Genomic DNA, 57671 nt, shown 5'->3' with positions numbered 1-57671 from the left:
GCTAGGCGAGATCGCTTCCGATAATACCTTAAGTGGAGGGGAAAGCGCCAATGATGTAATTGGCTTTCAGCAAGTAGACGAAATGACGCATACTTCCGTAAATGATAACCTGGACGATATTTGGGATTGGAATTTTGCCGGCGTGCAACGTGCCAACTATGTTCTGGAATTTCAGGACAAAACCGATTTTGAAGGTCGCGAAATGATTATCGCTGAGGTTCGGTTTTTAAGGGCTTATTTTACTTTTGAATTGTTAAAATGGTTTGGACCTATTCCAATTAAAGGAGATGAACGCTTTGTGTTGGGAGATGAAACTTCCATCCCAAGAGCTTCTACCGAAGAAGTTTATACACAAATTGAAAACGACTTACAGTTTGCCATAGATAACCTTAGTTATACCGCACCTGAAACAGGACGAGCTACAAAAGGTGCTGCCATGGCTTTACTTGGAAAAGCACATTTATACCAGGAAGAATTTGACGCTGCTGCTAATGTATTAACAGAGTTAATTAATAATGGCCCTTATGCTTTGGCCGATTTTGATACGCTTTTCCTGGAAGAAGGTGAAAACAATGAAGAATCTGTTTTTGAAGTTCAGTATACCGGGGAAGAAGGAGCAGGTTTTGACTGCTTACAATGTAGCGAAGGCAACGTAGCGGTAGGTTTTCAGGGAATAAGAAATTATACAGGTCCGCTTTTTGAGCCCGGATTTAGCTTTAACGTTCCAACCCAGGAAGCCTATGATATGTTTGCTGAAGACGATATTAGGAAAGATCTTTCTATACTGGATATAGAGGCCTGGGCCGAAGAAACAGGGGCAACTTATATAGAAGGTTATAAGCATACGGGATATTTCAACCGAAAATATCTTCCGCGTAAAAATGACAATGTAAATGATGCCAACCTTACCCAACCCAATAATTATCGTGCTATTAGATATGCCGATGTGTTATTAATGGCAGCAGAAGCTTTAAACCGGGGTGGAATAGATGACAGCCAGGCAAGAACATATCTTAATGAAATTCGTGAAAGAGCCGGTTTACAGGCTGTAGAAGCGGCAGGAAGTACTCTTACCGACCTTATTTTTGAAGAAAGAAGAAAAGAATTGGTGGGGGAAGGCCACCGTTTCTTCGACCTGGTTAGAACAGGAAGGGCAGCAGCTAATATTGATGGGTTTACATCAGGGAAAAACGAACTTTTTCCAATTCCGTTAGAAGAAATAGAATTTTCTCAGGGTAACTGGGAGCAAAATTCGGGATACTAAAAAATTAGCATTATGAAAAAACACTATAAAATAATTTTCGCATTCCTACTTACACTGCCTTTTTTAGGTTGTGAGAGTGATGATGATGCACTGGTAGATCTTAATAGCATAGCCACGCCTGCAAACCTGGGCGCTAGTTTTGAGATCACACAAGATAATTCAGGCCTGGTAACTATAATACCTAAAGGTGAAAGTGCCAATATGTATAGTATAGATTTTGGAGATGGCAGTGAAGTAGCTTCAGATATTAGACCAGGAGAGACCGTAGATCATATATATGCTGAAGGAGATTATGAGGTTGAGGTTATAGGAACTAATTTAAATGGCGTTTCGGCAACCGGTAAACAACCTCTTACTGTTTCTTTCCGTCAGCCTGAAAACCTTGAAGTAACAATTACCAAGGTAGAAGATGACAATTATGCCATAACGGTATCAGCTACAGCCGATTTTGCTGCGATGTTTGAAGTTTATTTCGGAGATGTGGACGAAGAAGACCCTACGGCATTTATGATAGGTGAATCTGTTACGCATACCTACGATGCTGTTGGGGATTACGATGTTAGAGTGGTGGCCTTAAGTGGTGGTGCGGCGACTACCGAAACTACTCAAACAGTAAGTATTACAGATCCATTATTTTTACCTATAGATTTTGAATCTGCCACCAAGAACTATACATTCTATAATTTTGGAGGTGGAGAAGGTGCTGGAGCTCCTATAATTGATAATCCAGATCCAAGTGGCATTAATACCAGCAATAGGGTTGCATCTTATACCAAGCCTGCAGGTTCTGAGGTATGGGCAGGAACCAATATTGCGCTAGATGAGCCTATAGATTTCTCTTCTGAAAAATATATTAGTGTAGATGTATGGTCTCCAGCGGCAGGAACCCCGGTTATTTTAAAGATTGAAAATCTTGATGATGCCGATGTGAATGTAGAAAGTACTGTAGAAACTACGGTAGCTAATGAATGGGAGACACTGGTTTTTGATATGACCGCAGTAGATCCTGCCGTTGAATACGGAAGATTAGTGTTGTTCTTCAATTTTGGAACTTCGGGAACCGATGAAACATATTATTTCGATAATATTCAAACCACTACTTTAGAACCCTTGGGGCTTCCTATAACTTTTGATAGCGAACTTATAGATTATACCCCCGGTGCTTTTAACGGTGCCTCTTTTGAAATGGTTACCAATCCAGACCAATCTGGGGCTAATACTTCAGATGCAATGGTAGGTGCAATTACCAATAGCGGAAATGCTTACGAAGGGGTTTCTTTTAACTTGCAGGAACCGGCCGATTTTAGCGATGATAATAAAACAATCACCATGAAATTCTGGTCAGATGTAGCACTTCCTGTTTTATTGAAATTTGAAGGTGGTGTTAATGGCGAACGTCAAACGGAAGTGTCTTCTAACCATACCGGAACTGGTTGGGAAGAAGTGACTTTTAATTTTAGCACAGATGCCATTAAAAGTTATATTGACGGATCACAGGGAGTTGGAGAGGCATTTGTTCCAACCGGGCAATATGCTACCATGACGATTTTTGTAGATGGACCGGGCAATACGGCTGGAACATTCTATCTGGATGATATTGGCTTCCAAATGGGAGAAACCACTTATATCTCTTTGTTTAGTGATTTTGGTGACGATGTAAATGTAGATACCTGGTTAACAGAATGGTCTAATTCAGACTATGAAGAAATAGAGTTTGATGGCAGGCTAACCAAGCATTATTTTAATCTTGGCTTTGCAGGAATTGAAACTCTAGCTGAACCGATTGACGCTAGCGAAATGACCCATTTTCATACCGAAATCTATACGGGTAACGCTACAGAATTCAAAATAAAATTAGTTGACCTAGGCCCTGACGGGGTTTATGCGGGAGATGATCTTTCTGAACATGAGGTTGTAATAGATAATCTACCCCAAAACCAGTGGGTGAGTTTAGATATTCCATTATCAGACTTTACCGGCCTTCAAGACAGGGCACACATTGGGCAGCTTATTTATTCGGGCATACCTACAGGTGAAGCAGATGTATATCTGGACAATATTTATTTCCATAACTAGAATTAAAAATAATTGATAATGAAAAATATACTAAAAACAGGTCTTATAGCATTGCTACTGGTATTTGCCGGTTCTTGCTCTAACGACGACTACGATATTGGCGAGATAAGCGCTCCTACCAACCTTCAGGTAGAAACCGAAATCCTTGGCCAATCTGGAGATATGCCTCAGGGAGATGGTAGTGGGCAGGTAACCTTTAATAGTGTAGCTGATGGGGCCATGACTTATAAATATGTTTTTGATAACGGAAGTACGGTAACTTCTCCCAGTGGTGAATATACACATCAATTCTCTGAAACTGGAACTAAGGTTTATACGGTTAATGTTATAGCCTATGGTGCTGGGGGTACTGCAAGCTCTACCACAGTAGATGTAGAAGTGCTGGTTACCTACGAACCACCGGCCGATTTATTAGAAAAATTAATTGGAAAAGAGTGGCGGGTTAAGGCCGAAGTTCCCGGTCACTTTGGACTTGGACCTGTAGGTGGGGTTGTTCCTACTGAATGGTATGCTGCCGGGGCAAATGAAAAAACTGGAACCGGAATGTATGACGATCGTTATATCTTTAATGAAGATGGTACGTTTACCCATATTACCAATACCAATAATGATGATCCAAACCCGGATCCATCAGGAACTGTATTTGGCCGAATTAACCTGGTAGATCAGCTTGGTGCATCTTGCGATTGTGAAGTACAGGGGGCAGATGTTCTTAATATACCTTATAACGATTATACCGAAAATTGGTCTATATCGGCTCCGGGAGGAAAAGAAACCATTAACCTTACGGGCTTGGCATTTATTGGTTACTATATTGGAGGTGATCACAAATATGAGATTTTTGACCGTTCTGGTACCAATGAGCTTATTCTTAAGTCTACCGATGGTAATGGCGAATTCGACTGGTGGTTTATTCTTACCTCAGATTCGGCAGAAGAGGAGGAAGAATTTGAAAGTGAATTTAATACCGAAGTATGGTCTGATGAGTTTGATGGCGATGCGCTTAATACCGATAACTGGAACTACGAAATTGGTAATGGAGACAATGGCTGGGGTAATGGAGAAGCCCAGTACTATACAGATGAACAGGATAACGTACGTGTAGAAAATGGTAATCTTATTATCACCGCAAAAAGAGAAGCTGAAAGTGGCTTCGATTTTACTTCGGCAAGGTTAACAACTAAAGATAAATTTGAGTTTACCTATGGCCGCGTAGAAGTTCGTGCAAAATTACCTGCCGGTGGTGGAACCTGGCCGGCCATTTGGATGCTTGGTGCCGGTTGGCCCGAAGAATCCTGGCCTGGAGTGGGAGAATTGGATATCATGGAATTTGTAGGAAACGACCCCGATAGAATTTCGTCGGCCTTACATTTTCCAGGAAATTCTGGCGGAAATGCCATTGTGGGAGATACAGAGGTTTCTGATGTAACTTCTGAATTTCATATATACGAAGTAGAATGGACCTCAGAAAAGATCACATTCTTAATGGATGGTAAGTCACATCTTGAATTTGATAATAATGATGCCACGCCATTTCAGAGTGATTTTTACTTATTGCTAAATGTGGCAATGGGAGGAACTCTGGGAGGAAATATTGCTGAAGATTTTCAGGAGTCGTCTATGGAAGTAGATTATGTGAAGGTTTATCAGGAATAACCTTATTTTAAAAATCAGACTGCCTGATTGCTATGTGATTATACTCGAGAATCGAGGTTTGTAAAATCCGGGATCCTGCTTCGAATTTCAAAATTCTTTTAAAGAACACCTCGCGGTCTTGTCGCGAGGTAGTTCCCCCGGTGGAATCTAATTTGTTTGTAGGCCACAAATAATATTATCACGCACATAGTTCAGGCAGTTTTTTATTCGCAAAAAATGAAAAAACGATGTTTATTAGGTTTTTTCCTGTGCTGCTTTTTTATAGCAAAAGGCCAGGATACAACCATACCAAGTTCGGTTAAAAACGTAGAAGCTAAAGTAGATTCGGTTTTAGCTTTAATGACCCTTGAAGAAAAAGTTGGGCAGCTAGTTCAATACAACGGAAGTTGGGACCTTACCGGCCCTGCTTCAGAAATGAATAATAAACAAAAAGAGGAAAACCTAAAAAACGGAAAAGTAGGTGCTATGCTTAACGTGTTATCGGTAGAAGCTACTCGCAAAGCACAAAAGCTGGTGATGGAAAATTCCCGGCTAAAAATTCCTTTAATGTTTGGGTATGATGTAATACACGGGTATTCCACTATTTTCCCCGTACCACTGGCAGAAACCTCTAGCTGGGACCTTGAAGCAATGGAGAAAACAGCTCAAATTGCAGCCCTGGAATCTGCGGCCAATGGAATTAACTGGACCTTCTCGCCCATGATAGATGTTTCACGCGATGCGCGTTGGGGAAGAATAATGGAAGGATCTGGCGAAGATCCTTACCTAACTTCTAAAGTAGCGGTTGCTAAAGTACAAGGCTACCAGAGTAACGATCTTGCCAACCCGCATACTATAGCGGCTACCGCCAAGCATTTTGCCGGTTATGGTTTTGGTGAAGCCGGGAGGGACTATAATACCGTGCATATTGGTGAAAATGAATTGCACAATACCATTCTTCCTCCCTTTAAGGCAGCAGCCAAAGCAGGTGTTGCTACTTTTATGAATTCGTTTAACGATATAGACGGTACACCGGCGACTGCACATAAAACTTTACAAAGGGATATCTTGAAAAGAGATTGGAATTGGAACGGATTTGTAGTTTCAGACTGGGGTTCTATTCCAGAAATGATAGCTCATGGCCTGGCTAGAGATAAAAAACACGCGGCCCAATTAGCTTTAAATGCAGGTAGCGATATGGACATGGAAGGCGGTGCCTACGAAATTGGCCTGGTAAGTCTTGTAGAAGAAGGGAAAGTAAGCGAAGAATATATAAATGATGCCGTAAAAAGAGTACTTAGGGTAAAGTTTAAGCTGGGCCTTTTTGAAGACCCTTATTTATATGCCAATCCGGAGCTTTTAGACCAAATATCTTTTGAAGAGCATAAAGCTGTAGCTCGCGATGTAGCTAAAAAATCTATTGTGCTATTAAAAAATGAAAAAGGTTTACTTCCCATTCAGGATTCTGTTAAAAAAATTGCGGTAATTGGCCCCCTGGCCAACGATAAAGATACGCCAATAGGAAACTGGAGAGCACAGGGAAAGTCTAATTCGGCCGTGTCTTTATTGGAAGGTTTACAAAATAATGTGAGTAAAGAAGTAGCGATTAGTTATGCTAAAGGTGCCGACCTTGGTATGGGAGAAAGAAGTTTTCTAATGCCTTTAGAAATTAATAGAACAGATACATCGGGCTTTCAGGAGGCCATAACCAAAGCTTCGGAAGCCGATTTGGTAATTATGGCTCTGGGAGAAGATGCCTTCCAAACCGGCGAGGGTAGAAGTCAGGTAGATATTGGTCTGGTTGGAGTTCAGAAAGAATTGCTTAAAGAAATTCAAAAGGTGAACAAGAATATTGTTTTGGTGCTTATTAACGGAAGACCACTGGAGATCACCTATGCTTCAGAAAATATTCCGGCTATAGTTGAGGCCTGGCAATTAGGTTCAGAAAGCGGTAATGCGATTGCCGATGTTTTACTGGGAGATTACAATCCTTCAGGAAAACTACCGGTTTCTTTTCCAAGGGCTGTAGGCCAGGAACCCTTATATTATAATCAAAAAAATACAGGGCGTCCTTTTAATCCTACCCACGTAACGTATTCTGGTTATACCGATGAAAAGAAAGATGCACTTTATCCTTTTGGCTTCGGACTCAGTTATACGTCTTTTGAATACGGAAATTTATCTATATCTGAAGAAGAATTAACTCCTGGAAACTCTATTGAAGTTAGTTTTAGTTTAAAAAACACCGGTGAAAGGGAAGGGAAAGAAATTGCCCAGTTGTATATAAGAGATTTGGTAGCCAGTACCACCCGTCCCGTGAAGGAACTTAAAGGTTTTAAAATGGTAAAATTGGCTCCCGGAGAATCTAAAACAGTTACTTTTCAGATCAATGAAGAGATGCTTCAGTTCTATTCAGCCAATAAAAAATGGGAGGCAGAGGCCGGTGAGTTTGAAGTTATGGTAGGTGGAAACTCTCGTGATCTGCAAAAAGTAAAATTCAGTTTAAAAAAATAAGTATGAAGAATAGAATTTCAATTTTCGGACTATTTCTTTTAATAGGTTTCCCTCTTACGGCACAGGAGCTAATTTGGGAAGAAAATTTTGATGGTAATTCCCTAAATATGGAGAATTGGAGCTATGAAACCGGTGATGGTTGCCCCGATCTTTGTGGCTGGGGAAATAATGAGCGCCAAATTTACAGCAAAGATTATGTAGCTGTAAAAGATGGAAATTTAGTGATTACTGCCAATAAAATTGGAGATGCCTATTATAGCGGAAAAGTAAATACTAAAGATAAGTTCGAGTTTCAATACGGAACCGTTGAGGTTCGTGCAAAATTACCCGATGGGCACGGTCTTTGGCCGGCAATTTGGATGTTGGGTGCTAATATAAATGAGGTGGGTTGGCCCGCCTCTGGCGAGATTGATATCATGGAGTTTGTGGGCAGGCAGCCCGATACTATTCATAACGCGCTGCATACACCGGCAAGTCATGGAAATACTGAAAATATTAAAACCACGCCCATAGAAAATGTTACTTCAGATTTTCATGTTTTTAAAATGAACTGGACCAAAGATGCGATTACTTTTTATATAGACGATAAAAAGACCTATGTCTTCTCTCCTTCAGAAAAAAATGAAAAAACTTACCCTTACAGGCATCCGTTTTATTTATTATTGAATCTTGCTGTAGGCGGAAATTTTGGAGGACCTGAAGTTGATGATTCTATTTTTCCAAAACAATTTTTAATAGATTATGTAAAGGTTTATAAATACCAAGACAGTAAATAACTATTGTTTGCCTCTCTCTTGTAGATTGAGGTTTAGTCGATAATCTAAATTAAATATTTGTAGGCTTAATCAATCTTAAAAGCTCAAAACCTCGTAGGTTTTCTGCGAGGTTATTTTTGTTTTTAAATGTATAATTTGGAGTGAAATCCTGGATTATTTTGGGTGGATAGTTTTGGTATTTTCAATACCTTCGCCTTATAAATGCACTTTTTATGTATAAAACTAATTATTGGGGAACAAAAAAATGTTTTAAGATTGTCCGACAATTTTTTGATTATGTTTTATGAAAAAACATTAGATGAATGAGTATGGTTTATTGAGTTTGATTTCAAGGCGTCTATTAGTAGTATTTATAGATTATAGTAATAATCAAATGATGCGAATAATGGCTTAAACCATTAAAAAAAAGTGTTTTGTCAGTAAAAAAAGAAATAATTATTACCAGGTAAATAAGCGCTAAAAACCTTACAATACTTAGTAGGTTTTGTTAAAGTTAAACTAATTTTTATTATTTTTATAAGGTGTTGCCCCCTCTACACAAAACTAACGTACCTACTTTCTCGTTAATATATAGAATACAGAGTTTTTAGTGACTAATATTATGACAGTAATTTAGGTGCAAATTATGAGGAGCAGGATAAAAATATTATGTGCAATAATTGCGCTGCTTTTATCTTTAGATATAGCAGGACAGGCGCAAAGCCATAAATTGCCGCCACCTCAAATGGAAGGAGTGTCTGGTGATAGCGTACCTCCTCCTCCCGGTCTCCCTATAGATTTTGGGATTTCGGCTTTACTAGCTGCCGGTTTGGGCTTGGGGATTCATCATCTTAGGAAAAAAAAATAATTATTTTAATTCCTGGATACGCTTTACATATTTCCCTATCACATCAAATTCCAGATTTACAAGATCCCCCTCTTTTAGAAACTTAAAGGTGGTATGTTTATAGGTATAGGGAATTATAGCCACGCTAAATTCATTCCTTTTTGAATTCACTACAGTAAGGCTCACGCCATTAACAGTAATAGAACCTTTTTCTATGGTAATATTTTGTAGGGCCGGGTCATATTCAAAAGTAAACTCCCAGCTACCATCTTTTTCGGTTACTTTTTTACAAACTGCGGTTTGATCTACGTGTCCTTGCACAATATGACCGTCAAGCCTGGCGCCGAGTTTCATTCCTCTTTCCAGGTTTACCGGTGCATTTTCCTGTAAATGCTTTAAATTGGTTTTTGCCAGGGTTTCAGCCACCGCGGTTACGGTATATTCATTTTCAGCAATAGAAACTACGGTAAGACAAACACCATTATGGGCTACACTTTGGTCTATTTTTAATTCGGGTGTCATCGTTGCTTTTATACTTATATGCATATTTCCACCTTCGTTCTGAACGCGACTTACTTCTCCTACTTCTTCAATAATTCCGGTAAACATATCTTTGGATTATTCTTACATTTGTGATGTAAAAATAGAAATAAACAGGAGAAGTTTAATGAAATACCGACCAACAAATTCAGATTTAAATCTGAAACAATATTGTTAGTGTTTCACTAAATAGCGAATCCCGATAATTTTAAGCAGATGAAGCAAGCAGAAAAGGTGAAATTAGGAATAAGTATAGGAGATTTAAATGGAATTGGCAGTGAAATAGTGCTCAAAACCTTTGACGACTCCCGAATGCTGGATTTTTGTACGCCTATTATTTTTGCTTCAACCAAAGTGCTTACTTTTTTAAAGAAACAGTTCAAGCTTTCTTTACATTTTCAGGGAATAGACGATGCCTCTAAAGCGATAGATGGAAAGATTAATGTGGTAAATGTTTGGAAAGAAGGTGTGAATATAAATTTTGGAGAGGAAGATCCAAAAGTAGGAAGCTATGCGTTTAAATCTTTACAGGCTGCAACAAGCGCGCTTAAAGAAGACCAAATAGATGTGTTGGTGACCGCTCCCATCAATAAACATAGCATCCAGTCTGCCGAGTTTAATTTTCCAGGCCATACAGATTATTTGGCAAAAGAACTGGAGGGCGAAAGCCTCATGTTTATGATTACCGATACATTGAAAATAGGTTTACTTACAGATCATGTGGCCCTAAAGGATATTGCGAATACCATTACACCCCAATTAATTGAAAAGAAATTGAAAATTATCCAGGACACTTTGAAGCAGGATTTTAGGGTTCAGAAACCTAAAATAGCAGTTTTAGGTATTAATCCGCATAGTGGCGATAATGGGGTTATTGGGAAAGAAGATGAAGAAGTTTTAAAACCTACGCTTCAGAAATTGCGGGATAAAGGAGATTTGGTTTTTGGTCCATTTTCGGCCGATAGCTTTTTTGGTTCTAAAAATTACGTGAATTTTGATGCTGTGGTGGCCTCTTACCACGACCAGGGGTTAATTCCGTTTAAAACTTTGTCTTTTGGTAATGGAGTTAATTTTACTGCGGGATTGAGCAAAGTGAGAACCTCACCAGATCACGGTACCGCTTTTGAGATTGCGGGTACTAACTCGGCAAATATTAATTCGTTTAAAGAAGCTGTTTTTCGTGCAATAGAAATCTATAAATGCCGTGAAGAATATAAGGAGCTTACTAAAAATCCCCTAAAGAAACAGGGTAGAAAGTTATAAACAAAAAATTGTTTATAACAAGGCTCTAATTTATTAATTTTTATATATTTGCACCCGCCTAAGCCAAAGCGGTCCATGGCATGAAACTGATGATGAGATGAGGAATTTAGCAGCGTATACAATCCCTTTTGTAGGTTTAAAGCTGGGAAAACACCAGTTTGAGTACGATATTGATAATAAGTTCTTTGAGCATTTTGAGTACGACGATCTTAACAGTGCCAATGTGAAAATTGATTTGTTGTTGGAGAAAAAAACAACAATGATGGAGCTTACTTTTAAAGCTTCCGGTGCGGTTAACGTAAATTGTGATATCACTAATGAGCCATATAATCAGCCTATTGAGGGTAGTTTGTATTTGGTTGTAAAATTTGGTGAAGAATATAATGACGAAAATGAAGATTTATTAATTTTGCCCCACGGTGAATATGAAATAAATGTTCAGCAATATATTTATGAGCTTATTGTGCTTTCTGTACCTTTAAAAAGGGTTCATCCCGGGGTAGAAGATGGCACCTTAGATTCAGACGTACTGGATAAACTTGAAGAATTAAGTATTAGTAATAACGAGAATAAAAATGATGAGGATGAAATAGATCCTCGCTGGGATAAATTAAAAAACTTATTAAACGATAAATAACAGCAAGCCATGGCACATCCAAAGAGAAAAATCTCTAAAACAAGAAGAGATAAAAGAAGGACACATTATAAAGCTTCGGTACCAAAAATAGCTACAGATCCTACAACAGGAGAGGCTCATTTGTACCATAGAGCACACTGGCATGAAGGTAAATTATATTACCGAGGCCAGGTCCTAATTGATAATACTGAAGAAATAGAAGCTTAATTGAACATAGAGCTTTAACTTTTATAAAAACTCTCACCCACGTGAGAGTTTTTTGTTTCAAGTTGAATAAGTGCTAAAAAGACCTTAATTTGCACGCCCAGTTAAAGAAAAATTAGTACTTTTCTTTAGGCTTTTTACGTCTCTATAGGCGTAGAATGGGTATTAAAGTGAAATCTATGAATAAAATCACAGCAGCCATTACCGCTGTGGGTACCTATGTACCCGAGGATGTGTTAACCAACAAAATGTTGGAAGAGATGGTGGAGACCAACGATGAATGGATCTTCAGCCGAACCGGTATTAAAGAACGCCGAATTTTAAAAGACCCTAATAAAGGAACTTCATTTTTAGGAATAGAAGCAGCCAAAAATTTGATAGAGAAATCAAATCTCGATCCGAAAGAGATAGATTTGGTGCTTTTGGCTTCTGCAACTCCAGATTTACCTGTAGCCGCTACAGCGGTTCATATCGCTACGCAAATTGGTGCTACCAATGCGTTTGGATATGATCTTCAGGCCGCTTGTTCCGGATTTTTATATGCCATGTCTACGGCTTCGGCCTATATTGAATCTGGCCGGTATAAAAAAGTACTAGTGATTGGGGCCGATAAAATGTCTTCTATAATCGATTATACCGATAGAACTACCTGTATTATCTTTGGCGATGGCGCAGGTGCAGTACTTATGGAGCCTAATGAAGAAGGCCTTGGGTTACAGGACGAAATTCTAAGAAGCGATTCTATTGGAAGAGAATCTCTAAAAATAGAAGCCGGAGGTTCACTAATGCCTCCAACCGAGGAAACAGTAGCTAAAAAATTACATTATGTAAGGCAGGATGGCAAAACTGTATTTAAGTTTGCAGTGTCTAATATGGCAGGCGTTAGCGAACAAATTATGGAGCGCAATCAGTTAACCAATGATGATGTAGATTGGCTTATTGCACACCAGGCAAATAAACGAATTGTAGGAGCTACGGCTCAGCGTATGGGCCTTGAAGATAATAAAGTGCTTATGAACATTGAGCGCTATGGAAATACTACATCGGCTACTTTGCCTTTATTGCTTGGAGATTACGAAAAGCAATTCAAAAAAGGAGATAATTTAGTTTTTGCTTCATTTGGAGGCGGCTTCACCTGGGGAGCAATCTACTTAAAATGGGCATATAATTCTTAAAAAAACCAACACCCTAACATTATGGATTTAAAAGAAATTCAGAATTTAATAAAGTTTGTAGCCAAGTCTGGTGCCAGTGAGGTAAAACTGGAGACGGGCGATGTGAAAATTACGATTAGAACAGGCTCAGACGAAAAAGAAACTATTGTTCAACAAGTGCCAATGGGTGGCCAAATGCCACAAATGCCTGCGCAAGTACAACCGCAGCAACCACATGCACCGGCACCATCTCAGGAAGAAAGTGCACCACAACAAAAAGAGAGTAAATCGGCTGCAGAAGACGATTCAAAATATATTACGGTAAAATCTCCAATTATTGGAACTTTCTATCGTAAACCTTCTCCAGATAAACCAACCTTTGTAGAAGTTGGAGATTCGGTTAAAGAAGGAGATGTGCTTTGTGTGATTGAAGCTATGAAACTTTTTAATGAGATAGAGAGCGAAGTTTCAGGAAAAATAGTAAAGGTATTGGTAGACGATGCTTCACCGGTAGAATTCGATCAGCCTTTATTCTTAGTAGATCCATCATAAATTACTGCCCATTTAGCTTAAGGCGTTTTGTCCTGGGCCAAAAAAACAATAGGTATGTTTAAAAAAATATTGATTGCAAACAGGGGCGAGATCGCTTTACGCGTAATTCGTACCTGTAAAGAAATGGGAATTAGCACAGTGGCGGTTTATTCTACCGCAGATGCTGAAAGCCTTCACGTAAGGTTTGCCGATGAGGCCGTATGTATAGGGCCTCCTCCCAGTAATTTATCTTATCTTAAAATCTCAAACATCATAGCTGCGGCAGAAATTACCAATGCCGATGCTATTCACCCCGGTTATGGTTTTCTTTCTGAAAACGCAAAATTTTCAAAAATTTGTGAAGAGCACGATATTAAATTTATAGGTGCTTCTGCCGAAATGATTGGAAAAATGGGGGATAAAGCAACGGCTAAAGCTACTATGAAAGCTGCCGGGGTTCCCTGTGTACCGGGATCGGAAGGGATTATTAAAGATTTTGAGGAATGTAAAAAAATAGCCAAGGAAATTGGTTATCCGGTTATGCTAAAAGCTACTGCAGGTGGTGGTGGTAAAGGTATGCGTGCCGTATGGAAGGAAGAAGACCTGCAAGCTGCATGGGATTCTGCAAGACAGGAATCGGCTGCAGCTTTTGATAATAATGATATGTATATGGAAAAGCTCATTGAAGAGCCTCGCCATATAGAAATTCAGGTAGTTGGAGACAGTAGGGGGAAAGCATGTCACCTTTCTGAAAGGGACTGCTCGGTACAACGCCGTCACCAGAAATTAACCGAAGAAACACCTTCTCCTTTTATGACCGATAGCCTTCGGGAAAAAATGGGAGAGGCAGCCGTAAGGGCCGCAGAATACATTAAATACGAAGGTGCAGGTACTGTAGAGTTTTTGGTAGATAAACACCGTAATTTCTACTTTATGGAAATGAACACCCGTATACAGGTAGAGCACCCAATTACCGAACAGGTAATAGATTACGATCTTATTAGGGAACAAATCCTGGTTGCAGCGGGAGTTCCAATTTCGGGTAAAGATTATTTCCCAAAATTACACTCTATAGAATGCCGAATTAATGCCGAAGATCCTTATAACGGCTTTAGGCCTTCGCCGGGAAAGATCACAAATCTTCACGCACCCGGTGGTCATGGGGTAAGAATAGATACGCACGTTTATAGTGGGTATATTATTCCGCCAAACTACGATTCTATGATCGCGAAATTGATCACTACCGCCCAAACCAGGGAAGAGGCGATCAATAAAATGAAACGCGCATTAGATGAATTCGTAATAGAAGGTATTAAAACCACAATCCCGTTCCATAGACAACTTATGGACCATCCCGATTATATTGATGGGAATTACACCACTAAGTTTATGGAAGATTTTGAAATGAAACCACTCGAATAAGAGTAAGTTTCAGCGTCATTCTGAACTTGTTTCAGAATCTAACATCTGGAATATTTAAGCATAAGACCTCACAGGTTTTCTAAACCTGTGAGGTCTTTTTTGTAGTTACAAACTTTAAGGTTTCATTCTGAATTAGTTAAATAATTGAATTAATTTTAAAAAAATTAATAATAAAACCCGGAATAATACGTTTTTTATATATTTTAGTATAAAATTAACTAAAACCTCATTATAAATAAAAAAACTACTTGATACTATCCATTTGTATAATTTTGATTGGCTGCGAAAAAGATGCCATGGTTACTGAAAATGAAATTAATAGATGAAAACTCTGTATCGTATTATAAAACCGCGAAAAAAGAAGATGTTTTAAACTATTTAAACTCAGAAAAACATAAGAAAAAATCGTCTTTTGTTACCAGTATAAACATAGCTGGTTTAAAAATAGAACCTTTGGTAAATACCGACCAATTGATTACTGTTGTTCCAGCTACTACCAAATATGAGCATACCTTTAGTAGACTTTTACTAATGGAAGTTCAAAATGAAATAGAAGCAGTAGCTTTTATCATGCACGGAACTGAAGAGGATAAAACTACAAATTTTACCGGGGAAATTATGGTGGCCGATTTAGATGGTAATTTTATAATAGGTTATCGAGTGAAGCAAGGTATGTTAACTCATACAGTTTTTGATAACAATAATTCAAATAAATTAAGTTCGAAATGTGAAACTGATGATAGTTGTGGCTTCCATATGTCCCAGGGCGACGTGGTAGTAACCGCACCCATACCCTATGTTTCTATAACCCACATTTATCCTAATAATGATGGCGGTGGCGGAGAGAACACTTATTATTCCCCTGGCGGTGGTGCTGGAACTGTTTCTACAGGTGCTTTCAGCTTTAATTTGAATGAGATGATATTTGATGAAGGAGATAAACCTCTTGAGGAATATGATGATAAATGTACTGGTATAAGTAGAGTTTGGGAACTTAGTCAACGGGATGGTGATGAATATGCTGCTGTTTTAACTTTAGATGGTGCAATATTAATTACTCAACAATTAGGTACAAGAGGTGGAGGTATTAGTGGTATTTATAACTATAATGGAACCACTTACTATCAATATCCAGCATCCCAAGGAAGGCCGTCAAGAACTTATTCCGGGCAGCTAAATTCTTCCGATAGGTATTTTATTCCAATTATTGCCACGATGCATAGTCATACACCTTGTATTAATGACGGGACAAATGGAATAACTAACAACACAATTAATGATGATCAAAATTTTGCAAGTTACTATCCTAATATTAATCATTATATAATAGGTTGTAATGCTGTTGGTCAATTTAATGGTTCAAGTAATCAAGTTTTTAATGTTCATACGGGTAACTTAAACACTATTTGTAATAATATAAATTAATTTTTATGAGATATTTTAAGATATTAATATTTTTATTTTTCATACAATTGAGTCACTCTTATGCTCAGAATTTAAAAATTCAAGAAATTAATTTAAGTAACAACGTATTAGAAAATGAAATAATTAATTTTATTGATAATAAAAAGCAGGAATACACCAATTTTAATGATTTTGGTTACATTAAAGTTACATTAGACTATTATAATAGCCAAGCAAATCAAAAAGAGTTATCACACATTTTTTCAATCAAAGACCAGTATATTCCTCTAAAGACTGAAGCTAACTATCCATTGTTTTTCACCTACATTGATGATAAAATTGTTCTTTTATATACAAATGAGTTTAGGTTAATTAATGAGATTAAATTTTCTAAAAGGTCGAAAAGAAAACTGGAAAAAAAAGTTAATAAGTCTTTAGGTAAAACAGAACATGTGATTGCATATAATTCTAAAGGAGAAAAAGTTATTGATGATAAAGATTTTAACCCCAATGAGTCATTTAATATACACGGAGGTATTAAGTTGAAAATTTACGGCGATAACACTGTAGAAATAATTAAAACTAGCAGTAATAATTAGTTTTAATGAATTTTAAAATGATTCATTTTATTTCATAGACAACTTATGGATCACCCAGACTATGTTGATGGGAATTACACCACTAAGTTTATGGAAGATTTTGAAATGAAACCACTCGAAGAAGATTAAGTTTCAGCGTCATTCTGAACTTGTTTCAGAATCTAAAATCTAGAATAATTAAACATAAGACCTCACAGATTTTATAAACCTGTGAGGTCTTTTTTTTATTACCCTGAATTTATTTCAGGGTATAATATTTTCGAATGATACATTACAGGTTTTAAAAGCTATGAAGTTTTTTTATAACTGTCAATTTAAAAAAGAAGCTCTTTCTGCAAGCACTTGGTATTAAAATTAAGATTGAATTTTTGTTTTCATTAATTATATATAACCGGCTAATGTCCTGCTTCTAAAAATTTTTCATAGAAAGTAAGTATTTAGTAGGGATTATTTGTTAAGTTTCAAATTTAAAGCTTTAAGTTATCAAAAATTAACTTAAATTTTATTAAATAAAAAAAATTTACTTATTATTCAGTATTTGCATAATTTTGATTGGCTGCGAAAAAGATACTATAGTTGTTGAAAAAGAAATTATAGATGGAGACTCGGATTTTTATTATAAAACACCAAATAAAGGGGATGTTTTAGATTTCTTAAATTCAAAAAAAGCACAAAAAAATCGCCTTTTATTACCAGTATGAATATGACTCATTTAAAAATGGAACCTTTGGTGAATACCGACCAATTGATTGCTGTAGTTCCTGCTATTACTAAATATGAGCATACCTATAGTAAGCTTTTACTAATGGAAGTACAAAATGAAATAGAAGTAGTCGCCTTTATAATGCACGGAACTGAAGATGAAGAAACTAAAAATTTTACCGGGGAAGTTATGGTAACCGATTTAGATGGTAATTTTATAATAGGTTATCGAGTGAAGCAAGGTACGTTAACTCATACAGTTTTTGATAACAATAATTCAAATAAATCAGATACGAAATGTGAAACTGATACTAGTTGTGGCTTCCATTTGTCCCAGGGCGAAGTCGTGGTAACTGCACCGGCCTCAAGGCAAACTCCTTATTTTTACATAACCCATATGTTTCCTCCATTAGGTGGTGGGGGTAATAATACCGACTCTTATTACACAGGCGGCGGTGGAGGTGGTACTGGTACTGTTTCGAGTACAAATAATGATAGTACTGAAGAGGATAAGATTGATACAGAAAAGCTGAATAATCCTTGTGTCGTAGGAATTATTGAAGAACTTCTTAAGAAGGATATAACACTATCTGGAGACCTTTCACATATCTCTCAGTATATATTAGAATTGTTCAAAAATTCAAGCTCTAATAGTCTTTATTTTGAAAGTAGTCAATTAGGTCTTGATTCTAATGGAAATCAAATTAATGCGCAAACTACCCCCTACTTGGATGGATGGAAAATTAATTTAGATACTGATCTTCTAGCGGATGCAACTAAACTTTCAATAGCGAAGACAATAATTCATGAAACAACCCATGCTTGGATCAATTATACTCTCCAAGAGAATAGGACCTCTGATATGGTAACTGATCTTAACCTTATCTATCAACGCTTTAAAAATCAAAATCGTGCTTTTAATTTAACTCAACACGAGTTTATGGGGCAATATGTAGAAGTGTTTTCAAATTCTTTGTCAGTATATGATAATCATCGTTTTTCCAAGGATTATTATGTAAATTTAAGTTGGGGCGGTTTAGAAACATCAACATCGTACTCGCAACTCAATAATCAAAATGAAATTCAAAATATTATAAGAAATGAAAGATTTAATAAAACCGATGCTAAAAGCACCCCTTGTCCTTAAATTTATGGTTTTTCTTTTTCTTATTTTTTCATTAAAGATGAGAGCTCAGAAGAATTGCGACGTTAGAACTTATGAAATAATTAATACAATCTTTAATACTGGAGAAACAGAAATTTATGATACAACTTTATTCCATAAAGGTTGGGCAAGCTATTTTGAAAGTTATCAGGAGATTTTTAGTCGTGTTGGAATTCCAACTTCAATTTCAAACAACCATTTGAAAGAAATTCTCGGGGAAGACGAATTAAGAAAAATCAACTCTGCTATATACAGTCTCCAACCTTGTAGACTTTCTTCAAAATATTTAAACGATAACATCTTTCTCTCCAAGAAATTTGATAGTAAAAAAGCAATTTCCAAAGGGGTTTTTCGTATTAGCCGACCCATATTTGTAGGTAAAGATATTGCTATTTTAAAAAAAGAAAGTTTATACGAATCACCAATTTTCATACTTCAAAAAAGAAACGATGTCTGGGAAATAATCTACACTTTCTACGATTGGTATGTACTGGATGAATAATTATTCGGTGAGAAACTTCTAATAATTTATCTGTTATATGATGATTTAATTTTGATTTTAAAATGAAACCACTCGAAGAAGATTAAGTTTCACCGTCATTCTGAACTTGTTTCAGAATCTAACATCTGGAATATTTAAACATAAGACCTCACAGATTTTTTAAATCTGTGAGGTCTTTTTTATTTAAGCACTTTTCTTTCGTTACCCTGAATTTATTTCAGGGTCTAATAACTTGAAAATCTAAATGTGGTGAAAATTCAAAAAAAGATTAAACTAGAGCGAGTAGAGTTTTATGCAGTCTCATTTTTTATTTCGTATTTTCATTGAAAATTAACCAATTCCATGAACCTTTCTTACTGGGAAACCAAAACCTGGTTTTCAAATATTGATTTTTGCATTATCGGCAGCGGGATTACGGGTCTAAATTGTGCTTTAAACTTAAAAACACGTTTTCCAAAATCTAAAATCCTGGTTTTAGAACGTGGCACCTTACCAAATGGAGCAAGTACAAAAAATGCCGGTTTTGCTTGTTTTGGGAGTGTTTCTGAGATCCTGGATGATCTAAACTATCATTCTGAGGAAGAAGTATTACAACTTATTCAAAAGCGGTTAAAGGGCTTGAATTTGCTTCGGAAGAATTTGGGAGATAAAAACATAGGCTATAAGGAATATGGGGGCTACGAACTTTTTACCAAAGAAGATCGGCCACTTTTTGAAGAATGTAAAGCAAAGCTACCTGAGCTCAATAAAATGCTGGAACCGCTGTTTGGAGAGGCTGTGTTTAGTATTCAAAAAGATAACTTCGGTTTTAAGAATATTCAGAAAAAACTCATTTTTAATCAGTTTGAAGGGCAGTTAAATACCGGGAAAATGATGGAAACTCTGCTTCAGAAAGTGCAAAAGGCCGGCATCAAAATCCTGAATAATGTTAACGTTGAAGAATTCACGGAGGCCAAAAATTCGGTAAAGATTAAAACCGATAAATTAGAATTTTTAGCAAGGAAATTATTGATAGCTACTAATGGTTTTTCAGAGAAATTGGGGATTGCGCAGGTAAAACCGGCACGTGCCCAGGTGTTGATTACCAAACCGATTAAAAATCTGGAAATCAAAGGCACATTTCATTTAGATAAAGGCTATTATTATTTCAGGAATATTGACGATTGCATTCTTTTTGGCGGTGGTAGGAACCTGGACTTTAAGACGGAAGGAACCACCGAAATGGCGCAAACAAAACTTATTCAGCAGAAACTTGAGGAATTACTTAAAAATACTATTTTGCCCGAAACTTCTTTTGAAATTGAACATCGCTGGAGCGGAATTATGGGCGTTGGAAAACAGAAAAAACCCATAGTAAAACAGATTTCAGAAAACGTTTATTGCGGAGTGCGATTAGGCGGTATGGGCGTTGCCATTGGCAGTTTAGTAGGAAAGGAACTTTCAGAATTGATAATATGATGAAGAAACTTTTCAAATTTATCCTAAAACTGATAAGTGTTTTACTCCTGTTTTCCATTTTTATGGTCTTGCTATATAAATGGTTACCGGTGCCCTTTACCCCTTTAATGGCTATTCGGTATTTTGAGAATCCCGAAGAAGAAATTCGGCATACCTGGGTGTCCCGGGAAGATATTTCCCAACACTTACAGTTAGGCGTAATTGCCGGTGAAGATCAAAATTTTGTAAAACATAATGGTTTCGATTTTGAAGCTATAGAAAAGGCCATAGAAGATAACCAGAAAGGAAAGCGGGTGCGTGGCGCCAGCACAATTTCCCAGCAAACTGCAAAGAATGTGTTTTTATGGCCGGGAAGAAATTGGTTTAGAAAAGGCCTGGAGGTTTATTTTACGTTTTTAATCGAAACTTTCTGGAGCAAAGAACGAATTTTAGAGGTGTACCTGAATAGTATTGAGATGGGGAAAGGAGTTTACGGGGCTGAAGCTGCAGCCAAGCATTGGTTTAATAAATCGGCTGCGAACCTTTCTATTTACGAAGCCGCTGCAATTGCCGCTATTTTGCCTAATCCCAGGGAATATAAGGCAAACCCTGCGAGTAGTTATATAAATGAGAGGAAAAACTGGATTGTGCGGCAAATGCAGAATTATGGAAGATTTCATTTGGAGTAAATTATAAAATAATGTCATTTACCATCAATTTGAACTTGTTTCAGATTCTAATATGTTTGGATTATTAAACACCTAGATTCCCGAAAAGATTCGGAGCAGGCTCTGAAATAAACTGGAGATGACCATTGTTAAAACTATGTATAGCTTTTAGCTAAAAAACTCATGAATTTAATAAAAGAGAAATTATATAAAGCTTGCGAGGCTTATGTGGAAGAACGTATAAAGCGTATTGAAGTTGCTATGGCCGGACTTGAAACCGACCTGGAGAACGAAACCAAAAGCAGTGCGGGCGATAAATATGAAACCGGGCGGGAAATGATAAACCTGGAGTGGAATAAATTATCGGGACAATTACAGCAATTTAAAAATCTTAGAAATACGCTTAATCTTTCTAAAAGTAGAACTAACAATGGCTCCGCTCAATTGGGGGCTGCGGTAAAGACCAATATGGCTAATTATTTTATAGCGATTCCGGCAGATCGTATTATTGTAGAGGGCGAAGCATATTTTGCTATAGGTGCTAATTCTCCCATCGCGCAATTATTGCTACATAAAAAAGTTGGAGAAGAAATTACTTTCAACGGAAAATCAGCTAAAATCCTTGAAGTGTTTTAAATTAAAAATGCTTAGCCACGATTACACGAATATTCTATAAAATACCTCTTCTACTTTTAAAGGGAGGTAATAAATAAAGGTGGGGGTGACGACACAAAAAACAATGTGTGATTGCTAAGAAGTTACGACTAAAGCAATCTGCACAAATAGAAACTCTCATTCAGTAGATTACCGCGCTCCTTCGGGCGCTCGTAATGATGATAGTAAAGAAGGAAAAAACAAGAAACAAGATCAAACCCCTCCGATCTGCGGACACCTCTCCTTGAAGAAATGGTGTTTATCCCTGATAATAGGCCTGGTTTTTTGGGCCATAATTTTCTATCTAACGGCTAATGACTGCAGTCTATCGACTAGAATTATTCGGTTATTCGTGGCGAAACTTACTTCAATCTAGACTCGATTAATTTTTCTGAAATTTTAAGCTTTATCCTTTTGCCTTCTTTTAATTCCTGTGAATGATTAAAATAGATAGTTTTTCCGTTTAGTTCGGCTTCAATTAACCAGTTTTCACCTTTAAACCAGGATTTTTTTACTGTTGCTTCTATTCCGGAAGTTTTGGAAAGTTTTATTTCTTCCGGGTAAAGAATCACTTTTTTTCGGCTGCTTTCATCTTTAGCCAAATCCTTTAGCATAAGTTCGTTTACATCTCCAAAAAGGGATGCCACATATTTATTTGGTGGGTTTTCATATAAATTCTGCGGGGAATTTTCAGCATAGATTTTGGCATTTTTAAGTACAATGGTCTTATCGGCAAAAGAAAGTGCATCGGTACTATCGTGGGTGGCCACTATACAGGCGATATTGTGGTCCTTTAGGTAAGCAAAAAGTCTTCGCCTTAAATTATTTTTTCTAAAATGGTCTATATGGCTAAAGGGCTCGTCCAGTAAAAGCAGTTCGGGTTGCTTTGCCAGTGCCCGGGCCAGGGCAACCCTCTGTTGTTGTCCGCCGCTTAAAAATTTCGCTTTTTTATTGGCCAGCTCGGTCATTTCAACCACTTCCAATAATTCTTTTATACGCTGCTTCTTTTTGTGGGGATATTGGTTGCTAAGGTATTTTCCAATATTATCGGCTACACTTAAAGGAAGCATAAGATCGAAATCCTGGGCTAAATATTTTATAAAAGCCTCTCCGGGCACCAGATTAAAATTGGGTCCCAATAATTCTTTTTCTTCCCAAAAAATCTCACCATCGGTATGAAGCAGGCCGTAAATAAGTTTAAGCAGCGTACTTTTACCACAGCCGCTTTCTCCAATTACCGAAAGGTTTTCTCCTTTTTCAAGCTTAAAACTTATGTTTTTTAAAACCGGTTCTTCAGCATAGGCAAAAGAGACATTTTTGAGTTTCAGCATAAAATTTATGTATTCTTTACAAGAGTGCTTAGTAAGACCTTCTTGCCTGGCATACTAGACATCGTCGTAATCTACCTTAAGCTTTGGCGTAAGAGGTTGTGCCTGGCAGGTTAAGATTAAACCTTCTTCTACCTCTTCATCGGTTAGAATTTGGTTTTTTCGCATTTCGGCCTTTCCTTCGGTGATTCTGGCAATACAACTGCTGCAAATACCACCCTGGCAGGAATAAGGCACGTCTAAATCCTGCTCTAAAGCAGCATCCAGTACCGTGTCTTTGGTATCCATAGAAAAGGTGGTTTCCTCGTCATCTACCATAACCGTAAGTTCGGTTTTACCTTCAACATTGGTTTCTATGGCGCCTGTTTCTTCAGTGGTAAATAGTTCGTAAAGAATTTTGTCTTCGGTAATTCCGTTTTGTTTTAAAACTTCACTTACCTGGTTTATCATTTCCTCGGGACCACAAAGGTAAAAAGCATCAAAAGCCTGATCTTTAAATTTGTTCTTTACGACAAAGTTTACCGTGCTGGTTTCTATACGTCCAAAATGGGAATTATCCTCTCTTGTTCGGCTGTAAACAAACTCTATAAAAAGCCTGTCGGCAAATTTAGCTTGCAATTCAAGCAACTCTTTAAAAAAAATGGTTTCTTCCGGAGATTTATTTCCGTAAGTAAGCACAAACCTACTTTTGGGCTCTTCGCTCAAAACGGTTTTTATAATAGAAAGCACCGGTGTTATCCCGCTTCCGGCAGCAAAGGCTGCATAAGTTTTTGCTTCACCGGTAGGTTTTAAAATAAATTTTCCTTCTGGCGGATGAACTTCCAGAATGTCTCCTGCATTGAGTTTGTTATTGGCAATTACTGAGAATTTCCCACCTTCTACCTCTTTTACCGTTACTTTAAACTCTCCCGAATTGGGGGGCGAACAAAGGGAATAAGCACGTCTTATCTCTTCATCACCTACTTTTGTTTTTATGGTAATATACTGGCCTGCATCAAACTTAAATTCCTCATTTAAGTTCTCCGGAATATTAAAAGACAAGCTTACTGCTTGTGGGGTTTCCCTAATTACTTCTTTTATCTCTAAAGGAAAAAATTTACTCATCAAAAAAATATTTTTTGCAAAAATACAAAGTATGTGAAATTAAAGAGTGTAACAAATGCCTAAATTTCTATACTTGTAAAGTAGGCGATAGGTAAAATATGAATATGAGCTATATTTTGGTCTGGAGATACCTTTAAATTTAATTTAGGCCAATGCTTATTTAATCCCGTTTAGTGGGGAAATTCTTAAAAATTATGTTTCAACGATTTTTGTGGTTAGAGTGGAAGTCTTTTTTTCGTTCTGCCAGTCTTGGGAAGAATATTGGGTTAAAAATCTTCTTAATTTTTCTTGCCTTATATTTTTCGATGGTATTCTTGGCCTTAGGGATTGGTCTCTACCCATTATTACAGGAAACCTTTCCTAATCAGGACCCTTTACAAATGGTAAATCGGTTTGTTTTACTCTGGCTGGTGTTCGAGCTTGGTTTTAGGTTTATGATTCAAACATTGCCGGTGTTAGATATAAAACCGCTTTTAAATTTACCTATTTCCAGAAGAAAAGCAGTGAACTTTGTGCTGCTTAAGTCTATGTATTCTTTTTTTAACTTTCTGTCCCTATTTATAATTATACCATTCGGGATTTTTTGTATTAACAAAGGCGATTATGGTACCTGGAATATTATAGGATGGATGATAGCCATGATTGCTACCACGCAATGTGTGAATTTTTTAAATTTTCTTATTAAAAAGAAGTTTACTGATAATTTAAAGGCCTTAATTCCCGCAATCTTAGCTGTTGTGATTCTTGGAACATTGGAATATTTTAAAGTTTTCGAGATTAGTTTTTGGTTTGGTAAAATGATGAATTTCCTTGTTTTGAATCCTTATCTTGCTGTTTTGCCTATAGTTCTGCTAATTATTCTATATAAATGGAACCAATTAAACCTTGAAAGCAAGTTTTACCTTGATGCAGGTTTAAAAGAAAAACAAAAAGATGCCGATACAAAGAATTTTGAATGGACTAAAAAATTTGGAGTTCTTGCACCTTTTCTTCAATTAGATTTAAAACTTATTTGGAGAAATAAAAGACCTAAGACCACAATTTATATGTCGTTGCTTTTATTGGGTTACGGCTTGTTTATTTATCCAGGCGATATGTACGGGCACCCGGCTATGTATGTATTTGTAGGTGTTTTTATGACCGGAATTTTTATGATTAATTTTGGTCAATTTGTGCCTTCCTGGGATGCCTCTTATTACCCCATGATTATGGCGCAAAATATTCCGCTTAAAGATTACCTGTCCTCCAAAGCAATGCTAATTAGTTGTAGTGTGATTGTACTGGCTATTTTAAGCACTCCATATATTTATTTTGGGTGGGATATTTTATTGATAAATATGGTTGCAGCTTTATATAATATTGGTGTGAATGTCCCTATTCTACTTTATTCCGGTTCTTTTAATAAAAAAAGGATAGATCTTGATAAGAGTCCGTTTATGAACTATCAGGGTACAGGAGCCGCTCAATGGATTGTTGGTATTCCTTTAATGTTTTTGCCTGTTTTAATTTTCTGGCTTCTAAACTTTTTTATAAATTTTGAAGCAGGCTTAATTGCTCTTTCTGGTTTGGGACTGTTAGGGCTGCTGTTGCGAGCTAGTTTAATGAAATACATTGCCGGGGTTTATCAAAAAAGAAAATATGCAATGATTAATGGTTTTAAACAAACCGGTGAATAAAATTATAAATATGATAACAGCTACGAATCTTAGTAAAGTTTACGGCGGAACAAAAGTTTTGAACATAGAACATTTAGATATTCCTGAAGGGGAAAGTTTTGGTCTGGTTGGAAATAATGGAGCCGGAAAAACTACCTTTTTCAGCTTACTGCTTGATTTAATCCAGCCTACTGCCGGAAATATTTTTAACCATGAGATCACCGTTAGTCAAAGCGAAGACTGGAAACCTTTTACTGCTTCCTTTATAGATGAAAGTTTTTTGATAGGCTATTTAACCCCCGAAGAATATTTTTATTTCGTGGGTGAATTAAGAGGAGCCAATAAAGCTGATATCGATTCGTTTTTAACGAATTTTGAAGATTTTTTTCACGGTGAGATTTTAGGCCGAAAAAAATATTTACGCGATCTCTCTAAGGGAAATCAGAAAAAAGTAGGGATTGTAGCTGCTTTAATAGGAAACCCTAAAGTGGTTATTTTAGATGAACCTTTTGCTAATTTAGATCCTACCACCCAAATTCGCTTAAAAAAAATTATTAAAGAACTTATGGAAAATAGGGAGGTTACAGTGTTAATCTCTAGCCATGACCTTATTCATGTAACCGAGGTTTGTGAACGAATAGTAGTTTTGGATAAAGGTGAAGTGGTAAAAGATATTAAAACTTCTGAAGCTACTTTAAGTGAGTTAGAACGCTATTTTTCTGGTGAGGTAGAAGTAACTCAGGCTGAAGAACTATCTTAATTAGGTTTGCATTTATAAAAAGAAGCGTATTTTTGCACACTAAACTTTCTGATTTTTAGTTATAAAGCCATCCAGAACCGGTTGATTTTGAAAATAATTACCAAACTTATTTTGTTTATACTCTTTCTAGGGAGTATTGCGGGCTGTTCCCGAAAAAAGAACACCTTTTTAAACCGAAATTGGCACGCGGTTACTACAGAGTATAATACCCTTTACAATGGTAATATTGGCCTGCAACAGGGGAAAGAAGAGCTTAACCAAAACTATGCCGATAACTATTGGGATATACTGCCCATAGAACGTATGCAAATTGACGAAAATATTGTTTTACCAGACAGTGTTCGAAATCAGAATTTTGGTTATGCTGAAGAAAAGGCTGTAAAAGCTATTCAGCGCCACGCCATGCTTATTGAAGGGAAAGAGAGAAATCCCCAAATCGATGAAGCTTATCTGTTATTGGGGAAAGCTAGGTATTTCGATCAGCGTTTTATTCCTGCGCTGGAAGCTTTCAACTATATCTTAAGGCGTTACCCTGCCAGTAACAATATTATTCACGCCCGGGTTTGGCGGGAAAAGACCCATATGCGTCTGGAAAATAATAGACTGGCTATTAATAATCTAAAAAAAGTCTTGGATTTGGAATACCTGGAAGATCAGGATATTGCCGATGCCAGTGCCACTATGGCCCAGGCGTATATCAACCTTAAGCATTTAGATAGTGCGATAGTTCCATTAAGTAACGCCGCAGAGTTTACCGATAAAAACGAAGAAAAGGGCCGCTATTTTTATATTCTCGGCCAACTTTATAATCGTATGGGTGAGCCTGCCAAAGCCAATGCTGCCTTTGATGCGGTTATAGACCTAAACAGAAAATCCCCCAGGGTGTATATGATTAATGCCTATGTGCAAAAAGCACGAAATTTTCAATTGGGGCAGGGAAATAATTATGAATTAAGGGAAATGCTTCGAGACCTGGAGGAAGACCGAGAAAACAGGCCGTATTTAGATAAAATTTATTTTCAAATTGGCGAATATTATAATCGCCTGGACTCTACCGAAACATCCGTAGAATATTATAAAAAATCCCTGAGGGCACCCGCCAGCGATATTTACCTGCGGTCTATTAATTACGAGATACTGGCAAATATAAATTTCGACAACAGCAAGTATGTATTGGCAAGTAAATATTTTGATAGTACCCTGGCAGAGATGAATCCCAAACTTAGGGAGTTTAGAACTATAAAGAAAAAAAGGGATAATTTAGAAGATGTTATAAAATATGAGGGGATAGCTTATAAAAACGATAGTATATTGCGTTTAACCCAAATGACATCTGCGGCGCAGTTAGACTATTTTAAAGACTACACCTCCAATTTGCGTACCCGTTTAGAGGCCGATGAGACTGCAAGTATTTTACCAGTAGCTTTGCCAAACATAGCTTCAGGACAACAGCCCAATTCTTCGCGTACATTTTATTTTTATAACGAAACTCGAGTACAACAGGGTAGGCAGGATTTTCTGAATCAATGGGGTGAGAGGCCACTGGCCGACAATTGGCGTTGGGCAGAAGTGAGCTTTGAAAATGAAGATGCTGTAGCAGAAGAAACAGGACTGTCGCAACAGGTTTTGGATAACGATCCAAGATTAGATCCCTATACCTATATTAATCAAATTCCTACAGATTCGGCAGTTTTGGACACTTTAACTCGTGATCGCGATTTTGCCTATTATCAGCTGGGGGTGATTTATAAAGAAAACTTCGGGGAATACCAGATGGCACAGGATAGACTCGAGGCGGTTTTAGAAATGTCTTCAGAAGAGCGTTTTATTTTGCCTGCGATGTATAATTTATACCAGATTTACCAAAACACAGGTCAGGCGTTAAGGGCTGATAAAATGAGGGCTGAAATTGTAACTGATTATCCCGATTCGCGTTACGCGGCCTATATTTTGAATCCTGAAAGCATTCAGGAAGATAAAAATGTTCCTGAAGCGATTTATGCACAGTTGTATCGCGATTTTAAAGCACAGAATTTTGATAAGGTTATTTCTGAATCGAATAGATATATCTCAGAATTTTCCGGAGACGTAATTGTATCCAAATTAGAACTTTTAAAAGCCCAGGCCAGTGGCAGGCTTTTAGGTCTAGATGCCTATAAAAGCGCATTAAATCACGTGGCACTAACCTACCCGCAAAGCGCAGAAGGAAAAAAGGCCCAGGAAATTCTAAATAAAACAATTCCAAAATTAAGCGGCCTGGAGTTTAATGCAGATAGCCTTCAGCAAAATTATAAACTACTTTATAGGTATAAACTCGCAGAAAAAGAAGCTGCCATAGCTTTAGAAGAAAAAATAAAAACAGCCATTTCCGATGTTAATTATAACCATCTTTCGGTTTCTGTAGATGTTTATAGCCAAGAAGAGGTTTTTGTAATGGTTCACGGTCTTAAAGATTTGGAAAGAGCCAAAGGCTTTGCCGAATTACTTCAAATAAATGAAGACTATCTGGTGGAAAAAGAACCAGTTAAAATTTCAACCGAGAATTATAGAGTTGTCCAAATTCAGAAGAATTTGGAAGAATATTCAAAACCAATCAACTAGCATTTTTTCCGGTTTAAAGTATGAAAAAAGATAACCTGAATAAATACATGGTTTTTGTGAATATTGCTTTCCAGATGGGAATCATTATTGCCGGAGGCGTTTTATTGGGGATATGGTTAGATGGTGAGTTCCCCAATAAATATTCTGTATTTACGATTTCATTATCCTTATTAGGGGTTTTTATAGCGCTTTACCAGGTCTATAGGAGTGTAATTAAAATGAGCGAAGAAGACGAAAAATATGAAAAATGATTTACTGGCTTTCTTAAAGCGATTGTTGCCTTTTACTTTGTTTTTGTGGTTAATACAATTTCTTTTACAACAGTATGTTTTAGAGTTAGATTTCTACTACAGTAGTTTTAGTATCTACCTTTTTCATTTTGTGGCCACCTTTCTAATTTATTCAATCCTGGTTTTTGTTTACCGTAATTTTACCGAAAATACCGGTTTTGCTTTTATGGGATTAAGTTTGTTAAAAATGGTGATGGCCGTAATTTTCCTGCTTCCTCTGGTTTTAAGTGGTTTAGATGGCGTATTTAGTAATATTCTTGCGTTTTTTATTCCTTATTTTTTGTTTTTGATCTTTGAGACGCTATATGCGGTGAAGCTAATAAACAAAGCTTAAGCTCCTGTTTGTCAGTAATAATGCAAAAAATAACACTTTTGCTAAAATTTTAGTTGGGGTGCTTTCAAATAAAAATTAAAAGTATACCTTTGCACCCGAATTTAGAGCCCATAATTTTAAGCAGAACAGGTACTATGATAGCACATAAATCTTTAAAGATTATAGTGACGTTTACACTAGCCTTAGCCTTACTTCCTTTTAACGCTTTTGCCAAGGATGATTCTCAGGCAGAAGAAAGTAAAAATGATTTTAATCCTACCGATATGATTATGCATCATATTGGCGATGCCCATGGATGGCATTTTTTTGGCGCGGGAGATAGTTCGGTTACTTTGCCCCTTCCCGTAATCCTTTACACTAAAGAAGATGGATTTGTAACCTTTATGTCAAGTGAGTTTCATCACGATACCGAAGGGAAATACGTGGTTGAAAAGGACGGTATGCGTTTTGTGAATTATCATGAAGATATATACAAATTAGATGCGGGTGCAGAAACTGTAGAGTTTGATGAAGAGCATAATGTTATAAATGCCAGTAAGCCCTGGGATTTTTCTATTACCAAGAATGTGGCCGCTATGCTTTTAACGGTTATTTTAATGTTGATTTTCTTCTTTGGCCTGGCCGGGCATCATAAAAAGAGTAAAAAGGCTCCTGCCGGTTTCAATAATATTTTAGAAACATTGGTTCTTTTTGTGCGCGATGAAATTGCAAAGCCTCAAATTGGCGATAAGAAGTATATGAAGTTTATGCCGTTTTTGTTAACTGTGTTTTTCTTTATATGGATTACAAACCTTTTAGGTCTCCTGCCTGGTGCAGCTAACGTTACCGGGAATATTGCGGTAACTGTTTCATTAGGGCTTTTTACTCTTGTGTTAATAGTGTTTAACGGGAATAAGGATTTTTGGAAGCATACACTATGGATGCCGGGTATACCAACTTTTGTAAAACCTATCCTGGCGGTTGTAGAATTGCTTGGGCTGCTAATAAAGCCTATTGCATTAATGATTCGTCTATTTGCTAATATTACAGCAGGGCACATTATTATCCTAAGTTTATTAGCCTTGATATTTATATTGGAAAATGCTGGGGTTGCCGGAATTTCGGTTCCTTTCGCACTTTTTATTACAGTACTGGAATTGCTGGTAGCATTCCTTCAAGCGTTTATTTTTACTATGCTGTCGGCCTTGTTTATTGGGGCTGCGGTAGAGGAACATGAACATCATTAATTTTAATTTTTAATTTTTTTACTATGGAATTATTACACGTAGGTCTTGCAGCTTTAGGAGCTGGATTAGCAGTTATTGGAGCCGCTTATGGCGTTGGTAAAATTGGTGGTTCAGCGATGGACGCTATTGCCCGTCAGCCAGAGGCTTCTGGGAAAATCCAGACTGCAATGATTATTGCTGCTGCACTTGTAGAGGGTGTTGCTCTTTTTGGAGTGGTAGCAGCTTTATTAGGGGTTTTAACTTCCTAATAAGAATTTACAAAACCCATTCGCAACGGTTGGTTGCGAATGGGCTTTTAAAAAATGATGTTAACAGGTATTATAAATAAATAATTATGGATTTAATTACTCCGGAAGTTGGTCTTATTTTTTGGCAAACTATTGTCTTTTTAGTATTGATGTTTATTCTTGCTAAATTCGCCTGGAAGCCAATTCTTGGTGCGGTAAGGACCCGCGAAGAGTCTATTAATGAAGCTCTTGCTTCTGCTGAAGATGCGCGTAAAGAAATGCAAAATCTAAAGGCAGACAATGAGAAATTGTTGCAGGAGGCGCGTGCAGAAAGAGATGAGATTCTTAAGGAAGCACGACAGCTAAAAGAAAAAATGGTTTCTGAGGCTGAGGCAGATGCACAAAGTAAAGCAGATAGTATTGTGGCTAAGGCTAAAGAGAGTATTGAAATAGAGAAGCGTGCAGCTATGGCAGATATTAAAAACCAGGTTGCGACCCTTTCTATAGAAATAGCCGAGAAGGTTATAGGTAAAGAATTAGCCACTGAGGAGAAGCAGCATCAGATGATTGATAAGATGTTGAATGATGCTACCTTAAATTAAGACACATGAAAGGAACCAGGGCAGCACAACGTTACGCTAAGGCGATTTTAGATTTGGCTAAGGAAAAAAATACTACTGAGGGTGTTTTTACCGATATGCAGCAAATTTCTCAAACAATTGCTAAAAGTGAAGATCTTTCGGCTATGCTAAAAAGTCCGGTTGTTAATACAACGGTTAAAAAAGCTAGCTTAAAAGAGATATTTAAGGGCGCAGGAGAGATTACCCAGGGTGTTTTTGATGTGCTTATTGAAAACGGAAGAATTAATATTCTTGACCTGGTAGCGCGAAATTATATACAGCGTTTTAACGAGATGAATCGTTCTCAGGAGGCGGTAGTAACTTCTGCAGTTCCATTAACATCAGAGCTTGAAGATAAGATTTTAGCCAAGGTGAAAGAATTGACAGGTGCCGGTGCAAAAATTAAAAACGTTGTGAATAAGGATATTATTGGAGGTTTTGTTTTAAGAGTTGGTGATTTGCAATATGACGCCAGCGTATCAAGAAACCTTAACAGGTTAAAAAGGGAATTAAAAACAAACGCATATATATCATCTATATAAAATGCCCTTAATGGGCTTTTAAAAAGTTAATAAAAACCGTCACGTAAATATTGTGGCATTTTATCTTAAATAATTATGGCAGAAGTAAATCCTGCTGAAGTATCAGCAATATTAAAGAAACAATTATCAGGTTTTGAAAGCGGAGCCTCTTTAGACGAGGTGGGAACTGTACTTACTGTTGGTGATGGTATCGCTAACGTTTATGGTTTGGCAAACGCACAATACGGAGAATTGGTTCAGTTTGAAAGCGGCCTCGAAGGAATGGTATTAAACCTTGAGGAAGACAATGTAGGTATTGTACTATTAGGCCCTTCTAAAGATGTTAGGGAAGGATCTGTAGTAAAAAGAACCAATAGAATTGCTTCTATAAACGTTGGTGAAGGCATAGTAGGTCGTGTAGTAGACACCTTGGGAGACCCTATAGATGGAAAAGGTGATATTGAAGGAGAAACTTTTCAGATGCCATTAGAGCGTAAAGCGCCGGGAGTAATTTATCGTCAACCGGTAAGTGAACCTATGCAAACAGGAATCAAATCTATCGATGCGATGGTGCCTGTTGGTAGAGGGCAGCGTGAGCTTGTGATTGGTGACCGTCAAACAGGTAAAACTACCGTTTGTATTGATACCATTCTAAACCAAAAAGAATTTTACGATGCAGGGGAACCTGTACACTGTATATATGTTGCTATTGGGCAAAAAGCTTCAACGGTAGCAGGTATCGCAAAAGTACTTGAAGATAAAGGTGCTTTGGCTTATACTACTATTGTAGCGGCAAACGCTTCAGATCCTGCTCCTATGCAGGTATATGCTCCGTTTGCAGGTGCTGCTATTGGTGAGTATTTTAGAGATACCGGTCGTCCGGCCTTAATTATTTATGATGATCTTTCTAAGCAGGCGGTAGCTTACCGTGAGGTATCTTTGCTTTTACGTCGCCCACCGGGACGTGAAGCATACCCTGGAGACGTTTTCTTCTTGCACTCTAGATTGTTAGAGCGTGCTGCAAAGGTTATCAACGACGATGATATTGCAAAAAATATGAACGACCTTCCTGATTCCCTAAAGGGAAAAATAAAAGGAGGTGGCTCTTTAACGGCACTGCCAATTATTGAAACACAGGCAGGTGACGTTTCGGCTTATATCCCAACCAACGTAATTTCGATTACCGATGGACAGATTTTCCTTACTTCAGATTTATTTAACTCTGGGGTTCGTCCTGCAATTGATGTGGGTATTTCTGTATCTCGTGTAGGAGGTTCGGCTCAAATTAAATCGATGAAGAAAGTTGCCGGTACTTTAAAATTAGACCAGGCACAGTATCGTGAATTGGAAGCTTTTGCTAAGTTTGGTTCAGATTTAGATCCTACAACCTTAAGAGTTATTCAAAAAGGTAAGCGTAACGTAGAAATCCTTAAGCAGGCTGAAAACGATCCTTATGCGGTAGAAGATCAGATTGCAATTATTTACGCGGGTTCTAAAAACTTACTAAGAGATGTGCCGGTAGAGAAGGTAAAGGAATTTGAAAAAGATTACCTGGAATATCTTAACACGAAGCATAGAGATATGCTAGATACACTAAAAGCCGGTAAATTAACCGATGAGGTTACAGATACCCTGGTTGCAGTAGCGAAAGAGCTTTCAGCTAAATATAAGAAATAGTATTGAGTATTGAGCTTGGTGTAGATAGAAACTTAGGTTCATATTTAAACTTTAAATAAATTATAGGTATCGGGTATTTTGTGTAAAATCTAAATACTCGATACTCAATACTAAATAAAATGGCAAACTTAAAAGAATTACGTAGCAGGATTACTTCGGTATCATCAACGATGCAGATTACCAGTGCCATGAAAATGGTGTCGGCAGCAAAGTTGAGCCGGGCTCAGGATGCGATTACGCAAATGAGACCGTATTCTGAAAAATTAACGCAGCTGTTACAAGATTTAAGTGCAACCCTGGATGACGATGCCAGTAGCAAATACGCTGAAGAACGCGAAGTGAAAAACGTGTTAATGGTGGCCATATCTTCAAATAAGGGTCTGGCGGGTGCTTTTAATACCAACATTGTAAAAGCCGTTAAGTATAAAGCCGGTAGCGATTATGATGCTAAAAAGGTAGATCTTTACACCCTGGGTAAAAAGGCAAACGATGTACTTAAAAAAGACTACGGGGTTTTTAAAAATAATAATGAGATCTACGACGATCTTTCTTATGAAAATGTATCCGCGATAGCCGAAGAATTAATGCAGTTGTTCTTAGATGAAAAATACGACAGAATTGTATTGGTATACAACCAGTTTAAGAATGCCGCAACCCAAATTGTACAGCACGAACAGTTTTTGCCTATAGAGCAGTTTGAAACTGAAGAAGAAAAGCAACTTGACTATATTTTTGAACCTTCAAAAGATGAAATAGTAAAAGAACTTATCCCTAAATCTCTAAAGATGCAATTGTTTAAAGCATTAAGGGATTCTTTTGCATCTGAACACGGCGCGCGTATGACGGCAATGCACAAAGCAACCGATAACGCAAAAGAGCTGCGTGACGACCTTAAATTGTCTTATAACAAAGCGAGACAAGCTTCTATTACCAACGAAATCCTTGAGATTGTTGGTGGTGCCGAGGCTTTAAATGGATAAGCTTTATATAATATTCCGGAAATACTTCCGTTTTTAAAAACCCGTATGTTAGTACGGGTTTTTTATTTGGTATAGGTTTTGTTTTTGTACTTTTAAACTGCAATATTTCTATTATGAAGAAACTACTATTTTTACTTACCGGTATATTCGCTTTCAGCTTAGTTACAAGCTGTGGCAGCAATAAGGAATTGCAGGAACGTGCTCCTGCACAGTTTCAGGATATTTATTATACAGAGAATGAGAATGGGTTAGATCTCTACATTCCTGTGGCTGTTATCCAGGAAAACAGGGTGAGTATGGATAGTGTCTATTTTAGGGGAATGAAATCTCCATTGGTGCGTGATAGTGAACAAACCAACCTTTTTATAGCCAATTTTAGTACCGGTGCTATGGATATTATGAGTATTGATCCGGCCGAAGAGAACAAAAACAGGCTTCCGCAACGAACTGAGAAAGTTCCTTTTGAGATTCAAGACGATGAAGCTATTCTCGTGTTTACACAAAATAACAAAACAAAATATTACAAGCTAACTGGAATAGAAGCGCAAAACTAAACCTAAAATCTAATTATTCTTAAGGTTGGGTATTTTTAAAAAACTTTTTCAACAAACATTTATATACGGGCTTGCCACGGTGTTGCCCCGTATGCTCAATGTTTTATTAATTCCGCTTTATACGCACGTTTTACCAAAGGAAGAATACGGCGAGATTTCTATCATCTTCGCCTATTTTGTGTTTTTTAATGTTATCCTGGCTTATGGGATGGAAACAGCGTTTTTTAGGTTTTATAATAAAATGAAAAACAAAAAAGAAGTTTTAAATACTTCCGGCTGGTCCCTGTTAATAAGTTCTTTAGTGTTTTTTGTCCTGGCCTTTTTGGTAAAGGATTTTATTGCTGAAATGGTGAATATCCCGGTTAAGTATATTCAACTGGTTATTTGGATACTATTTTTGGATGCATTGGTTATTATCCCATTTACCTGGCTTCGTGCTACCGAAAAACCCATGCGTTTCGCAATCATTAAAATTATTAATGTTAGTATAAACCTGGGGTTAAACATATTCTTCTTACTATTTTTAAAAGACCTGGCTATAGATAATCCGGTTTTTGATAGCATTTATGTGCCAGATTTCGAGATTAGCTATATTTTCATCTCTAACGTGGTGGCCAGTGCAGTTACGTTATTAATGATGCTACCTTTCTACTTTAAAATAAACTTCAGCTTTAATACCGTTTTATGGAAATCGATGATGTCTTATGCATTTCCGGTTTTAATTGCCGGTCTGGCCTTTTCTGTAAATGAAGTTTTTGATAGAATAATGTTAGATTATTTGCTGCCACAGGATATAGCCAGGGAAGAAATTGGGGCTTATGCTGCCTGCTATAAATTAGCCTTGTTTATGACGCTTTTTGCTACTGCTTTTAGGCTGGGCATAGAACCTTTTTTCTTTAGTCACGCCGAAAATAAAAATGCACCGGAAACTTATGCGATAATCACGAAATATTTTGTGGTTTTTGGAAGCTTTATTCTTATTGCCGTTATCGTCTTTATAGACCTTTTAAAAGAACTTTTAATCCAGAATAGTACTTATTGGGAAGCAATGCATATTGTGCCACTTATTTTGCTGGCTAATCTTTTCCTTGGAATATATCATAACCTCTCTGTTTGGTATAAGATTACAGATCGCACCCGTTTTGGCGGGTACATCTCGGTAGTTGGTGCTTTATTCACCCTTACCCTCAATATTATTTTAATTCCATATATAAGTTATACCGGTTCTGCAATTGCAACGTTAGTGGCTTATGCTGTTATGATGTCGCTTTCTTATTTCTTCGGAAAAAAATATTATCCTATTCCCTACAATCTTAAAAAAATAGGCAGCTATTTAATGCTTTCCGTGCTATTTTCGGTATTTTCATTTTATGTCTTCCGCGGAAATTATTTTGTTGGAATAAGCTTATTATTAATCTTTCTCGGAACCGTATATGTTGCAGAAAGAAAACAATTTATTAAAATCTTACAATCTTAAATATGCAAGTAAAGATCATCAATAAATCGGCACACAAACTGCCGCATTACGAAACTGAAGCTTCGGCAGGAATGGACCTTAGAGCCAATATTTCTGAAGCTGTTACGTTAAAACCATTAGAAAGAACAATCGTTAAAACGGGACTTTTTATAGAGCTTCCGGTAGGTTACGAGGCCCAGGTAAGACCACGAAGTGGCCTGGCCGCTAAAAAAGGGATTACAGTATTGAATGCTCCCGGTACCATAGATGCCGATTATCGCGGTGAAATTGGGGTTATTTTGGTGAATCTTTCTAACGAAGAATTTACAATAGAAAATGGAGAGCGTGTAGCCCAAATGGTAATTGCTAAACACGAACATATTTCCTGGGAAGAGGTAGAAAGCCTGCAAGAAACCACACGTGGTGCCGGCGGATTTGGTAGTACCGGGAATAAATAACACCCGTAGTTCTCACGGGATTTTAAAAAGAGAACTTACTAATTTTTGACCTTCGGGTTAGTTGTGCGAAAAATTAATATAAATATAGATCTTGAAAAATTAAAAGATCTTAAAAACAAATTAAATGAAAATTATAGTGCCTATGGCGGGTCGTGGTTCAAGACTGCGCCCTCATACCTTAACTATTCCAAAACCTTTAATTCCGGTTGCGGGAAAACCAATTGTACACCGTTTGGTAGAGGATATTGCAAAAGTACTTGACCAACCTATAGATGAGATTGCTTTTATTTTGGGCGATCCCGCTTTTTTTGGTGACGATGTTGTAAAGAGTTTAGAGAAATTAGCTGAAAGTTTAAATGCAAAAGCATCAATTTACCGCCAGGATCAACCTTTGGGAACCGGTCACGCTATTATGAGTGCTAAAGAATCACTTTCCGGTCCTGCAGTGGTTGCTTATGCCGATACTTTGATAAAGGCCGATTTTGAGCTAGATAAAGATGTCGATGCAGTAATTTGGACTAAAAAAGTTGCCAACCCTGAAGCTTTTGGGGTGGTAAACCTTAATGAAAAAAACGAGATTATAGAATTGGTTGAAAAACCAACAGAGTTTGTTAGCGACCAGGCCGTAATAGGTATCTATTATTTTAAAGATATTGCTGTCTTAAAAGAGAAACTGGAAGAGGTGCTTGATGAAAACCTAATGCACGGTGGCGAATACCAAATTAATGATGGTATTAAAAAAATGATGGCCGAAAATAAGGTTTTTAAAACCGGAACCGTAGATGAATGGATGGACTGCGGAAACAAAAATGTTACCGTAGAAACCAATGGTAAAATGCTTAATTTTCTTCACCAGGATGGTGAAAAGTTAATCTCAGACTCTATTAAGATTACTAATTCTGAAATTACCGAACCTTGTTATATCGGAGAAAATGTAGAGCTGGTGAATGCTAAAATTGGCCCTAATGTTTCCATTGGCGATGGTACCAAAATTATTAACGCTGAAGTGAAGAATAGTCTAATTCAAACTTTTGCTGAAGTGAAAAATGCAAAATTAGATAATGCGATGATAGGTAATTTCGCTAAATTTAATGGAGAATTCACCCAGATTAGTATTGGGGATTATTCCACTTTAGAATAAACTTAATTAAGAGGTTGTTTGAAGAATTTTAAGATCGTCATCCTGAATTTATTTCAGGATCTAATTTATTGTTCGTCAAAACATGTTAGAAGCTGAAACCAGTTCAGCTTGACAAAACCTGATTTTTCAAACAACCTCTTTACTTCAATTTTCCTGAAATTTAATCTATGAAAAAGTATGTCTTCAGTATCGCTATATTTTTGGGAGTCTTAGCTCCATTTCAGGAAAATTTTGCCCAGGAAAAAGACATAAATCAGGATGACCTGGGAAATGTAACCGATGCATTTCAGGAGCAATTCTTCGAGGCTTTAAAACAAAAAGGCATAGAAAACTATGAAAAAGCTTTACTTGCTTTAGAAAAATGCCAAAAGTTGGAACCTGATAATGCGGTTGTATATTTTGAAATGGCCAGGAATTATAATGAATTGGAGGATTTTGATAAGGCTATTCTTAATCTTGAAAAAGCACATCAGTTGGTGCCCGAAAGGGAAGATGTACTTAACCAACTTTACAAAACATATACCAGGGCACAACGCTATGATGCCGCAATAGAAAGCTTATTGAAGCTTCTTAATTTTAATGAAGATTATAAAGAAAAACTTGCCAATATTTATTTATTAAATAAGCAATACGAGCAAGCTCTTGAAACCATAGATGAATTAGACCGGCGGGAAGGCCCCAGCACTTATCGAAACCAACTACGCAGGCAAATTTATGCACGAACCGGCGATACCGGAGCTCAAATAGAGAACCTGGAGAAGGCAGTTTCCAATAATCCTAAAAACGAACAAAATTACCTGAACCTTATTTATATCTATAGTGATATTGGTGATGATGAAAAAGCTTATAACACCGCTTTGCAGTTGCAGGAGGCTAATCCGGGCTCTACTTTGGTGCATTTGGCCCTTTATAAATTTCATCTAAATAGGGAAGAGCCTGAAGAGGCAGTAACTTCAATGAAAATTGTTTTTGAAAGTGAAGAAATTGATGCCGAATCTAAATTTAAGGTACTTAATGATTTTTTAATTTTTGTAGATAATAATCCCGATTATGAAGAAGATTTAATGCAGGTAAGCAAAATGCTTAGTGAGCGTGAAAATGCACCGAAACTCTACGGCCAATTGGGGCAATATTATATGAAACGTGGAGAACTAGAAGATGCATTAAATTTCTTTAAAGCCGGCCTTGCAGAAAATAAAGAAGATTTTCAGTTGGTAAGAAATACAATTTTTCTACAATTAGAGTTGGGAAAATATAAAGAGGCTCAACTTTTGAGTAAAGAAATGTTAGAAGTATTTCCGGCGCAGCCAGTTTTATTTTTATTGCAGGGTATAGCACTAAACAAACTGGAGGCATATAAGGAAGCTGTAGAAATACTTACATTTGGACTGGATTATTTAATAGATAGCCCCAGGATGGAAATAGACTTTTACACACAGTTAAAAATAGCCCATCAAAAATTGGGAGAAGAAAAGAAATCGGTTGAATTTTCAAAGAAAATAGAAACCTTATTAAAAGAGATAGAATAGATGTATAGAAAGATATTGGGACTGGTTTTACTTAGCCTTTTTGTAGTTTCCTGCGGAAGCCGAAAAGGAGTAAAGGGAATTGCCACAAAAAATGCGGAAGCAGCAACAATTATAGAAAGTCATTATAATGCTGAAACCAACTTTAATACACTTACCGGAAGGTTAAAAACTGTTTATCAAAACGAAGATCGTACCCAATCGGTCAACCTAAGCTTTAGAATGGAGAAAGATAAGGCTATTTGGATGAGTGCTTCGGTTCTGGGGTTTCCGGTAGCCAAGGCTTATATCACTCCATCTCGGGTAAGTTATTATGAAAAGGTGGGTCAAACCTATTTTGATGGTGATTTTCGCTTGTTAAGTGATTTACTGGGTACCCCATTAGATTTTCAGAAACTTCAAAATCTGCTTATAGGCCAGGCAATTTATGATCTTAGGGAAGAAGAATTTGAATTTTCACAAACCGCAAAAGGCTTTCAGTTTATGCCTGCTCAAGACGGATTAATAAAAAAAATGTTCTTATTGAATCCGGGTAATTTTAAAGCTTCTGCCCAGCAACTGGCACAAACAAACGAAAATAAAAGTGTAACGGTAACCTATTCTGATTATCAGAACATAGACGGTAGGGTTTTTCCGGAAGAAATAAGTATCATTGCCAACGAGGCTGGAAATAGTACAAGAATAGAACTTACGTACCGCTCATTGGAATTTGATCGCGGTGAGTTGAGTTTTCCGTTCGATATTCCGTCGGGTTATGAAGAAATTAGTTTATAATGAAGTTTAAGAAGTTTTCTGGATTAATATTCTGTTTTATAGGCTTACTGCTTTCCGCGGGGAATTTGTCGGCTCAAACAACCAGGGAAAGCCTGGAAAAAAAGCGTATTGAACTTAGAAATGAGATTCGTAGAATAAACGAACTAAGAAGCAGTAATAAGCAAAAAGAACGCTCGGTTTTAAGTCAGGTTGAAGATTTAGATCAACAAATAAGAAGTACCGAAAACTTAATAAAAGTAACCAACCAGCAGGCCAACCTGTTAACTAATCAAATAAACGCCAATACCAACAAGATTTCGCGTCTTAGAAAGGAATTGGAGGAGCTTAAGGAAGATTATGCCGGGATGATAGAGAAATCTTATAAAAGTAAATCTTCGCAAAGCAGAATAATGTTCTTGTTGTCTTCAGAAAACTTTTTACAGGCATACAAACGCTTGCAGTATATGAAACAATATACAAACTACCGTAAACAGCAAGGAGATGAAATTAAAGCCAGAACCGAAGAACTGCAGGAGCTTAATGCCAGTTTAGCCAATCAAAAAGAGGCTAAGGAGGCACTTATTGCTGAAAATAGGCAAACAAGGGCACAACTTGAAAAGAATAAAAAAGCCCAGCAGGATTTGATGCAGAGCATTAGAAGTAGAGAAGGAGAGTTTGCAGCACAAATAAGGCAGAAACAACAGGAAATAAATAAAATAAACGCCCAAATCGAGAAAATGATTCGCGAGTCTATTGCGAAATCTAATGAAGAAAGCGGTTCTAGCGAAAGGGATGTGTACGAATTAACACCGGCTGCCAAAGCGCTTGCTGCCGACTTTGTTAAAAATAAAGGTCGTTTGCCATGGCCGGTAAGATCTGGTGTGGTTACTTCTCGTTTTGGCAGGCAACCACACCCTGTTGTGAAGTCTATTAGTATTAATAATAACGGAGTGAATATAGATACCGATTCCGGTGGAAAAGCCCGTGCTGTATTTAATGGTACCGTTAGTGAAGTGCAGGTGCTAAAAGGTGCCAATAAAGCGGTGATGGTAAGGCACGGAGATTATATTACTATTTACGATAACCTGGAAAACGTATTTGTAAAAAAGGGAGATGTAGTGAATACCGGACAGGAACTTGGTGCTATTGCTACCAGTCGTACCTCGGGTAAAACTACTTTGCATTTTCTCATCTATAAGAATATGCAAAAAATGGATCCGGCAGATTGGATTCTGGAGATGTAATTTAGCTACCCTAAACAGATTCAATTGATTTCCTGCAAGGCTAGACGTATTGACTAAATTATTATGATAGTGCTATTTAGCTTTTAATGTGAAAGCTTGGGAAATAAATAGACTTATTATATTATTAATTCTCAAATAAAGCCTTGAGTTCTGTAGCTTCGTTAGGCTTCATTTTTCCTGCAAGTACCAGGCTAAGTTGTTTTCTTCGCAAAGCAGCTTCGTAGCGCTCTTTTTCGAGGTCTGTTTCTGGTTCTAAAGGAGGAACAGCTACAGGAGAACCGGTCTCGTCTACAGCTACAAATGTATAGATAGCCTCGTTTGCCTTAGAACGTTTTCCGCTTTCACGATCTTCAACCCAAACATCTATAAAAATTTCCATAGAAGACTTAAAAGCTCTCGAAACAGCAGCCTCTACAGTAACCACACTACCTAATGGAACAGCTTTGTTAAACGCAACGTGGTTTACCGAGGCGGTAACCACAATACGGCGGCTATGTCTCCTGGCAGCAATACTGGCCGCACGATCCATTCGGGCAAGTAATTCGCCACCAAATAAATTGTTTAGAGGGTTGGTTTCACTGGGTAAAACCAAATCGGTTAAAGTAGTTCTGGATTCTTCTGGATGTTTTGCCTGCATTCTGCCAATTTTTGGCAAAAATAAGGTGCTTTGGGCAATTTACAACTTAAATAACTATTAAAGTTCCTGTACCAATAACCACGCTGCTTCATTAAAAGCTTTTACCTCGCGAAGCATATTAATGGCATCACGTCTTTTTTCGTGGCTGGCATAAACCACCTGGTGCAAACCATATTTATTTTCGCCAAGTAGATGTGCTTTAAAGCCTTCTTTTCTAAGTTCAGCTACTTTGGTTTTTGCATTTTCCTCTACACGAAATGCCCCGGCTACAATATGATAGCTTCCGGTTTGCTTAGCTACGTTAAAAGTAACGGCCGGTAATGGGGTGTCAATTACAAAGGTGGCTTGTTGTATTTGCTCCTGAAGTTGTTCCTGGGCTTGTTGCTGCTCGGCTATATTATGTTTAGAAACCTGGCTGCTGTAAATGTTTAAGCCGGTAAAACCAGAAATTCCCAGGGCAATAAGGCCTATGGCAGCATATTTTAGATAAGCAGGAGTATTTCTGCGTTTTTCGGGAGTAAAAAGTATAGGAGCTTTTTCTTCAAGCTCTTCCACTTGTTTTTTGTAAGTCTCCCGACTAACTGTTGAAGTTTTAAAGCTATCCAGTCCAAAAGAATCGGTTAAGTAATTAACCTGTTCAAAAGGTTCAAACTGAAGTTTGTCTTCAGCATAAAAAAACCGACCAATATTTTCAAGCTCAACCTTAGTGTCTTGCTGAATGGATTTTTCTAACTTCTCAACAAATTCAGCAATCATATTCACGGCAGTAGTGTAAGATACTTTTTGAGCTGAGGCAATATAATTAGCCAAAAGCCCATCGTTCTTTTTTAACTGCGAATTAAAAGAAACCACTTTTTTAGGCGGATAAAAAACCTGGGTTTCTTTGTTTATAAAAGCTGATTCTTTTTGGGATAAAAAAGCCCCAAACCCGGGTAGAATTACGCATTCGTACCTATATAATAAATCCTGGATGTAGTTAGCTATCTTCATTGCCGCAAAAATAAGGTGTTATTTTAATCCTCCTAAAGTTACCCAAAGAAATTTTATTAACAAACCTTTTTTTCTGTAATTTTAAGGAAAACCCAATTATGTCTTCAGAAGAATTATTATATATCCTTGCTTTGCAACATATTCCAAATCTGGGAGATACAACTGCCAAGAAGCTAATTGGGCATTTTGGAACTGCTAAAAATGTTTTAAAACAGAGAAAACAAAATTTATTAAAAATTGATGGTATTGGTGCCTACCGTTTAAGTGGGTTTTTTGATGTTGCTCACCTAAAAGCAGCCGAAGAAGAGCTTAAATTCATTGAAAAGAACAATATAAAAACACTTTATTTTAAAGACAGCGATTATCCAGACAAATTAAAACACTGTATAGATGGCCCGGTGTTATTATTTCAAAGAGGAAATATAAACCTTAATAATCAAAAGATTATTAGTGTAGTAGGAACCCGAAAAATCACTCAAAGTGGCGTTGCATTTTGTGAAAAATTTATCGAAGAACTAAGTCCGTTAAATCCTATAATTGTTTCAGGTTTTGCTTACGGGGTAGATATTACAGCGCATAAAGCGGCCGTAGCCAATAGGCTTCAAAATATTGGGTGTTTGGCGCATGGTTTAAATCAAATTTATCCCAAAGTGCATCAAAAATACGTGAGTTCGGTAGAAGAAAATGGAGGTTTTTTTACCGATTTTTGGAGCAGCGACGATTTCGACAGAAATAATTTTTTAAAGCGCAACCGGATAATCGCCGGCCTAAGTGAGGCTACCGTGGTGATAGAAAGTGCCGAAAAAGGCGGTTCGCTGGTAACTGCAGATATTGCGAACTCTTATAACCGGGAAGTGTTTGCGGTGCCGGGCCGGCCGGTCGATAAATTTAGCAAGGGTTGTAATAACCTTATAAAATCTCAAAAAGCACATTTGTTGAACAGTGCAGCCGATTTGATTTACATGCTTAATTGGAAGCCGGAAGAAGCAATAAAACCGGTGCAAAAACAAATGTTTGTAGAACTTGATGCCGAGGAGAATAATATATTGGATTTTTTGCAAAAAGAAGGGAAAGCCCAGTTAGATAGCATAGCTTTAAACTGTAACTTTCCCTCTTATAAAGCTGCGGGTATTTTAATTAACATGGAATTAAAAGGCGTTGTACGCCCATTACCCGGTAAATTATTTGAATTAATCTAGTAGCCTACTTTGTTTCTTACCCTATGTAATACTTCATTAGCTACATTTCTGGCTTTTTCGGCACCTACTTCCAGGGCTTTGTCTATTTCTTCCAGATTGTTCATGTAATATTCATACTTTTTACGTGGAGTTTCAAATTGCTCTAAAAGTAGTTCGTATAAAGCTTGTTTAGCGTGGCCATAGCCAAATCCGCCGGCTTTATATTTTTTACGCATTTCGGTAACCTGTTCTTCGCTGGCTACTAATTTATAAAGTGTAAAAACATTACAGGTATCGGGGTTTTTAGGTTCCTCTAGAGCAGTGCTATCGGTAGCAATGGCCATAATTTGTTTCCTTAGCTTTTTATCGCTTACAAATAGGTTTATGGTATTACCTTTAGATTTGCTCATCTTGGCACCATCGGTACCCGGTACATATTTTGTGCTTTCCTGAACTTTTGCCTCGGGAATTATAAAAGCTTCTCCCATTTTAGTGTGAAAACGAGAGGCCACGTCACGTGTGATTTCTAAATGTTGAAGCTGGTCTTTTCCTACGGGCACAATTTCGGCATCATAAAGTAATATATCGGCTGCCATTAGCATAGGGTAGGTGAAAAGTCCCGCGTTTACATCTTCCAGCCTATCGGCCTTATCTTTAAAAGAATGTGCCAGGGTTAAACGTTGGTAGGGAAAAAAACAACTTAAATACCAGGAAAGCTCTGCAGTTTGCGGAATATCGCTTTGGCGATAAAAAACTGTTTTTTCAATATCTATACCACAAGCCAGCCAGGTTGCCGCCACAGAGTAGGTGTTGTTTCTTAAAGTTTCGGCATCTTTTATTTGGGTTAGCGAATGCATATCTGCAATAAATATAAAAGAATCGTTATCGGGTTTGTTGGCCATTTCTATAGCCGGTAAAATTGCACCCAATAAATTTCCCAAGTGTGGAGTTCCTGTGCTTTGTACTCCTGTAAGAATTCTGGACATCTGCTTTTTGGTTTTTGTGCAAAGGTACTTTTTTTACCGAATTCGTTCGGTTCATTTTAGTACTTTTGGCTGCTATGAGCATTATGCGATCTATACTTATTATTTTATGGCGAATTTGGTTTTATATATTACTTGTAATACCAATTTTGCTAATGTTACCGGTACTTTTGGTGTTTTCTTCGGCTGAGCGATTTTACCCAAAATTTTATTTTTGTGCCCGTATTTGGGCAAAATGTATCTTATACGGAATGGGTTTTTATCCTGAAGTTGAAAGAATGCAGCAACTTGACCCCGATAAAAATTACATGTTAGTGGCCAATCATACTTCTATGATAGATATTATGATGATGCTCGTGATTATTAAACAGCCCTTTATCTTTGTTGGAAAGAGGGAACTTGCTAAAATTCCTATTTTTGGTTTTTTCTACCGAAAAACCAATATCACCGTAGATAGAAGTTGTGCTAAAAGTAAGCAAGATGTAGTAACCGAAGCGCGCCGAAGATTAGATATGGGAGAGAGCATTTGTATTTTTCCCGAAGGCGGTGTGCCAGACGATATGTCTTTGGTTTTGGATTCCTTTAAGGATGGTGCTTTTAGATTGGCTATAGCCCATAAAATTCCTATAGTGCCCATTACTTTTTATGACAATAAAAAAAGGTTTTCCTATAAGTTCATTTCGGGAGGGCCGGGTAAGCTACGGGTGAAAATTCATAGGTTTATAAGCACCAAAACAATGCAAACCGGCGATAGAAAGATATTGAAGGAACAGACGAGACAAATTATTTTAGACGAGCTTACCAAAGAAACTAAAAAGAAGGAATAAGCTTTTAAAAGTCTTCCATTTAAATTTTTAGAAGAATCTTAAATGCAATAGTTACCCTGCCTAAAAGCTAAAACTAACACCCGAATAAACACCAAAATAAAAGGGTTTCACGCCCGGTGCATCATCAAAAGTTTCTAGCTGATATTTAAATATAGGCTCTACATTCAACTTAAAATTGTCAAAAAGTTTATAATCCAGCCCCACACCTATATTTGTACTAAAGCTCACTTTGTTAATATTCTTAGCTTCTCCAAGCCTTGTGTTTTGGTTATTGGCATTTACCTGTATACTATTTTCATCTAGAAATAAGCTGCTTCCGCCGGCAATTATATTAAGTCCTACCTTTTTATCCAGTAAGTTGTATTCTATTTCCAGGGGCACTTCAATAAAACCAAACTGTTGGTTGAGTTCTCCTGGGAAAGATCGACTTAAAGGAGCTAAATCAAATTGACTTTCTGAATTTGGTGAATTTGGCGATCCGCTATGTACACTATTTAATTGAGGATTGTTTTTTTTGTTATCATTAATAATACTTATAGAGCTTGCTGCAACTCCGGGAGAGAATACAATATCCTCAATATTGTAGCTCATGCTAACTTTTGAGATTCCGCTCCTTATCTTTATCTTATCAGAAATAGCGTAGGCCAGGTTCATTCCATAGGCCATACTCACTTCAGAATTGGTTTTGTTTCCTGCAAATTCTGGATCTATCGCGCTACCACTCCCAATATTATCGTAAAAAACCGGGGCTGCAAAAGTGCTTAAACGAAGTTTCTTTTTTGAAACGGTTGCAATACGCTCTTCGTCTTCTTCAAGCCTTTTTTCTTTTTCCAACTCAGCTAACGCGTTTGGTTCTTCAGGGGAAAACTTCCTATTTTCCCCGCTATTGTTTTCAGCAATAGCTTCTGTAATATCTTTGTCAGCCTGTTTTTCTGGGTTGAATGGGTTGACCTTATTTTTTGGGTCTTTTGAAGATGATTCACTTTCTTCGGCTATGGCCGTTTTATTGTTTTTTTCTTCTGAAGTATTGATTGCAGGTTCTCTATTTTCTTCAGAAGGATAGGTTTTGTCACTGCTGTGGCTTTTTTTAGTATTAGCAGCAATTGCAGTGTTGCTTTGGACAATGTTTTGGTTAACTCTAGTTGAAGTAGATGGTTTCTCCAGGCTACTTAAAAGTTCTGAAGCTATAGTGAAACTGGTATTAGTGTTTATGTCTGGAAAATTAATGTTGGGCTTTGCTTCTTCTTCTATTTCAAAGACTACCCGGGTTTGGGTAAAATTATTTTGGCTAAAGAAGTATCCACTTAGCATAAGCGCTAAAACTGCGGCAACACCACCAATTTTCATCCATAAAGGAATTATAAATGGTCTTTTCTCATCTTTTTCATTTAATTTTCCGGCAATAGAATTCCATAATTCAGGTTTGGGCTCAGGGTTATAATCCCTAAACTTTTCCTGGTATAGCCGGTCTATATTTTTTCTTTCTTTCATAGCGATTGCACCTTATTGCCGTCTAGATGACTTTCTATTTTTTCTTTTAAAATATTCCTGGCACGGGCAAGGTTAGATTTTGAGCTGCCAACGCTAATGCCAAGCATGTCTGCAATTTCTTTATGTGAAAACCCGTCTAAAGCATACAGGTTAAAAATTTGCCGATACCGTGTAGGAAGTTCCTGAATTTTTTCTAAAAGAAAATCTGTGCTAATTTCTTCATTATCGACCTCTATTTCAGGGTCTTCCAGTAAGTTTTCATTAATAATCTCGAAATACCTATTTTTTCTGTGTTGCTGCAGGCTGGTATTTATTACAATGCGTTTCATCCAGCCCTCGAAAGAACCTTTATCTTTATACTGCCCTATTTTGTTAAAAATTGTAATAAAGCCGTCCTGCAGGCTGTCTTCGGCCTGTTCATAGCTGTTAGAATATTTAAGGCACAGGCCAAAAAGTTTTCCGGCGTACATGCGGTAAAGCTTTTCCTGTGCCTTAATATCCTTTTTTTTACACTTATTTATGAGTTTTTTTAAACTCACTAACTTAACTATTTGTTATGCGTTAGTATTTTCTTCTGGTGTTTCCGGCTCTGGTTCTCCTACCGGTACATCTATTGTTATGTATTCTGGCTTGTCGTTAATGTCAAAACCTGATAAGAAATTAAAACGGTAAGTAGTGTAATCTTCTGATCTTACTCTAAAGTCTTCAAAAAGTTTTGAGGTTTTGGATAAATTCTCACTTTCTTCAGTACACTCTGTAAGCGCAGGATCGTAAGAAGAAATGGCGCTAATATTATATACATAAATAGAGTCGTTTTCCTCATCTTTTCCCTGATTACCATCAAACGTCACAAATTTATGGCAGGCTGAATTTAAAGTGTAATCTGCATTAATCTCGTAAGTTTCATCCTTTTCAAAATACTCGGGTAAATCTGCATCAGTGATTAGAGCAACATCATAAGCAATACTTGGACCATCGTCTGTATTGCAACTTACCAACACCAATGCACTCACAAATAATAAAATTAATCTTTTCATTTTAATAATTTTGATTTTAAATTGTTTTCTTGTCTTATAGATGCTTAGCACCTTAAAAGGTTGCGTTTTGAAATAAAAAAAATCCCTGTAAAAAGGGATTTTTTTGACTTTGCTATTGTTTTAACAAACACCTATGCTTCTTTAGCAATTTTAATGGCGTTTTTTATCTTTTCCTCCAATTCTTCCATAAGATCAGGATTGTCTTTTAATAGAGTTTTTACCGCGTCACGTCCCTGTCCTAATTTAGTGTCTTCATAACTAAACCAGGAACCACTTTTCTTTACGATCTCGTAATCTACACCAATGTCTATAATCTCTCCAATTTTAGAAATTCCTTCGCCATACATAATGTCAAACTCTGCCGTTTTAAAAGGTGGGGCAACTTTGTTTTTTACCACTTTTACACGGGTTTTGTTCCCCAAAACATTGCTACTACTGTCTTTTATTTGGGTAGAACGCCTTATATCTAAACGTACCGAAGCATAGAATTTTAGGGCATTACCACCGGTGGTGGTTTCTGGATTGCCAAACATAACCCCAATTTTTTCCCTTAGCTGGTTAATAAAGATTACCGTACAATTGGTTTTGCTAATTGAGGAAGTTAGTTTTCTAAGTGCCTGAGACATTAAACGTGCGTGCAAGCCCATTTTAGAATCGCCCATTTCCCCTTCAATCTCACTTTTTGGAGTAAGTGCTGCAACCGAGTCTACCACAATAATATCTATGGCACCAGATCGAATTAAATTATCGGCAATTTCTAAGGCCTGTTCTCCGTTATCGGGTTGAGAGATAATTAAGTTTTCTATATCTACTCCAAGTTTTTCTGCATAAAAACGATCAAAAGCATGTTCAGCATCAATAAAGGCGGCAATGCCTCCTTTTTGTTGAGCTTCAGCTATAGCGTGTAAAGTTAAGGTTGTTTTACCCGAAGATTCCGGCCCGTATATTTCAATAACCCTTCCGCGTGGATATCCTCCAATGCCCATGGCTAAATCTAAGCCCAAAGAACCGGTAGAAATTGCATCTATATCTACTACGGCCTGGTCGCTCATCTTCATTACCGTACCCTTTCCGTAGGTTTTGTCCATTTTATCCAGGGTAAGCTTTAATGCTTTTAATTTTGCTTCTTTTTCTTTATCGTTGCTCATAGTTTGAATAATCTGTTTAGAGAGTTGCTAAATTACTATAAGTTTTGTTGCATCACAATTTTATATACATGGCTTTTGAATATTTACTTTTTCCTCCCAGACTTACATGAAAAAATAGTGTTTTTTGGTTTAGGTTTTTTTGGCTATATCAGGGATTTTAAAAATAAAATATATTTTTGAAGGTTTAACGATGCAAAAACGGGTATAAAAGTTTTAAAATTGAATTATTAACAAAGAAAACTTTAGCAATAGATTTTTGTGCATTTTTTCATCCTTAATTTTTAAACGTATCTTTGCAAAAAATTTCTTTAACCTTAACTAATTAGTATAGCATGCAACTGTACAATAAATTAAGTGCTAAAGAGAGAGAAACACTTATAGACGAAGCAGGTGAAGACCGTTTAACGCTCTCTTTTTATGCCTACGCCAAGATTGGCAATCCGCATTTATTTAGAAACCATCTTTTTATTGCCTGGGACAACATGGATGTACTGGGGCGAATTTATGTTGCCCACGAGGGGGTTAACGCTCAACTTTCTGTTCCGGCAAAACGTTTTGAAGAATTTAAGGAGTTTATAGACAATATTTATTTTCTTGAAGGCGTGAGGCTTAATATCGCAATAGAACACGATGCTAAGGCATTTTTAAAACTAAAGGTAAAGGTGCGTAAAAAGATTGTGGCCGACGGTTTAAACGATAGCACCTTTGATGTAACCAACAAAGGAGTACACGTAGATGCCTTAAAGTTCAACGAGCTTATTAGCGATCCTAATACGGTATTGGTAGATATGCGAAACCATTACGAAAGTGAAATTGGTCATTTTCAGGGGGCCATCACTCCAGATGTAGACACTTTTAGGGATTCTTTGCCAATTATAGAAGATGATCTCAAGGAATATAAGGAGGATAAAAACCTGGTGATGTATTGTACCGGGGGTATTAGGTGTGAAAAAGCCAGTGCCTATTATAAACATAAGGGCTTTAAGAATGTATATCAATTGGAAGGTGGTATTATTGAATATGCCCGCCAGGTTGAAAAGCAAAAACTGGAGAATAAATTTATTGGTAAGAATTTTGTTTTTGATCATCGCCGGGCCGAGCAAATTTCAGGAGAGGTCATTGCAAATTGTCACCAATGCGGAAAGGCTTGCGATACGCACGTAAATTGTGCCAATGAAGCTTGCCATTTACTGTTTATTCAGTGTGAGGAATGTGCCAAAAAAATGAATAATTGTTGCTCTACCAGCTGTATGGAAATTGCAGCTTTGCCTTACGAAGAGCAAAAAGCACTTAGAAAAGGTAAGGGAAATAGCAATAAAATATTTAAAAAAGGGCGTTCTAAAGTTTTAAAATATAAAAGTTAACAAAGCGTTCTAAAAAGAGAGTGCCAATTAATATTGGTATATTTACTCGATAATCGAAATTTAATTGTTTAGAGGATTGCCTCTATTCAAGTGTAAATTTTCGGTTTATAACTCTTGGGATTGTCCCGGGGTTCTTTTTTTAGAAACTCAATATAAACCCAAAAGTCTGCAAATTAATTTTGTAAGGCTTCCAACATATAAACTATTTATGGCTTGTAGCAGTTGCTCAACCAAAGACGGTCAGCCAAAAGGATGTAAAAATAATGGTACCTGTGGTACAGATTCCTGTAATAAACTTTCTGTATTCGATTGGCTTTCAAATATGTCTATGCCCAATGGCGTAGAAGCTTTTAATTGCGTGGAAGTGCGCTTTAAAAACGGAAGAAAACACTTTTTTAAAAATACCGAAAACCTAAGCCTTAGTATGGGAGATGTAGTGGCCACCGAGGCTTCTCCCGGCCATGATGTAGGTATGGTAAGCCTTACCGGAGAACTGGTTAGGGTGCAAATGAAGAAGAAAAAAGTAAAACCCGATAGTGAAGAAGTTTTAAAAATTTACCGAAAAGCTACTCAAAAAGACATAGATGTTTGGGAAGAAGTACGCGAAAGGGAAGAACCCATTAAAAAACGTGCCCGGGAAATTGCCATTAGGCTTAATCTAAGTATGAAGATTAGCGATGTTGAATTTCAGGGAGATGCTTCAAAAGCTACTTTTTATTATACGGCCGATGATCGTGTAGATTTCCGTCAGTTAATCAAGGAATTTGCCAGGGAATTCAATACACGTATTGAAATGCGCCAAATTGGTTTAAGGCAGGAAGCAGCCCGTTTGGGTGGAATTGGTTCCTGCGGGCGAGAGCTATGCTGTTCTACCTGGCTTACAGATTTTAGGTCGGTAAGTACCTCGGCGGCAAGATACCAACAATTATCATTAAATCCGCAGAAATTAGCGGGACAATGCGGTAAGTTAAAGTGTTGCCTTAACTACGAGCTCGACTCTTACCTGGAAGCTTTAAAAACATTTCCAAGAACCGATACGAAGCTATTTACTAAAAAAGGAACTGCAGTTTGCCAGAAAATAGATATTTTTCAGGGGGTACTTTGGTATGCTTATGAAGGCGAATGGATGAACTGGCATAAATTAACTGCAGAGCAGGCCAATAAAATAATTGCTGCAAACCGAAAGAAAGAAGATGTTGGTAGCCTGGAGGAATTTGAAGTACAGCTTCAAATGGAAGAAAAACCAGATTTTAATAATGTTGTTGGCCAGGATAGTTTAACACGCTTTGATAAACCCAAAGGCCAGCAAAAAAGGAACAAGTCAAAAAAACGAAGAAAACGTAAAGGAAAACCTTCTAAGAATGCGTAATGCCTGTATATTTTTAATTTTTTTTGGCGCTTTTGCCTTGTTTACTTCCTGTGATAAAAAACGGGTTTACGATGAATATCAGCCTATAACCGGAGGTTGGGAAAAAGATTCTAGCCTTGTTTTTAACCTGGGAGAATTAGACTCGTTACAAACTTATAACCTGTTTATAAACCTTAGGAATAATAAAGATTATAAATACAGCAATTTATTTTTGATTACCGAAATGCGCTTTCCGCAAGGAAAGGTAGTTACCGATACTTTAGAATATGAAATGGCAGCACCAGATGGAACCTGGCTTGGTACGGGTTTTGGTGATGTAAAAGAAAGCAAACTCTGGTATAAAGAGAATGTAAGTTTTACCGAACCCGGAGAATATAAAATTGCCATTAAACAGGCAATGCGTAAAAACGACGAGGTAGAGGGAATAGAAAATTTAGAAGGAATTACCCACGTAGGTTTCAGGATTGAAAAAGACCTGCAATAATATTTTATATACATGGCCGCAACAAAAAAGAAACAGCAAAAGACCAAAACCAGTAAAAGGCCTTATATTATTGGATTTTGGACTTTTTTTGGAATAGGATTTTTAGCTGTAGTTTTAATTTTTTTAATGGCAGGTTGGGGTGCTTTTGGCAAGATGCCCAATTTTGAAGAGCTGGAGAACCCTGAAACTAATCTCGCTACCGAAATTTTCTCTTCAGATGGGGAAACCCTGGGGAAGTATTATAGCGAAAACCGTACGCCTATAAAATATGAAGACCTTCCAGATCATTTAGTAGAAGCCCTTGTTGCCACAGAAGACGAGCGTTTTTATAAACATGCTGGGATAGATGCTAAAGGCACTATAAGAGCAGCAGTCTACCTGGGTACCCGTGGAGGTGCCAGTACCATTACGCAACAGCTTTCTAAATTATTATTTACCGAACAGGTTTCAAATAACCCTTTTGCCAGGATTTTACAAAAAGTAAAAGAATGGATAATCGCTACCCGATTAGAACGCCAGTATACCAAAGAGGAAATTATTACCATGTATTTTAATAAATACGATTTTGTGTATCAGGCTGTTGGGATTCGTTCGGCTTCAAAAATTTACTTTGGTAAAGAAGCTAAAAATCTTAACATAGAAGAATCAGCGGTATTGGTAGCAATGTTAAAGAATGCTGCTTTATACAATCCTGTACGCAGGCCCGAACTGGTAAAACAGCGTCGTAATCAGGTTTTTGTTCAAATGTATAAAAATGGTTATTTGTCTGAGCAAGAAAAAGATTCACTTCAAAAATTACCCTTAAACCTTGATTTTTCCCCTGAGGGCCACGATGAAGGGATGGCAACCTATTTTCGAGTATACCTACAAGGCTTTATGAAAGACTGGATAGAAAAAAATCCAAAACCCGATGATACCGAATATAGTCTGTATCGCGATGGTTTAAAGATTTATACCAGTATAGATTCTAAGATGCAGCAGTATGCCGAAACTGCAGTAGAGAGACATATTTCACATTTGCAGAAGGAATTTGACAGGCAAAATGAGAAAAACAGGACCGCACCTTTTAGAGATTTAAATCAGGAGCAAATTAATAATATTGTGAAAAGTGCTATGCGACGTTCTGTGAGATGGCGCGAAATGAAAGAGCAGGGTAAATCTGAGGAGACCATCCTGGCTTCTTTTGATAAAGAAACCAAAATGCGTGTTTTTTCCTGGGATGGGATAAAAGATACGATTATGACTCCTAAAGATTCTATTTTTTATTATAAAGGCTTTTTACAGGCAGGTTTAATGTCTATGACACCGCAAACAGGGGAAGTAAAAGCCTGGGTTGGAGGTACTAACTTTAAACATTTTAAATACGACCATGTTAAACAAGGTAAGCGTCAGGTAGGCTCTACCTTTAAGCCTTTTGTGTATGCCACGGCAATAGACCAGCTAAAGCTTTCTCCCTGTGATATAATGCCTAAAAACAGGTTTACTATCGAAGCCGGTAAATATGGAAATGCTAAAGATTGGTCTCCTTCAAATGCGAATGGAAAATACGAGGGAATGATTAGTTTAAAGAATGCCCTTGCACAATCTGTGAATACGGTAACCGCCCGGCTTATAGATAGGACCGGACCAGAACCGGTAATAGATTTGATTAAAAAATTAGGCGTAGATACTGAAAACTTTTCTGAAGGTCCGGCAATTGCTTTGGGTACCGAAGACATGAGTCTTTTTGAAATGGTATCGGCATATAGCACTTTTGTAAATGAAGGGGTATATGTGAAACCGGTTATTGTAAACCGAATTGAAGATAAAAACGGAACGGTACTTTATCAACATGTTCCAGAAACCCGCGATGTGCTTAATAAAGAAGCGGCTTATGTAACGGTGAATATTTTAGAAGGAGTTACACAGTACGGTTCAGGGGTTCGTTTACGTGGCACCTATGCCAAAGATTTTGCTCATTACAAACGCGGTGTAACCGGGTATCCATATGATTTTAAAAACCCTATAGCAGGTAAAACCGGGACCACGCAAAACCAAAGTGATGGCTGGTTTATGGGTATGGTGCCTAATTTAGTGACCGGAGTTTGGGTGGGTGCTGAAGATAGAGCAGTTCATTTTCCTAGTTTAACCTATGGGCAGGGTGCTACTATGGCATTACCAATTTGGGGGATGTATATGAAAGATCTTTATGCCGATGAGGAACTTGATGTATCAAAAGGTAATTTTCCAAAACCCGATAATCTGTCTATACAGGTAGATTGTGAAGAATATAATGAGGAAAACCAATCTGAAACCGATAGTATCCCAGATGAACTTGATTTTTAAATCCTCTAGAGGTTTTAATTTTACTTGATTTATCTAACATTTTAAGAAGTATTTTTCGATACATAACTCGTGGTATTGCTCCTGGATTTTTTGATTATTTATCAAAAATTAAGCGTTATTTATTAGAAAAATATAATCTACAAGCTTAAAAGCATTGTAACAGCATTTTTATTTTCGTATTTTTCGGTAAAATTAAATACCGATGATTAAAAAAACTGTAGCAAATGTAAAAGATGCTTTGCAGGGAGTAGAAGATGGTATGACGTTTATGCTGGGAGGTTTTGGCCTTAGCGGTATTCCTGAAAATGCCATTTCAGAATTAGTACGTCTTAATGTAAAAAATCTTACCTGTATTTCTAATAATGCCGGGGTAGATGACTTTGGCCTCGGACTTTTACTTCAAAAGAAACAAATAGATAAAATGATTTCTTCCTATGTGGGGGAAAACGATGAGTTTGAGCGCCAAATGCTTAGCGAAGAATTGGAAGTAGAACTTATTCCACAGGGAACATTGGCCGCACGCTGCCAGGCTGCACAACAGGGCTTTCCCGCCATATATACACCTGCAGGTTACGGTACCGAGGTTTCGCAATTTAAAGAAACCCGCGAATTTGATGGTAAAATGTATGTTTTGGAAAGAGCCTTTAAAGCCGATTTTGCCTTTGTAAAAGCCTGGAAAGGCGATAAAGCCGGGAACCTTATTTTTAAAGGAACCGCACGAAACTTCAATCCTCTAATGTGTGGTGCTGCAAAAATTACGGTTGCCGAGGTAGAAGAATTGGTAGAACCGGGAGAATTAGATCCAAATCAAATTCATATTCCGGGCATTTTTGTACAACGTATTTTTGAAGGAGAAAATTACGAAAAGCGAATAGAGAAGAGAACGGTGAGAAAAGTGAGTTAAGGGTTAAGGGTTAAAAGTGATTAGTTTTAGGCTTACATTAAGAAACTAATTCTAATTTGAAGCATATCCATGCACTCTAATTATTTGACCATTAACAAACAACTAATTAACGAATAACTAGTAAAGGATGTTAGACAAAGAAGGAATAGCAAAACGCATAGCCAAAGAGGTAAAAGATGGGTATTATGTGAATTTAGGAATTGGAATTCCTACCCTGGTAGCCAATTTTGTACGCGATGATATAGAAGTAGAGTTTCAAAGTGAAAACGGAATTTTGGGAATGGGCCCTTTTCCTATAGAAGGCGAAGAAGATGCCGATTTGATTAATGCCGGAAAACAAACTATAACAGCCCTTCCTGGAGCAAGTTTCTTCGACTCTGCGATGAGTTTTGGGATGATAAGAGGGCAACACGTAGACCTAACAATTTTGGGAGCTATGGAAGTGGCCGAAAATGGTGATATCGCCAACTGGAAAATTCCGGGAAAAATGGTGAAAGGAATGGGAG

At 37.2% G+C, this 57671-nt stretch carries 55 protein-coding genes (2 of these 55 cut by a window edge); 45 read left to right on the top strand and 10 right to left on the bottom strand.

Annotated features, from left to right (window positions below; genetic code table 11):
* The 6 genes from GUB10_RS14310 to GUB10_RS14285 form a co-directional block, all read left to right on the top strand.
* A protein-coding gene (locus GUB10_RS14310; protein ID WP_193712148.1) for a RagB/SusD family nutrient uptake outer membrane protein crosses the window boundary here: on the top strand, window positions 1-1264 show its 3' portion. The gene continues 200 nt to the left of window position 1, outside the view; the window shows 1264 of its 1464 coding nt (coding positions 201-1464); its start codon lies beyond the left edge, outside the window; it ends in the stop codon at window positions 1262-1264.
* A 12-nt stretch (window positions 1265-1276) separates the two neighbouring features.
* Window positions 1277-3340: a hypothetical protein gene (locus GUB10_RS14305; protein ID WP_193712147.1), complete on the top strand. Its 2064-nt coding sequence runs from the start codon at window positions 1277-1279 to the stop codon at window positions 3338-3340.
* Between the two features lie 18 nt (window positions 3341-3358).
* Window positions 3359-4996: a family 16 glycosylhydrolase gene (locus tag GUB10_RS14300; protein ID WP_193712146.1), complete on the top strand. Its 1638-nt coding sequence runs from the start codon at window positions 3359-3361 to the stop codon at window positions 4994-4996.
* Window positions 4997-5212: 216 nt separating this feature from the next.
* The gene (gene bglX, locus GUB10_RS14295) at window positions 5213-7489 is read left to right on the top strand and encodes a beta-glucosidase BglX (RefSeq protein WP_193712145.1); all 2277 of its coding nucleotides are present in this window, start codon (window positions 5213-5215) and stop codon (window positions 7487-7489) included.
* A gap of 2 nt (window positions 7490-7491) precedes the next feature.
* Window positions 7492-8265, top strand: coding sequence for a family 16 glycosylhydrolase (locus tag GUB10_RS14290; RefSeq protein ID WP_193712144.1), 774 nt, complete (start codon window positions 7492-7494; stop codon window positions 8263-8265).
* Between the two features lie 625 nt (window positions 8266-8890).
* Entirely contained in the window at window positions 8891-9112 is a 222-nt protein-coding gene (locus GUB10_RS14285; RefSeq protein ID WP_193712143.1) for a PID-CTERM protein-sorting domain-containing protein, read from the top strand.
* Here GUB10_RS14285 and GUB10_RS14280 read toward each other — a convergent pair whose 3' ends face one another.
* Window positions 9113-9700 carry a riboflavin synthase gene (locus GUB10_RS14280; protein WP_193712142.1) on the bottom strand — a complete coding sequence of 196 codons (588 nt, stop codon included), beginning with the start codon at window positions 9698-9700 and terminating at the stop codon, window positions 9113-9115. It abuts the gene before it with no gap.
* A 147-nt stretch (window positions 9701-9847) separates the two neighbouring features.
* Between GUB10_RS14280 and pdxA the strand changes: the two genes are divergently transcribed.
* The 13 genes from pdxA to GUB10_RS14215 all read left to right on the top strand — a co-directional run bounded on the left by pdxA (window position 9848) and on the right by GUB10_RS14215 (window position 21955).
* The gene (pdxA, locus tag GUB10_RS14275; RefSeq protein ID WP_193712141.1) at window positions 9848-10894 is read left to right on the top strand and encodes a 4-hydroxythreonine-4-phosphate dehydrogenase PdxA; all 1047 of its coding nucleotides are present in this window, start codon (window positions 9848-9850) and stop codon (window positions 10892-10894) included.
* 97 nt (window positions 10895-10991) lie between these two features.
* Window positions 10992-11531, top strand: coding sequence for a DUF177 domain-containing protein (locus GUB10_RS14270; RefSeq protein WP_193712140.1), 540 nt, complete (start codon window positions 10992-10994; stop codon window positions 11529-11531).
* A 9-nt stretch (window positions 11532-11540) separates the two neighbouring features.
* Window positions 11541-11738 (top strand): 50S ribosomal protein L32, encoded by a 198-nt coding sequence (gene rpmF / locus GUB10_RS14265; RefSeq protein WP_037318365.1) that lies wholly within the window; start codon window positions 11541-11543, stop codon window positions 11736-11738.
* Between the two features lie 176 nt (window positions 11739-11914).
* Complete coding sequence (locus GUB10_RS14260; protein WP_193712139.1) at window positions 11915-12910, top strand: beta-ketoacyl-ACP synthase III; 996 nt, start codon at window positions 11915-11917, stop codon at window positions 12908-12910.
* Between the two features lie 21 nt (window positions 12911-12931).
* Window positions 12932-13441 (top strand): acetyl-CoA carboxylase biotin carboxyl carrier protein, encoded by a 510-nt coding sequence (accB, locus tag GUB10_RS14255; RefSeq protein WP_193712138.1) that lies wholly within the window; start codon window positions 12932-12934, stop codon window positions 13439-13441.
* A 54-nt stretch (window positions 13442-13495) separates the two neighbouring features.
* Window positions 13496-14842 (top strand): acetyl-CoA carboxylase biotin carboxylase subunit, encoded by a 1347-nt coding sequence (accC, locus tag GUB10_RS14250; RefSeq protein ID WP_193712137.1) that lies wholly within the window; start codon window positions 13496-13498, stop codon window positions 14840-14842.
* Between the two features lie 291 nt (window positions 14843-15133).
* Complete coding sequence (locus GUB10_RS14245) at window positions 15134-16267, top strand: hypothetical protein (protein ID WP_193712136.1); 1134 nt, start codon at window positions 15134-15136, stop codon at window positions 16265-16267.
* Between the two features lie 5 nt (window positions 16268-16272).
* Window positions 16273-16845 carry a hypothetical protein gene (locus GUB10_RS14240; protein ID WP_193712135.1) on the top strand — a complete coding sequence of 191 codons (573 nt, stop codon included), beginning with the start codon at window positions 16273-16275 and terminating at the stop codon, window positions 16843-16845.
* Between the two features lie 718 nt (window positions 16846-17563).
* Window positions 17564-18694: a hypothetical protein gene (locus tag GUB10_RS14235; RefSeq protein ID WP_193712134.1), complete on the top strand. Its 1131-nt coding sequence runs from the start codon at window positions 17564-17566 to the stop codon at window positions 18692-18694.
* The gene (locus GUB10_RS14230) at window positions 18648-19214 is read left to right on the top strand and encodes a hypothetical protein (protein ID WP_193712133.1); all 567 of its coding nucleotides are present in this window, start codon (window positions 18648-18650) and stop codon (window positions 19212-19214) included. The genes GUB10_RS14235 and GUB10_RS14230 overlap by 47 nt, the downstream gene beginning before the upstream one ends.
* 342 nt (window positions 19215-19556) lie before the next feature.
* Complete coding sequence (locus GUB10_RS14225) at window positions 19557-20672, top strand: FAD-binding oxidoreductase (protein WP_193712132.1); 1116 nt, start codon at window positions 19557-19559, stop codon at window positions 20670-20672.
* Window positions 20669-21340, top strand: a complete 672-nt coding sequence (gene mtgA / locus GUB10_RS14220; RefSeq protein WP_193712131.1) for a monofunctional biosynthetic peptidoglycan transglycosylase — start codon at window positions 20669-20671, stop codon at window positions 21338-21340. Before GUB10_RS14225 ends, mtgA begins: the two co-directional genes overlap by 4 nt.
* Before the next feature lie 162 nt (window positions 21341-21502).
* Window positions 21503-21955 (top strand): GreA/GreB family elongation factor, encoded by a 453-nt coding sequence (locus GUB10_RS14215; RefSeq protein ID WP_227740423.1) that lies wholly within the window; start codon window positions 21503-21505, stop codon window positions 21953-21955.
* A 380-nt stretch (window positions 21956-22335) separates the two neighbouring features.
* On the opposite strand, the gene GUB10_RS14210 is transcribed toward GUB10_RS14215, so the two are convergent.
* Window positions 22336-23304, bottom strand: a complete 969-nt coding sequence (locus tag GUB10_RS14210) for an ABC transporter ATP-binding protein (protein WP_193712130.1) — start codon at window positions 23302-23304, stop codon at window positions 22336-22338.
* A 54-nt stretch (window positions 23305-23358) separates the two neighbouring features.
* The gene (locus tag GUB10_RS14205) at window positions 23359-24405 is read right to left on the bottom strand and encodes a ferredoxin--NADP reductase (protein ID WP_193712129.1); all 1047 of its coding nucleotides are present in this window, start codon (window positions 24403-24405) and stop codon (window positions 23359-23361) included.
* 194 nt (window positions 24406-24599) lie between these two features.
* On the opposite strand from GUB10_RS14205, the gene GUB10_RS14200 reads away from it, so the two are divergent.
* The 18 genes from GUB10_RS14200 (at window position 24600) to GUB10_RS14115 (ending at window position 42428) form a co-directional block, all read left to right on the top strand.
* Complete coding sequence (locus GUB10_RS14200) at window positions 24600-26081, top strand: DUF5687 family protein (protein WP_193712128.1); 1482 nt, start codon at window positions 24600-24602, stop codon at window positions 26079-26081.
* Between the two features lie 10 nt (window positions 26082-26091).
* Window positions 26092-26820: an ABC transporter ATP-binding protein gene (locus tag GUB10_RS14195; RefSeq protein ID WP_193712127.1), complete on the top strand. Its 729-nt coding sequence runs from the start codon at window positions 26092-26094 to the stop codon at window positions 26818-26820.
* An 87-nt stretch (window positions 26821-26907) separates the two neighbouring features.
* Window positions 26908-29421, top strand: coding sequence for a hypothetical protein (locus GUB10_RS14190; protein WP_227740422.1), 2514 nt, complete (start codon window positions 26908-26910; stop codon window positions 29419-29421).
* A gap of 20 nt (window positions 29422-29441) precedes the next feature.
* Window positions 29442-29672 (top strand): AtpZ/AtpI family protein, encoded by a 231-nt coding sequence (locus GUB10_RS14185; RefSeq protein ID WP_193712125.1) that lies wholly within the window; start codon window positions 29442-29444, stop codon window positions 29670-29672.
* Window positions 29662-30045, top strand: coding sequence for a hypothetical protein (locus GUB10_RS14180; RefSeq protein ID WP_193712124.1), 384 nt, complete (start codon window positions 29662-29664; stop codon window positions 30043-30045). Before GUB10_RS14185 ends, GUB10_RS14180 begins: the two co-directional genes overlap by 11 nt.
* Window positions 30046-30179: 134 nt before the next feature.
* Window positions 30180-31271, top strand: a complete 1092-nt coding sequence (atpB, locus tag GUB10_RS14175) for a F0F1 ATP synthase subunit A (RefSeq protein ID WP_193712123.1) — start codon at window positions 30180-30182, stop codon at window positions 31269-31271.
* A gap of 23 nt (window positions 31272-31294) precedes the next feature.
* Entirely contained in the window at window positions 31295-31519 is a 225-nt protein-coding gene (gene atpE / locus GUB10_RS14170) for an ATP synthase F0 subunit C (protein ID WP_193712122.1), read from the top strand.
* Between the two features lie 86 nt (window positions 31520-31605).
* Entirely contained in the window at window positions 31606-32100 is a 495-nt protein-coding gene (locus GUB10_RS14165) for a F0F1 ATP synthase subunit B (RefSeq protein WP_193712121.1), read from the top strand.
* A gap of 5 nt (window positions 32101-32105) precedes the next feature.
* Complete coding sequence (atpH, locus tag GUB10_RS14160; RefSeq protein ID WP_193712120.1) at window positions 32106-32660, top strand: ATP synthase F1 subunit delta; 555 nt, start codon at window positions 32106-32108, stop codon at window positions 32658-32660.
* 75 nt (window positions 32661-32735) lie between these two features.
* A complete protein-coding gene (gene atpA, locus GUB10_RS14155) occupies window positions 32736-34316 on the top strand; it encodes a F0F1 ATP synthase subunit alpha (protein ID WP_193712119.1) in 1581 nt (526 codons plus the stop codon).
* Window positions 34317-34435: 119 nt separating this feature from the next.
* Entirely contained in the window at window positions 34436-35296 is an 861-nt protein-coding gene (atpG, locus tag GUB10_RS14150) for an ATP synthase F1 subunit gamma (RefSeq protein WP_193712118.1), read from the top strand.
* Between the two features lie 113 nt (window positions 35297-35409).
* A complete protein-coding gene (locus GUB10_RS14145) occupies window positions 35410-35850 on the top strand; it encodes a hypothetical protein (RefSeq protein ID WP_193712117.1) in 441 nt (146 codons plus the stop codon).
* A gap of 25 nt (window positions 35851-35875) precedes the next feature.
* A complete protein-coding gene (locus GUB10_RS14140; RefSeq protein WP_193712116.1) occupies window positions 35876-37327 on the top strand; it encodes an oligosaccharide flippase family protein in 1452 nt (483 codons plus the stop codon).
* Between the two features lie 2 nt (window positions 37328-37329).
* Entirely contained in the window at window positions 37330-37764 is a 435-nt protein-coding gene (dut, locus tag GUB10_RS14135; protein ID WP_193712115.1) for a dUTP diphosphatase, read from the top strand.
* Window positions 37765-37888: 124 nt separating this feature from the next.
* On the top strand, window positions 37889-38905 hold the full coding sequence (locus GUB10_RS14130) for a sugar phosphate nucleotidyltransferase (protein WP_193712114.1): 1017 nt from the start codon (window positions 37889-37891) through the stop codon (window positions 38903-38905).
* A 167-nt stretch (window positions 38906-39072) separates the two neighbouring features.
* Window positions 39073-40434 carry a hypothetical protein gene (locus GUB10_RS14125; protein ID WP_193712113.1) on the top strand — a complete coding sequence of 454 codons (1362 nt, stop codon included), beginning with the start codon at window positions 39073-39075 and terminating at the stop codon, window positions 40432-40434.
* Entirely contained in the window at window positions 40435-41205 is a 771-nt protein-coding gene (locus tag GUB10_RS14120; protein WP_193712112.1) for a DUF4292 domain-containing protein, read from the top strand.
* Window positions 41205-42428 (top strand): murein hydrolase activator EnvC, encoded by a 1224-nt coding sequence (locus GUB10_RS14115; protein ID WP_193712111.1) that lies wholly within the window; start codon window positions 41205-41207, stop codon window positions 42426-42428. The genes GUB10_RS14120 and GUB10_RS14115 overlap by 1 nt, the downstream gene beginning before the upstream one ends.
* A 124-nt stretch (window positions 42429-42552) precedes the next feature.
* Here GUB10_RS14115 and GUB10_RS14110 read toward each other — a convergent pair whose 3' ends face one another.
* Window positions 42553-43065, bottom strand: coding sequence for an acyl-CoA thioesterase (locus tag GUB10_RS14110; RefSeq protein ID WP_193712110.1), 513 nt, complete (start codon window positions 43063-43065; stop codon window positions 42553-42555).
* A gap of 57 nt (window positions 43066-43122) precedes the next feature.
* Window positions 43123-44055: an SPOR domain-containing protein gene (locus tag GUB10_RS14105; protein WP_193712109.1), complete on the bottom strand. Its 933-nt coding sequence runs from the start codon at window positions 44053-44055 to the stop codon at window positions 43123-43125.
* A gap of 98 nt (window positions 44056-44153) precedes the next feature.
* Between GUB10_RS14105 and dprA the strand changes: the two genes are divergently transcribed.
* Window positions 44154-45254 (top strand): DNA-processing protein DprA, encoded by a 1101-nt coding sequence (gene dprA / locus GUB10_RS14100; protein ID WP_193712108.1) that lies wholly within the window; start codon window positions 44154-44156, stop codon window positions 45252-45254.
* Here the strand turns inward: dprA and trpS are convergent.
* Window positions 45251-46219 carry a tryptophan--tRNA ligase gene (gene trpS / locus GUB10_RS14095; RefSeq protein WP_193712107.1) on the bottom strand — a complete coding sequence of 323 codons (969 nt, stop codon included), beginning with the start codon at window positions 46217-46219 and terminating at the stop codon, window positions 45251-45253. The genes dprA and trpS overlap by 4 nt on opposite strands.
* Window positions 46220-46467: 248 nt before the next feature.
* Here trpS and GUB10_RS14090 point away from each other — a divergent pair, with 248 nt between their 5' ends.
* A complete protein-coding gene (locus tag GUB10_RS14090) occupies window positions 46468-47043 on the top strand; it encodes a lysophospholipid acyltransferase family protein (protein WP_370591101.1) in 576 nt (191 codons plus the stop codon).
* Window positions 47044-47103: 60 nt separating this feature from the next.
* On the opposite strand, the gene GUB10_RS14085 is transcribed toward GUB10_RS14090, so the two are convergent.
* From GUB10_RS14085 to recA, 4 genes are all read right to left on the bottom strand, one after another.
* Window positions 47104-48534: a hypothetical protein gene (locus GUB10_RS14085; protein ID WP_193712105.1), complete on the bottom strand. Its 1431-nt coding sequence runs from the start codon at window positions 48532-48534 to the stop codon at window positions 47104-47106.
* Complete coding sequence (locus GUB10_RS14080) at window positions 48531-49073, bottom strand: RNA polymerase sigma factor (protein WP_193712104.1); 543 nt, start codon at window positions 49071-49073, stop codon at window positions 48531-48533. Before GUB10_RS14080 ends, GUB10_RS14085 begins: the two co-directional genes overlap by 4 nt.
* 15 nt (window positions 49074-49088) lie before the next feature.
* Entirely contained in the window at window positions 49089-49571 is a 483-nt protein-coding gene (locus GUB10_RS14075; RefSeq protein WP_193712103.1) for a hypothetical protein, read from the bottom strand.
* A gap of 131 nt (window positions 49572-49702) precedes the next feature.
* A complete protein-coding gene (gene recA, locus GUB10_RS14070) occupies window positions 49703-50719 on the bottom strand; it encodes a recombinase RecA (protein WP_193712102.1) in 1017 nt (338 codons plus the stop codon).
* Between the two features lie 332 nt (window positions 50720-51051).
* Between recA and GUB10_RS14065 the strand changes: the two genes are divergently transcribed.
* From GUB10_RS14065 to GUB10_RS14040, 6 genes are all read left to right on the top strand, one after another.
* On the top strand, window positions 51052-52083 hold the full coding sequence (locus GUB10_RS14065; protein WP_193712101.1) for a rhodanese-related sulfurtransferase: 1032 nt from the start codon (window positions 51052-51054) through the stop codon (window positions 52081-52083).
* Window positions 52084-52291: 208 nt separating this feature from the next.
* Window positions 52292-53452: a regulatory iron-sulfur-containing complex subunit RicT gene (locus GUB10_RS14060; protein WP_193712100.1), complete on the top strand. Its 1161-nt coding sequence runs from the start codon at window positions 52292-52294 to the stop codon at window positions 53450-53452.
* Complete coding sequence (locus GUB10_RS14055; protein ID WP_193712099.1) at window positions 53445-53936, top strand: gliding motility lipoprotein GldH; 492 nt, start codon at window positions 53445-53447, stop codon at window positions 53934-53936. The genes GUB10_RS14060 and GUB10_RS14055 overlap by 8 nt, the downstream gene beginning before the upstream one ends.
* 12 nt (window positions 53937-53948) lie before the next feature.
* A complete protein-coding gene (locus GUB10_RS14050) occupies window positions 53949-56261 on the top strand; it encodes a penicillin-binding protein 1A (RefSeq protein WP_193712098.1) in 2313 nt (770 codons plus the stop codon).
* A gap of 202 nt (window positions 56262-56463) precedes the next feature.
* Window positions 56464-57165 carry a CoA transferase subunit A gene (locus GUB10_RS14045; RefSeq protein ID WP_193712097.1) on the top strand — a complete coding sequence of 234 codons (702 nt, stop codon included), beginning with the start codon at window positions 56464-56466 and terminating at the stop codon, window positions 57163-57165.
* Window positions 57166-57292: 127 nt separating this feature from the next.
* Window positions 57293-57671, top strand: partial view of a CoA transferase subunit B gene (locus GUB10_RS14040; RefSeq protein WP_193712096.1) — the 5' portion only. Its footprint extends 275 nt past the window's final position; only the first 379 of its 654 coding nucleotides appear in the window; the start codon lies at window positions 57293-57295; its stop codon lies beyond the right edge, outside the window.

The sequence above is a fragment of the Salegentibacter sp. BLCTC genome, assembly GCF_015143665.1.
In the GTDB taxonomy this organism is placed as follows: domain Bacteria; phylum Bacteroidota; class Bacteroidia; order Flavobacteriales; family Flavobacteriaceae; genus Salegentibacter; species Salegentibacter maritimus.
Note: the sequence above shows the minus strand (reverse complement) of the source record. Positions and strands in the feature narration are given on the sequence as shown.

Bases quoted from the DNA above. Each gene is read 5' to 3' on its own strand.
- GUB10_RS14305 (WP_193712147.1), top strand. From the start codon at position 1,277: ATGAAAAAACACTATAAAATAATTTTCGCATTCCTACTTACACTGCCT.
- GUB10_RS14300 (WP_193712146.1), top strand. From the start codon at position 3,359: ATGAAAAATATACTAAAAACAGGTCTTATAGCATTGCTACTGGTATTT.
- bglX (WP_193712145.1), top strand. From the start codon at position 5,213: ATGAAAAAACGATGTTTATTAGGTTTTTTCCTGTGCTGCTTTTTTATA.
- GUB10_RS14290 (WP_193712144.1), top strand. From the start codon at position 7,492: ATGAAGAATAGAATTTCAATTTTCGGACTATTTCTTTTAATAGGTTTC.
- GUB10_RS14285 (WP_193712143.1), top strand. From the start codon at position 8,891: ATGAGGAGCAGGATAAAAATATTATGTGCAATAATTGCGCTGCTTTTA.
- GUB10_RS14280 (WP_193712142.1), bottom strand. From the start codon at position 9,700: ATGTTTACCGGAATTATTGAAGAAGTAGGAGAAGTAAGTCGCGTTCAG.
- pdxA (WP_193712141.1), top strand. From the start codon at position 9,848: ATGAAGCAAGCAGAAAAGGTGAAATTAGGAATAAGTATAGGAGATTTA.
- GUB10_RS14270 (WP_193712140.1), top strand. From the start codon at position 10,992: ATGAGGAATTTAGCAGCGTATACAATCCCTTTTGTAGGTTTAAAGCTG.
- rpmF (WP_037318365.1), top strand. From the start codon at position 11,541: ATGGCACATCCAAAGAGAAAAATCTCTAAAACAAGAAGAGATAAAAGA.
- GUB10_RS14260 (WP_193712139.1), top strand. From the start codon at position 11,915: ATGAATAAAATCACAGCAGCCATTACCGCTGTGGGTACCTATGTACCC.
- accB (WP_193712138.1), top strand. From the start codon at position 12,932: ATGGATTTAAAAGAAATTCAGAATTTAATAAAGTTTGTAGCCAAGTCT.
- accC (WP_193712137.1), top strand. From the start codon at position 13,496: ATGTTTAAAAAAATATTGATTGCAAACAGGGGCGAGATCGCTTTACGC.
- GUB10_RS14245 (WP_193712136.1), top strand. From the start codon at position 15,134: ATGCCATGGTTACTGAAAATGAAATTAATAGATGAAAACTCTGTATCG.
- GUB10_RS14240 (WP_193712135.1), top strand. From the start codon at position 16,273: ATGAGATATTTTAAGATATTAATATTTTTATTTTTCATACAATTGAGT.
- GUB10_RS14235 (WP_193712134.1), top strand. From the start codon at position 17,564: ATGGAACCTTTGGTGAATACCGACCAATTGATTGCTGTAGTTCCTGCT.
- GUB10_RS14230 (WP_193712133.1), top strand. From the start codon at position 18,648: ATGAAAGATTTAATAAAACCGATGCTAAAAGCACCCCTTGTCCTTAAA.
- GUB10_RS14225 (WP_193712132.1), top strand. From the start codon at position 19,557: ATGAACCTTTCTTACTGGGAAACCAAAACCTGGTTTTCAAATATTGAT.
- mtgA (WP_193712131.1), top strand. From the start codon at position 20,669: ATGATGAAGAAACTTTTCAAATTTATCCTAAAACTGATAAGTGTTTTA.
- GUB10_RS14215 (WP_227740423.1), top strand. From the start codon at position 21,503: ATGAATTTAATAAAAGAGAAATTATATAAAGCTTGCGAGGCTTATGTG.
- GUB10_RS14210 (WP_193712130.1), bottom strand. From the start codon at position 23,304: ATGCTGAAACTCAAAAATGTCTCTTTTGCCTATGCTGAAGAACCGGTT.
- GUB10_RS14205 (WP_193712129.1), bottom strand. From the start codon at position 24,405: ATGAGTAAATTTTTTCCTTTAGAGATAAAAGAAGTAATTAGGGAAACC.
- GUB10_RS14200 (WP_193712128.1), top strand. From the start codon at position 24,600: ATGTTTCAACGATTTTTGTGGTTAGAGTGGAAGTCTTTTTTTCGTTCT.
- GUB10_RS14195 (WP_193712127.1), top strand. From the start codon at position 26,092: ATGATAACAGCTACGAATCTTAGTAAAGTTTACGGCGGAACAAAAGTT.
- GUB10_RS14185 (WP_193712125.1), top strand. From the start codon at position 29,442: ATGAAAAAAGATAACCTGAATAAATACATGGTTTTTGTGAATATTGCT.
- GUB10_RS14180 (WP_193712124.1), top strand. From the start codon at position 29,662: ATGAAAAATGATTTACTGGCTTTCTTAAAGCGATTGTTGCCTTTTACT.
- atpB (WP_193712123.1), top strand. From the start codon at position 30,180: ATGATAGCACATAAATCTTTAAAGATTATAGTGACGTTTACACTAGCC.
- atpE (WP_193712122.1), top strand. From the start codon at position 31,295: ATGGAATTATTACACGTAGGTCTTGCAGCTTTAGGAGCTGGATTAGCA.
- GUB10_RS14165 (WP_193712121.1), top strand. From the start codon at position 31,606: ATGGATTTAATTACTCCGGAAGTTGGTCTTATTTTTTGGCAAACTATT.
- atpH (WP_193712120.1), top strand. From the start codon at position 32,106: ATGAAAGGAACCAGGGCAGCACAACGTTACGCTAAGGCGATTTTAGAT.
- atpA (WP_193712119.1), top strand. From the start codon at position 32,736: ATGGCAGAAGTAAATCCTGCTGAAGTATCAGCAATATTAAAGAAACAA.
- atpG (WP_193712118.1), top strand. From the start codon at position 34,436: ATGGCAAACTTAAAAGAATTACGTAGCAGGATTACTTCGGTATCATCA.
- GUB10_RS14145 (WP_193712117.1), top strand. From the start codon at position 35,410: ATGAAGAAACTACTATTTTTACTTACCGGTATATTCGCTTTCAGCTTA.
- dut (WP_193712115.1), top strand. From the start codon at position 37,330: ATGCAAGTAAAGATCATCAATAAATCGGCACACAAACTGCCGCATTAC.
- GUB10_RS14130 (WP_193712114.1), top strand. From the start codon at position 37,889: ATGAAAATTATAGTGCCTATGGCGGGTCGTGGTTCAAGACTGCGCCCT.
- GUB10_RS14125 (WP_193712113.1), top strand. From the start codon at position 39,073: ATGAAAAAGTATGTCTTCAGTATCGCTATATTTTTGGGAGTCTTAGCT.
- GUB10_RS14120 (WP_193712112.1), top strand. From the start codon at position 40,435: ATGTATAGAAAGATATTGGGACTGGTTTTACTTAGCCTTTTTGTAGTT.
- GUB10_RS14115 (WP_193712111.1), top strand. From the start codon at position 41,205: ATGAAGTTTAAGAAGTTTTCTGGATTAATATTCTGTTTTATAGGCTTA.
- GUB10_RS14110 (WP_193712110.1), bottom strand. From the start codon at position 43,065: ATGCAGGCAAAACATCCAGAAGAATCCAGAACTACTTTAACCGATTTG.
- GUB10_RS14105 (WP_193712109.1), bottom strand. From the start codon at position 44,055: ATGAAGATAGCTAACTACATCCAGGATTTATTATATAGGTACGAATGC.
- dprA (WP_193712108.1), top strand. From the start codon at position 44,154: ATGTCTTCAGAAGAATTATTATATATCCTTGCTTTGCAACATATTCCA.
- trpS (WP_193712107.1), bottom strand. From the start codon at position 46,219: ATGTCCAGAATTCTTACAGGAGTACAAAGCACAGGAACTCCACACTTG.
- GUB10_RS14090 (WP_370591101.1), top strand. From the start codon at position 46,468: ATGGGTTTTTATCCTGAAGTTGAAAGAATGCAGCAACTTGACCCCGAT.
- GUB10_RS14085 (WP_193712105.1), bottom strand. From the start codon at position 48,534: ATGAAAGAAAGAAAAAATATAGACCGGCTATACCAGGAAAAGTTTAGG.
- GUB10_RS14075 (WP_193712103.1), bottom strand. From the start codon at position 49,571: ATGAAAAGATTAATTTTATTATTTGTGAGTGCATTGGTGTTGGTAAGT.
- recA (WP_193712102.1), bottom strand. From the start codon at position 50,719: ATGAGCAACGATAAAGAAAAAGAAGCAAAATTAAAAGCATTAAAGCTT.
- GUB10_RS14065 (WP_193712101.1), top strand. From the start codon at position 51,052: ATGCAACTGTACAATAAATTAAGTGCTAAAGAGAGAGAAACACTTATA.
- GUB10_RS14060 (WP_193712100.1), top strand. From the start codon at position 52,292: ATGGCTTGTAGCAGTTGCTCAACCAAAGACGGTCAGCCAAAAGGATGT.
- GUB10_RS14055 (WP_193712099.1), top strand. From the start codon at position 53,445: ATGCGTAATGCCTGTATATTTTTAATTTTTTTTGGCGCTTTTGCCTTG.
- GUB10_RS14050 (WP_193712098.1), top strand. From the start codon at position 53,949: ATGGCCGCAACAAAAAAGAAACAGCAAAAGACCAAAACCAGTAAAAGG.
- GUB10_RS14045 (WP_193712097.1), top strand. From the start codon at position 56,464: ATGATTAAAAAAACTGTAGCAAATGTAAAAGATGCTTTGCAGGGAGTA.